Origin of the sequence: Paraburkholderia sp. EG287B, from assembly GCF_040965595.1 — a bacterium.
Taxonomy (GTDB): domain Bacteria; phylum Pseudomonadota; class Gammaproteobacteria; order Burkholderiales; family Burkholderiaceae; genus Paraburkholderia.
Genome location: NZ_JBFRCG010000013.1, coordinates 280,649 through 337,217, shown reverse-complemented (window position 1 = coordinate 337,217; position 56,569 = coordinate 280,649). Strand labels below are relative to the sequence as shown.

Here is a 56,569-nt window from a genome sequence, read left to right as displayed (position 1 = left end):
CCCATACCCTCGGGCTTGGTCGTGAAGAACGGCTGGAAGAGCCTCTCGGCATTTCCTGGTTCAATGCCCGTGCCGGAATCGCGCACCGCGACGATGACGTCACCGGCGTCGCCGCGGCGTGACTCGATGACAAGCTCGCGTGGGCGGTCGGTTACCGCGTTCATGACGAGATTGATCGTGACTTGCGCGAGCTGTATACGGTCTCCGAGCGCCGGCGGCAGATGAGGATCAAGCTTTGTCTTCAGCGTCGCCTGGTGATTCAAGAGTTCGCGCTGCATGATCGGGACGACTTCTCTAACCACGTCGTTGATGTCCAGACGCGTCATATTGGGTGGCTCTCGCTTCGTCAGCCCGCGCACGCGGCGGATGATCTCGGTTGCGCGCCGACATTCGGCGTCAATACGGCGCAACGAGGTCAACGCCTTCTCAATGTTGGGCGACTCGCGATTCAGCCATGACAGGGCGGCCGCGCTGTCCGCGCCGATCGATGCGAGCGGCTGCCCGACCTCGTGTGCAAGCGAGGCCCCAAATTCCCCGATTGTAGTGACGCGGGCCAAATAACCCAACGCTTCTTCATTGCGCTTGCGTTCAGTGATATCGGTACTGGTTTCCAGGATCGCGGTGGGCAAGCCCTGTTTGTTGCGCAATACCGATTGACGCGTTTGCGCCGTGACGACTGCGCCGCTCTTTGCCAGGTGCATGACTTCGCCTTCCCAGTATCCAGTCTCCAGCAAAGTCTGTTTTATCTCATCCGGGTCGACGGGGTAGCGCGAGCGCAACAGCGAACGCGACACGTTCCCCAGCGCCTCGTCGCCTTTCCATCCAAAGAGCGCCTCGGCACCGCGATTCCAGTAGGTAATTGAGTCATCCATGTCGCGCACTGTCACGCTGTCATGGGTGAGATCGAGAAGCATCGCCTGTTCTCGATGGATTGCGGCAAGCCGGCGCAAGCGGTGCACGAGCCCGTTCACTGTCAACGAGGTGACGAAGAACGCAGTCAGCGCCCAGACATCGCGGGCTAGGTCTAGGCGAAATGTGAAAAGGGGTTCAGTAAACAAATAGTCGAGGCTGCCGACAGCGATCACCGACAGCAGAATTGAAGACGTGAGGCTGCCGACGAGCGCCAATAAGGCGAGCTCGGTCACACAGACCGTTGCGGCAACCGTCAGCCTGGATCCAAGGAGGAAGCAGATCCACGCCGAAAGCACGAGGACCGCACCGCCGGCGATCACCGTCAAAGCCGTCCGGCCCACTCGCGCGGTCCAGAGTTCCATCGCGCTCGAATTTGTCGCCCGATGCGCAGGGTACGCAGCACGTTCGTTCATTCGCCCCCCCAAGAGGCCGACTCGATGGCTCGGCCATGTGCGTTAGGGTCGCACGCTCGTGCGGGGGCGGTCCATCGGAAAAAGTCAGGATGCGGGCTTTGCCCCTGGCGCTGACATCGGGATAACCGCCCTCTCAACGGAAACTGCCGCTCATCATGTCCACTGGTGAAAGACAGCGATGGGTCGGGTTGGTGCATTCGCCGACGGCACGGTGGCGGCCAAGAGCCCCCGTCGCCATCAGGCAGAACCCGGCCATGAAGAGTCGCTCGCAACGGCGCTAGGTCGGACATTCGAACGTCAGTTTCATCACCGCGAGCGGCCGCATGCACTGCTCTGGGTTCCCGGTAACGACTTACAGTCATTCGCAATCCTGCAAATTATCTTCCAGCGTAGGTTGTAATCAACCCCCTGCTGCCCTACGCTCTATCCAGATATTGAGATGTTCTCCTCTGTCTTCTTGTTTGGTGTCCAGGGGCGCGTAGTGAATCAAGACGAACAGGCAACTATGCGCACTCGCTTTCAGCACAAACCCCGTCAGTAGTGCCTGGCGTGCTCCGCTTCAACGTACGCACGTACTTGTCTACGTCGCGATCGACGTGCCGGGCACTTCTGAATGCGTCTGCTTCTCGATTCATCCGGGGTGGGTGTGGTATGGCCGTTCAAGGCTCGCGCTCACTCAAGCAATCGCACAAGTCGTTTCGCAACATCTCCGGCCAACTTATTGCGCCATTGCCGTCCGGCATCGCGTTGGTCGCTGCCCGCCGTATTCCCTTGACCACGCGATTTCCGTTCCTTCCAGTGAATACGCTTCGACTCATCGGAGGTCGTGATGGAAAACCTGGTCTCACTCGCCAAGCGCGCGCTCAGTGCATCGGCCCTCGCTACCGCGGTCGCAATGAACCTGACCAGCTGCGGGGGAGGCGATAGTGGTGGTGCTGTGACGGGCGCAGTTGCCAACAACGCCGTTGTGCCCTCAGCGGTCACGACTGCCCAGATCGTTCCGCCCGGCAGCACGTTTCGCGGGCAAACCTACGCTGAATGGGCAGCAGCATTTTGGCAGTGGGCTCTCGCATTGCCGCTGGCGCCGCTTCAGCATCCGTTTGCCGCATGCAACTCCACTGACCGGCCGATTTCGGCTGATCAGACCGGTAGCGTCTGGTTCTGGTCCGCTCCGGACACTATCGGCTCGTGCAACCAATCGGCGGTGGTCATCCCGGCTGGCAAGGCCGTTTTTCTGACCATGCTCGATGTCGAGGCATCCTCTCTCGATGACCCGCCGTTCCGGGCGACAACGTACGCAGGGCAGAAGGCCATTGCCGAAAAATTCGCCAGCCGGATTGGCGACCTCTTTTGCTTCATTGACGGCCAGCAGGTGCCCAACATCACGGCCTACTTCGCTGAGACCCAGCAGTTTCACTTCCATGCGCCCTCGCCATGGATCTTCGAGACGCAAGGCGGGAATGGTACGTCCGTGGGTGCGGGCTACTTTCTGATGCTCCAGTTGCCGCCCGGCACGCATACGATCCGCTACGGAGGTGTGTTCCACCTGCAGGCCAACGACTTGTATCCCGGGTCGTCGCCTCTGGATATCCAGAAGGACATCACCCTCACGGTTACGATGGGCGGGTAGCCTTCGGTGATTTCGGGCGGCCAATCGGGCGGCAGTTGGCCATGTCCGGCCATTCGACCTCGCTCTCGGCTGGACATTTGAAGGTCGGCTCCGCACCCGACAACGGCCCTTCCGCGCAAACCATGGCCGGAGTGCCGTCAGCCGTGTTGCGGTCGTTGGTCCGTCAACGCGTCAACGGCTGGTATCTGTTCCTGCACCCGCGTCGAGATTGTTGTCGCCGGATAGTGGCTGGGGCATGGAGGTCAAAAAAGGCTCTATAGTAAATACATCGATTCGAGACATTCTAATGCGTCGTTACAAGTAGGCCAAACGATTGATCTAAACGGAGTCGGCTACGCCAAGGAGTACCGCGTCGAGCGCGGCTTGCGCGAAAGCGTGCTGCCGCTGCTCGCGCTCGGTCTGCCGAAGTCGTATTGACCGGCGACGAATCCAGAGACCCTCGATATTAGGAGACAGAGAATGAACAGAGCCAAGTCAATGCTGATGTTACCGATGCTGATATGGTTGGTGTTGCTGGCGACGCCGCTCACCACGCAGGCCTGGGAGCGCGGGACGGTCGAGAGATTCGCCACGTTGCCCCCCGGTGAAGCGCATCCCGCGGGGATCACCGTGGATCGCGAGGGCAACATCTATGTCACCACGTTTGGGGGAACGTTCGTTGTGTTCGACCCACAGGGCAAGTACCTACGGACTGTCGGCATCGGGGGCACGAGCGGAATATTGACTGACATTGGCTTCCATCCCCAGACGGGCAAGTTGCTTGTGGTCGATAACGTGTCCGGGAAGGTTCTGAGCGTCGATCCCAGGACGGGTGCATCATCCGTGTTCATGACGGTCACGGGCAAGGACCCCGGCCTCGACGGGTTGATGTTCGACGCCGCGGGCAATGTGTACGTGACCGACGGCCACCAGGGCATTATCTGGAAAGTCGGACCATACGGCGGCGAAGGGTCGGCGTGGGTCACAAGCCCGCTGCTCAAGCCGACGAGGCTACCACCGGGCATCGGTGCGAATGATATGGCGTTCAATAACGAGAAGACGGCGTTGTTCGTCTCCAATACGGCGAACGACACGATTGTCAAGATACCGGTGACTGGCCCGATGCTCGAACCCGGCACGCCTGAGGTCTTCGTCAACCGCGTCGGCGGCGGGCCCGACGGTCTGAAAATCGACGGGCACGACAACATCTGGGTCGTGTGCAACCAGTCCGATGAGATTCTCGTGCTCGAGCCGACGCAGGGCCGGGTGATTGCCAAGCTCGGCGACTTCGGCGAAATCGATCGCGACGGGGCACCCATCGGCTTCCTCTGGCCGTCTGCTTTCGTATTCCATGGTGAGGACGTTCTTGTCACCAACATTTCGCTCGATTACGGCGCGGCCGTTTCGCAGGATCAACGGACAATCGATGGACCGTGGGCTCACCAGGTGAAGGTCCACACGATCTCGAGAATACGGATTCCCGAGCATTTCGGCGAAAGGTGAGTCCATGAGCGGACCTGAAAGAAGGTAAGCGATCGTTCATCGACGCCCTGTTCCAGCGAGGCTAGAGCGGCGACGATAGCGTCCACTTGAACTACGAAGTGGACGCTATGGCAGAAGACATCAGCGATCTGAAGGCACGTCTGGTAGCAGGCTTTCAGCGCGGCGGGCGACGCCGACGCTTCGACCCGCAGGCCAAGCAAGAACTGGTTGAGGCGTGCTTGCAGCCGAATGTATCAGTGTCGGGAATGGCGCTGGAGCACGGACTGAACGCGAACCTGTTACGCAGGTGGATAAGCGATCACTTACGCGCGCGAAGTGGCGGTGCAGGGACCCAGGTTCGTGAGGCTGCGTCGCCAGCCTTCGTGCCGATGGTACAGCTCGGTGGAGCACCGACTGTGGTGGGCCTGGCTCTGGTCAGCGACCGGTTCGATTAGAGGCGGCCCGTACGTCGCCATGCCTGCCATCGCCTTCGCGGCTGGTTGCCGAGCTATTCAATGGCGTGATGCTCAAGCTCGAGCTGGATCATTTCGTCGCCGCACTGCAGCATGCGGTTGCTTTCGAGATGCAAGCCTCGGCAAACGTGACTGTTCGAACGACAGTTGTACCTTGAAAGCTGCCGTCTCGGCAGCTTAGATCGACTGGCGGAAGCGGGTCGCTAGGGCCAACCGCGTGGGGCTGCGGTCAGCCATGACCGGTCATCCAGCGTCGTCGGCTAAATTCCGAACAATTTCCGCAATCATGGGGCGTGTGTGGACCTCAATCGGATCAATTTACGCTCGACCATGCTTCTGAACATCACTGCTTGATCGTCGAGTTCGTGTTGTGACTTCGATCTCATTCGGGTTCAAGAACTCAGAAATTTTGCCGTTAATTGCAGAGATAGGGCCGAAACGGAAGGTATGATTCGACCAATCACAATTCATAATTCATGCCGACACCAACATCGATCATGAAGGCGACAATGCAGCTGCAATTTTTCCGCATCACGTTCTCTATCGCCTTCCTATGTCTCAGTGGCATTAGTCAAGCAGCACAGTCCGCTGATCCGCTATCGACACTCCCTGCCGATCCTCAACAAACCACGCAACCGCAGTGGGTCAAAGCGGTACCACCATACCCCTTAACACTGTTTTCCAAAGCTGAAGTGGATTTGAACTCCGTTAAGCAAGGTGACAACGGTCAAATAACTGCTTGGGAAAGAGACACCTACGAGGAACTGCAGCAGCCTTCAACTGACTATGCGTTCCAGATTGGTGAAGCTCATTATTTAATCGATTGCAATGATGGAAAATACACGTCTCTAGCAGTTAATACAAGAAGAGCGAATGGAGACCTGGTTAGGTCCGTCCCAATGCCCGAGTCCGTACAAAAATACATGGCCGACGTCCCGCCTGATTCATTGATTAGTGCCGAAGTGACTCTCGCCTGTGCGCAGGCAAAGAAGAATTGGTCTATTGATCAACACTATGATTTGCACATTAAGCCAAAATACGTCGCCACGATCACACCTCTTACATCACAAGAAAAAGAGAAAATAGGTCAAGCGATAGCCCAACGGAAGGAAACCGACAAACGTAATGCCCCCGTCGCTGAACCACTACTGACCGCACAAAATGGAAAAAACGTATGCCACACGATGAACGGAGTTGATGGAAACCCGTCTTCCTATGAATTGTGTGATGCACAGGGCATGTTCTCGCATGACGTCTATAGCGTTCGGATCGGAGGAATTATTTTTCTTCGAGGAATCGATGACGATGCGACCAAAGGCATTGACGGTGTGTTCTATGGTAGTCCACTTCGACTCCAATGCGAGCCGGTCAATCAGTTGGCAGATGGTGTAACGAATAAAACTATAGAAGGTGCCATTCAGGCCGATAGGATGTCGTCGAAAAAAATCTCGTTCGATGATGAAGTGAGGTTCGCGATACTGACCAATGTAGTCGAGATCGGGAGGCATTGCACACTGAGCAATACGGACGGCGTCATGGCAAAGCTTGACGTTGTTTCTCCGTAGCGAAGCAAGTTGTGGCAACAGGCGTCTTGCGCGGATGTCCATAGTTGAGAAAACTGGATGTCTCTCATGGGTCGGTTATGCCTGTTGCATGAGTCGTGGGCCGGGGGCGAGCGACGTGGCCGGTCGTGGGACGCAGTGCGGCCACTTTCGGCCACTCGACATCCCGCCCTAGGTTGCTGACAATCAGGTCCACCTTCCGCAGATTGAAACTATATGAAAGAATTCTTCGATCGGCTTGTTCCATTACAGGGTGCACCGTGTTTAGCGTCGCCGGACTATGAGTTGCGTCTGGAATCGCAACGGAACGCCTCATCGCTTTCGATCGTGCCGGCGGAGTAGCCTTCGCTACTCTGTTCGTTTGGGTGGGAAGTAGATACATTGGACAACGCCGACGCAATAGGGTGTCGTAAGTCCCGCGGACTGATTTACTGGCGGCATGAGCCTGAGACCGGCCAGGATCTGCCAAACGGATTTCTTCCCAGGAGCGATCGTTCGACATTGACGTAAAGCGTTTTTCGAAAACATATAATCCATAACGAGAGTCATAATGGAAACTGGAAAGTTCGCTGAAACGGCCGTGGGCTTTACGAAGAGTCCGCTAGGCATCATTGGGCTCTTTATTGTGCTCGTATATGGGTTTGCGTCTCTTGTCGTGGGCTTTGGATCTGGCTTGTCGGGACAAGTGGCTCCGCTGATTTACTTCATGGTGTTCTTCCCCGTTTTGGTTTTTTTCGGCTTCCTCTGGCTCGTCGCGAAGCATCACAACAAACTGTACGGGCCATCTGATTTCAGGAATGAAGACAACTACATAAAAGCCCAAATGGCCACTGCAGCGTCGTTGGCCGCAGCGTCCGCCAAGCAGCCAGGAAACAGTGCAGGCGTAACGGATATGCAGCTTCGCGATATCGTTGATGTCGTGTCGAACGTGCCACGTCAGAAAAAGCATGAGAAATGGAGAAATCGCATCCTCTGGGTCGATGATCGGCCGGAGAACAACGCACTTGAAAGGCAGGCATTCGAGTCTCAGGGCATTGAGTTCTCTTTGGCGCTTTCTACCAATGAAGCCCTTGAGTTGCTCAAAACAAATAAGTTTGCTGCGATCATCTCTGACATGGGTAGGAAAGAAGGGCCACAGGAAGGCTATGTTCTCCTTGAGAAGTTACGTGCGATGGGCGACAAAACGCCCTTTATGATTTACGCCGCGTCGAACCTTCCAGAACACAAAAAGATGGCTCGTGAGCGAGGCGCTATAGGTTCGACGAACAGGGCGGACGAGCTTTTTCAGACGGTGATGGGCGTAGTTACAAATGGCTCATAATCATGCGTCCCAGTCGACGTGTGCGCCGCCGCTTCTCCCTGGAAAACACGTGGCCGAACCCGCGCGTTGAATGCCCGCTTTTTGTAGGTACGACCGTCGCCTTTGGGTCGATAGTACTCATTCGACCGCAGTGACGGCCATTCATGGTCGAGCGAGTGTGGATGGCTGACGAATGACCTGAGGCTGCCACCGGCAATCCTCACTGCCCGGCTCATTCATGCCCAGGTCTGCCTGAAAATTTCGTGGAGGCCGCCCCATCAGCCCGCCCCGCACTTCCACGGGCAGTAAGTATCGTGCGCCGTGTCCCCTGGCCTCAGCGATGGCCGCCAAGAAAGTCGAACCAGTCATGCGCATAAGCGCAGCCGTGATCGGGAATGCCCGAACCGGCGAGCTTCCGGTCGAAGAAGGTTCGGGTCGGCTCGGGAATTTCATCCAGACGCACGTAGCGAAAGCCTGCGTCGTTCGTGTGAACCGTCACCTGCGGTTTCGTCGGCCGAGCTGGCAATGCTTCGGTATCCTCATTCAGCGCGGCGGAAATGCCGCGGGCCACGAGGTCCCACACGCTGCCCGCCCATCTGGGATAACTGCGCACGACGGCGCACTCGCCCACCTCGCCGAGCACTGCATCTTCCAGGGTCACCCGGTAATCCGCGAGCGGCCCGTCGCTCACCCGCGCGATATCCGCCGTCGCGATGACGCGCTTTTCACTTTCCCGTCCCCGGGTAACAACTCAATGGTGATTCGAAGCATCCGCCTCTCCTTTTTGGTGACCGTCTCATCATGCCCGGCGCTATCGATGCGCCGGGCCGACAACGTGATCCTTCGATGCCGCGACGACTGCCTGGGAGTCCAAGGTCAGGGCCTCGCGAGGACGCCTGCCATGCAGCATGCCGCATGGTCGACTCAAACCACGCTGCAATCCGGAACGGGCTGTAGCCTGCAAAAACGCCCAGAATCTGTGCAACTTCGGGAATCGGGTTGCCGGTTTCGTCGAACAGGTAGGCGGGGTACAGGGGCTGACCGGCAAGCTCGACGGCAAAGAAGTTCCATTGACGATCGCCGCGACGGCCTCCGCCGACGGAGCGATTGTATTCTTGCCGGTCCGCTCAATGCCGCGTTGTGCTTTCAATCCGAATCCCTCGCCAGCTGCAGGTGCCCAGCCAGCATCCGACCTTCGAGGACGCGGCTGATGGCCTCACTATCAGTACGGGACGCCGTCATCAGGCCGCCCCCGTGTCAGCACCGTGTACTTTGGCAAGCCAGTCCCGGATCCGTTGTTGTGCCTGCGCGTCGCCGATGCCGCGTCGGGAGTCGAGCAGGACGAGATGTGACTCCAGCGCGAGAAAGTCGGTACTCAGATCGCGTGCGCCGTAAACGGAATCATCAATCGCCATCCAGTTCTTCAGGCGATGTTTGAACACGTACGTGCGAATGATGTAGGTCCGCGCGATGCCAATCTTCCAGTCGCCGAAACGCGCCCTGTAGCCCTGCGTTGTGCCGACGACCCGCTTCGCCAGTTGCGCCGGCAGGTATGAAACCACCTGTTCAACGGACAGTTTGCTGAGCCAGGATGTTGTAAGGACGATTTCGACGTCGGGCCAGGGTTCGAGCAGGCTGACCAGCAGCGGCACAAATTCGAACAGCGGGTTTCCTGTATCGAGGGATATCTCGCCGTTTTGGTCAAGCAATGCGTGGCCGCGATGCAGCGCTCCATCGTAGTCTACGAAGAGTGTTGGCACTGGCGCGTCCAGAACGGGCATTTGCGGCTTTGATTCGTTGCTCAAGCGTCGATCCCGGGCATCATGGATTCGGTTCTCAAATAGTCGCTGGGGCGTGTACGGCTTTGCGGGGCAAAAGATGGCGAAGCCGGGGTGTCCTCCTGACCGGCAACGGTTGGGTCTCTGTGCAACGCCATTGGTCAGTTGTCGTTCGAGTGGTCCGGGCATCGGGTTTGCACCCAGCCCTGCTCACCGTCTGCCCGGGTGTGCCGCATATTTCGCACAGCCGGCCGCTCAGCGAAGTGTTCACCAGTTTCACCGGGGTGCTGTGCGCGGGCCGCGCCCATGCTGGGATCGGCACCGGCGATCCGGCTGGACAATATCTCGCCAGCGAAGGCCGCGGCACGCTCCATGGACAGCGACGGCCCCAGCAGGCCACGCAATTGTTCATCGGCGGCATCGGTCGCTGACGAAAAGCCTCCCCCCTCCGCAATGGCATCCAGCACCGGAATCTCGAACGCGAACTGTGCCGATCGTGTGATCATGCGTGCAACGGTCTTGCGCACCTCCGTGGCAGCCATTCCGTACGGGACGGCGACGGCGACCAGTGGCCCGCGGTGCGCGCCAATTCCATAACGGTGGGCGAGTAGGTCCGCTTTCCGGCTCGCTGTTTTGTCCAGCGGTTGCCCCGGCCTGAGCAGGTTCCGGCCACGGGTGGCCAGACATTGCGCGACGCGATGGATTGCGTCTTCGAGCGTTTCTGCCTCGATGACCACGCACCACCTGCCATCGTGCACGCCTGGATGCGGCGCCGGAAGCGCCAGCAGTTGCTCCGGTGCAAGCAGGAGTGCACGCGCCCAGGCGCGAAGCCGATCTGCGGTGAGCGTCTTCGGGAACGTTCCCCCTTCCCACTGCAGGAGTGTCGGGCGGGACACACCGCTGGCTTGCGTCACTTCAGCGACCGAAAGGCCGAGTTCCTCGCGCAGGCGCCTTGCATGCGGGCCGAGTTCGTGACATCGGGCGCGGGAAATCCGCGTCGGCACGCCATCACAGCCGCTCCCGCAGGTCTGCACTTTTGCCGCGTCAAATACCGGCTCCGGCAACGGCAGCACTTCCTGACCGAGCAGCCATCCTTGTGGTACCTGCAGGGCAGCTTCCAGCGCTCGCACCATACCTTCCGCAACAGAGCCAGGCAGCCTTCCCCTTTCCCAGTGCACGTACGTCGATTCGGCCACGCCTACATTGCGTGCAAGTTCGCGCTGCGTGAGCCCTACCGCTTCCCGCCGGTCACGCAGGCGCCGAGCAATCTGTAGTACATCGGATCGTGGAAACCACTCACGGTCCCTGGTCATCCCGGCCTCCCGCCTGCGTACCTGCAATATTCATGGAAAGACGCATGCGTCCGATTGCAAAAACCGTGGCCCTCGAGCGCCCGCATCACGTCAGCCGTGTTCAGCCGTCAAAGGCGTACGCGTTGGCCCGCGCGTCATGCAGCGCATGGTGCTCGCCACCATGGCGGGCGAAGTACGCGGCACGCCGCTCCCGGTCGCGACGGCCCGCGATATTCTCAATTCGCCAGCCTCGCGGCAGCGGGCCGCCCAGCAACAACCGGAACAGGTTCAGATCGGTCTCGTAGTCGTAACAGAGCACCGGCGCGGCGTCGCCCGGCACGCTCACCATCCACGCACGCAGCGCCTCGCGCAGCCGTTCAAACGGCATCGCGCGTCCCTCGAACTGGCCAAGCTGCGGCAGCACCACTGCGCGGACAAATTCGCTGTACCACGCCGGATCGAAGCCGGTACGTTCGCCGTAAAACTCGTTGCCGTTCTCGCCAACAATGGCAAGGCTGATCAGCCGACACTGCCGGAAGTCGGTGAATTCCGTGTCGATGAAATAGCGGTTGCCTGGACCACTCCGCAGTTCGGCTGGCAGTGGCCAGAGCAACGCGCCGTGGAAGCCTGTATCTGTCATGTTCCGCTCACGCGCAGAGACCATATCGCAGATGATTGAGGACATGCACCACCTGTGCGCGCTCTCCCTGTGCCAGCAGTTCAAGCGCGCAGCGTCCGCCGAATCCGGTCGTCCGGCTGGCAAGCCAGGCGGACGCCCCGCTTCCGATTCAAACGCTCCGACAAGCGCATCGACGAGGGCTGGATCGGCCTGACGCAGCGCTTCAATCGCCCGGCGCCCCAACTCCTACAGGGCCGCATACAGTCCGGGCACACGCGTCGCCACTGTTTCGATCTGGATCATCTCAAACCTCTATGGTCGGTCTGCGTCGGGCGCGTCGCACGCTTCGCCAGTTGAACGCGGGGCGTGCTGTCGCACGCCGCCCGCCACCTGTTCGTGACGTCACGCGCGGTACATCTGCCGATGTGTCAGCCACGACCCGCCGCCCTGTCCCGCGCCCATCGTTCTCCCGTGATAAGGCGGGTTATCACGGCCAGCCTGTTTCCTGCCCGCACAGCGCGGCAAGCCGCGCCTGCAGTTCCGCAAGGACCGCCGGCGCACTGATGCCCAGCACGGGATCGGTGTGCACCAGGTGAGCCCGGCACACCGCCGGCCAACCCGCATCCTCGTCGTCCAGCGCAATCCACCCCTCGGGCCGCCGCCGGCATACGTCGCCCCAGACCTGCACGCCGCGCGGCACGGACCGGAACCACACCGGATCCATCCGGCCGTGGAAGGTCGCGCCGACCACGCGTCGGCGTAGTGCCGGCGGCAGTCGGCGGGCCACCTTGCGCACGCTGCGGAACACGCAAACCCAGCTCGTGGACAACACGATGCGCAGTTCAGGGTACGGCTCGAGGCACTGCGCCAGCAGCCCGGCGTGTTCGAACACAACATGCCCTGACGGCGTGGCGACGTAGGGGCCATAGCCCGGCCGGCGCCACACGTCCTCCGGATGCAGGACGCCGTCGAAATCGAGATACAGCACGACGCCGCCCCGCACACGCGGCCGCATGTCCGGCTCTTCAAGCGCCATGCCCCGCCCCATGTCCGGATGTGCCTCCACGGCGAGCCAGGATCAGGCAGGGGCCGGTGCGTCCGGCGCCTTCCCGTGCCAGAGCCGCCTGCCGCGCGCGGGCTTTGTCGCGAGCGCGTACGGCACCGATAACGTGCGCCCCGCCGCCGTCGTGAACCGGGTCACCGTGAGCAGCAGCTTGCCTGTGCTGCGATGTTCGTACTCGGTCACTCCCACCCGGATCTCGCCAAGCGGTTCGAGCGTCCACTTGTCGACTTCCTGTGCCATCCTTGTGCTCAGGATGGCGGCGTCGCGCACGACGACCGCCCCTTCGACGAACTGCTCAAGCGTCGCGGCCGTTTCGCGCAGGTCCAGCATCACGATTGTTGGAACGGCCCGCGAGCGCGGCCGCGACACCCTGAGAATCAGGACGTCCCGCGGCAGCAGTCGCTGAACCGCTGACCATACCCCCCTGCCCGGCAACCCGCCGAAAGGCACGTTCAACGCAGGCACACGGTTACTTTCACACGTCACAAACATACAGCCAGCTACCTCATCGCTATCTATGTGAACCCGCAGCTGTAGTCAAACCAAAACGATTGAAGGGGAAGCTGGAAGGCCGCATTGAAGATTCCGTCGGTGACCTGCGCTTTCCATGCGATGTCCACATGGGTCGGAGCCTGAACCTGCATTTGTTCTTTCCCACGCTGTCGCAGGCTTGCCAAGCACCACGGGACCAGCGACACCCTGCGCCGCATGGGCGCTCGCCTCGTGCAAACGGTACCGGTGACTTGGCTCAAAGGCACCGTGCGATGAAAGCAAATACAGTCTGCGCGGCGAGAGGTCGCAGCGCCAATTAACCCACCACGTGACCGTTCAAGACTGTGCGAGGGTAGCGCTCGCCTCGCGCTATTCGTTTCAACAACGGCTGGACCTAGATCGAACGCGTCAAGCCGTCGCTTCTAAGATTGGCGCGAACGGAATTTTAATCAACGTAGATTTCGTCCGAATTCCACCGCGCGATCAAGCGGCGTACCCGCCCCATGTTCGGATTCCAAAGTTTCCGGTGCGCGCGCATCCTGCTCGGTTGCATCGAGGTGGTTCATATAATCGCCAATGGGCAGATGAAAGGTGACGGCGCCCGACAAACTGTTGCCGAGCAGTTCTAGTCATTGGTAGTATAAGTAGTCCTATTCATATATGGCTTTTCTTAACTTGTAATCGTTATCGCGACAAAACCTTCTGCCGTCGGCCGACGCATCAATCTCGTTCAAAGGCTATCGATTTCCGCCTGACGTGATCAGCTACGCGGTGTGGCTGTACTACCGCTTCCCGCTGAGTCTGCGCATGGTCGAGGAAATCCTGGCCGCGCGAGGTATCGAACTGACGTACGAGACCGTACGGGAGTGGGCGGTAAAGTTCGGCTTGGTGATCGCCAGGCGCATCCGCTCGACGGCGCTTGGACGCGGCGACAAGTGGCACTTCGACGAGCTCGTCGTGACGATCAGTGGCAGGAAGCACTGGCTGTGGCGGGCGGTCGACCAGCACGGTGCGGTGCTTGAAGTACTGGTGCAAAGCCGCCGCGACAAGGCAGCGGCCAAACGGCTCATGCGCAAGCTGCTCAAGCGGCACGGACGTCCGCGCGTGATCGTGACGGACAAGCTGCGCAGCTATACGGCGGCCAACGCTGAACTCTGTCTGAATGTCGAGCACCGGCAGCACAATGGGGTGAAAAACCAGGCGGAGAATTCGCATCAGCCAACGCGGGTGCGCGAGAAGGTCATGCGGCGCTTCAAATCGGCGCGCCAACTCCAGCTTCGCCTAACGGCGTCATGGGCGGCATTCATCGCTTGCGGTCCGAGTTTCGCCAGGCGATCGAAGCCTACGATCTTCTATGCCGAACCACGCTGAAGCGTACTCGATCGCCTGATCAAGGCTCTGAAGCATCGTCAAGCTAACCCCGATTACTTCAGCCGGCGGTTGCTTCAGGTCCGGCACCGTCACGACTCGTATCCCTGCGCGATGTGCGGCAAGCACACCGTTCTCACTATCCTCAAACGCCAGGCAATCGCTCGACGATTTACGCAGACGAGAAGCCGCAAGCTCATACACGGCCGGATCGGGCTTACCACGGGCAACTTCATCCCCTCCAGCAATCGCATCAAAGAAACCGAGCACGTCGACCCGTGCAAGCCGGGATAGAATCTCTTGTCTGCTTGATGACGACGCGACGGCGCATGGGACCCCAGCATTGACCAATGCAGTCAGTAGGGCATGCACTCCCGGCTTCAGTGGAAACACCGGTGGACTCGCCGGAGAGTGCAGCCGCTGCCGAGCTCGCGTAAGCGCTTCCTGAAAGAGCGGCTCCGCTCCGAACATTCTCGCCAGCATCGCTTGGCACTCGGGCAGCGATCTCCCGATGATCTCGGCATAGTCGACAGGCCGTATATGAACGCCAAGTTCGTGTCCGACGGCTATCCACGTATTCATGATCGTTCGCTCCGAATCGATCAGTAATCCGTCCATGTCGAAGATTGCGGCAGAGAACATATGCAAGGTATCCTGGGTGCTTGAGGTGGTGAATGTCACTATATCCGCGTCGCGGAACGCTTCGTGGTCGATTCCGACGGGAATTTTCCCAGCTCTACCAATCTATCGACGATTTGGCGGTGCGACGCTCAGGAGCGGGTCTAGCCTATCGGTCACCGGTACCGACCATCATCCAGTCACGCATCATGCAATGTAGCGCGACAATCTAAGCGGCTTCTGCCTCGGCAGGGGGAATGTCGCCGATGGGGCCGAACAGCCGGCGATTGTTGAACCAGTCCACCCATTCGAGCGTCGCCATTTCAACGGCCTGTAAATTGCGCCACGGCCCGAGGCATGGATCATCTCGGCCTTGTACAAGCCGTTTATCGTTTCAGCCAGGGCGTTATCGTAGGAGTCGCCCACGCTACCCACTGAAGGCTCGATGCCAGCATCAACCAGCCGATCCGTATAGCGGATCGATACGTATTGGGCGGATTCAACCGGTCGTCGCAACACCGGTTAAGCGCTTATGATAGATGCTCGCTGAACACTTCCAAAGGCGTTTTCCATCCAAGTGTCTTGCGGCGGGAGGTCGGCTATATGATTTTCAAAACCCGTTCATCTTGTTCTTCACATCATAGCCGAACGCTTTGATGCAACAGAACCCCATAGTCCGCAGGACCTGAACCGATGTTCAAGAGTCCGCGCTGCCCGCGTGGCCGTACATGATGATCGTGATGAAGCGGATCGGCAGTTTGATGAGTCGTTCCGGCCCGTGGGGCACCGAGCCGCGGAACGTGAACGCATCGCCCGGTTGCAGCAGATAGCTGCGATTGCCGTGCCGGTACTCCATTTTGCCCTGCAGCATGTAGATGAACTCAGTGCCAGGATGCTCGAAAGTCGGGAAGATCTCCGACTCGTCGTCCATCGAAATGAGGAAAGGCTCGAACAGCTTGACCGGCCCCTGGTCGTACGCCAGCAGATGATAGGTGTGCCCCTTGGTCGTGCCGCGCCGGACCACTTCCATGCCTTTACCCGCCTTCACGTGCTGCGCATTGCCTTCCTGACCTTCAAAATTGCGAAACAGCGTCGACAAGGAAATACCCAGCGAACGAGCGATGCTCACCATCGATTCGAGGCTGGTGGACACCTGGCCGTTCTCGATTTTCGAGACCATGCTGCGCGAGAGCCCGCTCTGCTCCGCAAGCTCCGCGATCGTGAGCCCCTGATTCGTGCGGTTCTCGCGCACGACCTTGCCGATGAAATGCTCGATCGACATCGATTGATCGCTGGCCTCCTGTGCGGCCGCCGGCACTGCTTCGTCATCGTGCTTGGTCATCTGCCTGTCCTTGTTGATTCGCCGTCCCGTTCGCACGGCCAGCGCCCGACGCTTCACCCGACGCGAGCGCGCTGTCGAGCATCTCCAGCGCACGTGGGGATTCGCCTTGCGCGAGCGCCCAACCGACCTGCGCCGTGACACAAAACTCGTGTCCCTCGACACGCACCGGAACGCCGACACTCACCCTCAAGCATTCCGCAACGATATCCAGCGCAGCCGTGCTGTCGTTGGGCATCAGCGCCGCGACCTGCTCCGCGCACTCGCACCAGCCAAGGGCGGCCGCGGAAAAATCCGTGAGCATGATCGCAAAATCCTGCTTATCGAGCAGTGTCGCACAGTTCATGTCACCCTGGATCGCCTGCAAGCGCCGGCCCAACTCCACGAGCACGCGGTCTGCGTATTCCGCGCCGAAGCGTCCGGTCACCTTCTCGAAGTCGCTCATGCGTACCGCCAGGACCGCGCACGGCTGTCCGCTACGGCTTGCGAACGCAATGGCAAAGCTCAGCCGGTCCATGAACATCGCGGAATTTGTGAGGCCGGTCGAGCGGTCGAAAACGAGCCTGCGCCGCGTGCTTTCCTCGGCAAGCTGTCGCCGCGTCACTTCGATGATGAAGCCTTCGAGGCCCAGCAACTCGTTGCGTGCCGAGAAGATCCCGCGCCCCTGGTCCCAGACCCACTTGGTCTGCCCCGCGCGGTCGACAATGCGGTAGGTGACCTCGTAAGGCTCGCCCACGGCCACGCGGGACTGAATCTCGTTCCAGACGAATTCGCGGTCCTCGGGGTGGATGAGCGAGACGAACCTCATGACCGACTCGTCGAGCAATTCGTTCGCTTCATAGCCAGTCAGCTCGAAGCAGCCTTCGCTCACGAACTCCATCGACCAGTGCCGGTTGTTCTGCCCGCGATAGATCATGGCGCGCACGTTCGAGAGCAGCATGCGCAGGCTGCGGCGGCTCGCGTGCAGCGCCTCCTCGTTGCGGCGGCTGTTCGAGACATCGAGCGCGAGACCGACCGCGCCGATCAGTTGACCCTCCGCGTCCGCCACGCTCTTGCAGCGCAGCTCGACATGGAACATGGTCTCGTCGGCGCGGATCATGCGCACGACCGTGATCAGCTCGCCCAACTGTCCGTCGATCAGCGAGGTGAGCCTCGCGCTCAGCGCAGCGCGATCTTCGGGATGCACGAACCCGGCAAGCGGCGGAAAGTCGCTTCCGCCTCCGACGATACGCAGCATGCTGCGCCACGCAGGGTTCACAAAGATCAGATTCTGCTCGCGGTCGATGCGAAAGAGCGCCTGCGGCAAGTGCGCGACCACGTCCTGGCAATGCTGCTGGATCTGCGCCTCGCTGCGCTGCACGTCGGCACTGGCATAAGGCGCCGGGAACTGCAGCAGCGTGAGCCGCGAGCCCCGGCCGCGCAGGACGGTGACGGGATGGCGCCGAAACGTGCCGTCGCCATATGCGAGGCGCAGCGAGCCCTCGGTGCGCTCGGTGTCGTCACCTGCCTGCGCGAGCAGCTTCGTCAAATCCAGCATCGACTGCGGATGCACGAGATTGCCGAACGGCATGCCGACGATCTCGTCGACGTGATGCTCCCAGCGCGCATGCTTGAGAAACGCGCCGTTGACGAACACGAGCGCGTCGTTGTCGAGCAGCACCGCGGGTGTGGAAAGATTTTCGGCGAATGCGGTGAGTTCGGGCGCCGCCGCAACGCGCATGCCGCGGCGCACCGCCCGCTTCGCGCCAAAGGTGAAGGCGAGGCCGAGCAGCCCGCTTGCCAGCGCGAGCGCAAGCACGACGGCGATATAGAGCAGAATGTCGACGCCCTGGCCCGGACCGAGCCGCGGCAGCACGACCCCCACTATCGCCACCAGCAATGCTGTCGAAAACAGATAAACTGTCATCATGCGTTGACCTCGCGAATCCATAAAACGGGCTTGGCGCTCAGAACCCGCCCGCACCTTCTTCGCTACCTGTCTCCAGATGAATGCTGCCGACCGCGCCTGGCTGCGACGCTACCCGCTCTACGCGAAAACCTGCATTGTCCTCGCCTGCCTCGTTGCGCTGATCGCGCTGCTGTTCGTCTGCACGCGCGTGCAGCTGGACAACAAGGGTATTTACGAGCAGGCCTCCGTTTCGCTCGGCGACGCCGCGCGGCTGCACCGCATCGCCGCGAGCATTGCGGCCGCCGCGCCCGACGCTGCGGCCGGACTGAACGTTCAAGCCGCAGCGCTCGTACGCAACGATACGTTGTTGAAGCACTGGCGGCAACAGGGTGCGCCCACGCCGCTCGTTGCCGAACAGCTCAGAGCGCTCGACAGCGCGCAACCGACGCCGGAGCTGCTCGATGCGCTCAGGGCCGGGATCGAGAGCCAGAGCGACGCGCTGGAGGCCGTCATCACGCTGCTCGAAGCCTGCATCGCCGCGCTCATGTTCGCCGGCATCTTCGCGCTCGCGTGGGGCGCCCGGCGCGCGCTGGTCCTGCGTCCTGCCGTGCTCCTGCACACGCTGGCCCAGACCGGACATGCGGTGCCCGCGGGGCGCGACGAGATCGACCGTCTGCTCACCGTGATGAGCGCCCTCGCGGCCCGGCTGCGCAGCGAGCAGGACGAATCGGCCCTGCTCAAGCGCATTGTCGAAGACCATATCGCGTTCGCGGACCAGTCGCTCGACCTGCTGCATTATATCTGCGCGCAACTCGCGGAAGACGCGCCTTCCGGCGGCACGCTCGAAGCGCTGCTGGAGCGCCTCATCGGCATCCTGCGAGTGCAGCGCATCGCGCTCGTGCTCTCCGAGACCTCGGCGCAACTGCTCGGCGTCGATACCGTCGTGGCGCCGGCGGGCCTCGCGCCCCACATCGTGCGCGAGCACGTCGTGAGCGAGCTCATGTCGCTATCGGGTGTGCGCTCGCTGCCGGACAGCGAGAGCGGCGAACGGCTGGCCGTGCTCGCAGCGCCGGTGCGCGTGCCTTCCGGCACATACGGCGTGCTGATCGGCGAAGGCGGGGCTGACACGCGCTACGAGCAACGCCATCTGCATCTGCTCGAAACCATCGCAAGCGTGCTCGCGCACGCGATTTCCAACCTGAGCCGCGACGTGCGCGACCGGCGCATGACCCTGCTCGAGGAGCGCAACGCCATCGCGCGCGAACTCCACGACTCGCTCGCACAGTCGCTTGCGTACATGAAGATCCAGCTCGCGCGGCTGCAAGCCGTGCTGCCCGAAGAGCTTGCGCAGAGCGACGCTGCCCAGATTGCGCGGGCGATCCGCGAGGGAATCGACAGCGCCTATCGCCAGTTGCGCGAGCTGCTCACCACGTTCCGCACGTCGGTGCATGCGCGCGGGCTCGCCGCGACTCTCGAGGAAGTCGCCGAGGAGTTGTCCTCACGCAGCGAGGTGCAGATCTCGGTGGACAACCGCATTCGCCGCGTGCGGCTCACCGTCAATGAGGAGTTGCACATCGGCCAGGTCGTGCGCGAGGCCCTGACCAATGTCGTGCGCCATGCGCGCGCATCGAGCGCACTCGTGACGCTCGCGTCGAACGGGCGCGAGGTCACTGTCACGATCGCGGACGATGGCCGCGGCATCACCACGGAATCGGGCGGCGAGCATCATTACGGACTTTCGATCATGCGCGAACGCTCGCGCAGTCTCGGCGGCCGGCTCGAGATCCACTCGAACGAGCCCGGCTCGTCCATCGTGCTGACGTTCGTGCCGGCCTCCTTCGCACAGCAGACGCGCATCGGCAAAGGCAACCCTGTGCTTTGAAGTGCGTGGCGCCTAGCCGCCCAGCGGAGCCCGCCGCCCGATCTGCTCGTGACGCCAGACCACGGCTTCGAGCCGCGAATGCAGATCGAGCTTATGCAGCAGGTGCTTGACGTGAACCTTGACCGTGCCGACGCTGATGTCGAGCTTGCGCGCAATCGCCTTGTTCGACAGCCCCTCGACGAGATAGTCGAGCACCTCCTGCTCGCGCGCCGAGAGCAGGGTCTCGCTTGCGTGGAGCGAGTGGCCGCCCGAAAGCGCCTGAACCAGATTGCCGGTCACCGCCTCGCTGAGCACCGCCGTGCCCTTCAGGACCTTCTGCAGGTTCAGGCACAGGTCTTCAGGCTCCATGTCCTTGAGCAGATAGCCGTGTGCGCCGGCTCGCAGCGCGGCCACGACGTCGCGCTCGTTGTCGGACACCGTCAGCATGACGAAGCGTGACTCGACGCCCTGCTCGCGCATCATCGAAATGGTTTCCACGCCGCTCATTTCCGGCATGTTCAGGTCGACCAGGATCACATCGGGCTTGATCTCCAGCGCCATCGCCGCGCCCTCGCTGCCCGAGCCGGCCTCGCCCACGACACGATAGCCCGGGTCCATCTGGATGAGCTGCGCCACACCGGCGCGAAACAGCGCATGATCGTCGATGAGAAGTACGGTCGTCACAGGTTCCATGTTATTTCCCCCATGCAAAACGGCAACAGGCTGAACGATTCCAGTATGGCGCGCGGCTGACCGTAAGCAATCCGCAAGAGGGAGTTCTCCTTTGGGGGTAGGCGGGAGGCAGGCAGAAATGAAAACCGCCCGGCGCATACCCTCATCGGGCGTACGCCGGGCGATCGCCGTGTCGCTGCCGCTAGCGAAACGCGTGCTCGATCTCGGGCAGTTCTCCGGGCACTTCGGCGTCGGCCTGCACGCCCATGAACGCCGCCAGCCGCCTCGAGAAGTGATCGCGCACGAGCAGGTGCCTGCCGCACCCGCCGCAGGCCGCCACGTTGGTCGTCACGCCCTCGTTCATCGCGCGGCAATGGATGCAGTACACGCGCCGCATCAGGCTCCCGCTATGCGCCACCTGCACCGCATCGGGCGCGAGGCCGCAGCGCTCTGCAACCTGCCCCACCGACCAGATAAACGGCTCGGTGCCGAGCGCGTAGAGCCGGATGCCCACGCGGGCGCCGCGCAGCGCCTTGCCGAGCGCGGCGAGCAATTCGTCTTCGGCGTCGAAGCGGTGCGCCACGGCGTTCGCAAGCGCGCAGGCAGCGCCTGCGCCCGCCTGCGCCATGTCCTTGTCGACCGCCCAGACTTCGAGCGGCGCGGCGCCGCCCGCCGTGCTCAAGCTACTCAGCGTGTTCAGCGCGCTGGCGCGGTCCGCGTCGGTCGCGCCGGAGGTCACAAACCAGTGCTGCGTGCCTTGCGCAACGGGCTCGAGCGGCGCATACACCGGGCGGCTCTTGTTAAGCGAGGTCATCATCGGGGGCGCCCTCCGTGTGCTCGGTTATCAGTAGATCGCGAGGCTATGGGTCACCACGACCACGGCAACACCGGCCGCGATGGTCAGGTAAGGCAGTATCCCGGCGCGCTTCACGACCTTGCCGCCGCCCGTGAGTTCCATGTCCTCTTTCATCGCGTCAGGGAAGTGCCCCTTGTCGGTGATGTAGTGGCGGAACAGGAACACCGGCACGATCAGCGCGGCGAAGCACAGCCCCGAGACCAGCGTGCCCCGGCCCCACGTGTCTGCGCCCATGCCCATCAGCGCGAGATTGACGAAGGAGAACAGCGTGCCAAGCACGATCAGCCAGTTGGGCGCGCGGAACGGACGGTGCCAGTCGGCGCGGTCCAGACGGTGAATCCACGCGGAATTCAGGTTCAGGAAGTTGAAGATGATGTAGCCGACATTGGACATCGCAAGCACGAACACATAGTCCGACATCATCAGGAGGACCAGGTTGAAGCACAGGTCGGTCCACATCGCGCGGGTGGGCGCGCCGTGTTCGTTCACGTGCGAGAGGTACTTCGGCAGCCAGCCGTCCGCCGAGGCCTGATACAGCGTGCGCGACGAACCCGCCATCGAGGTCATGATCGCGAGCACCAGTGCGAGCACCAGCATCACGACGAGCACGCGCTCGACCAGCAGGCCGCCGCGGATCATCGGGGCCATTGCCTTGGCCACGCCCATGCCGCTGTAGATATCCGGCGAGAGCATGCCGCTATACACGGCGGGCGTCACCACGTTGCCAGCGGCGTCCTTCACGTCGGGCGTCACGAGATGGCCGAGGCCGAGCACGCCCTGGAACGAAAGCGGCACCACCGTGAACACGAAGATACACAGGAGACCTGAGTACAGGATGGCCTTGAACGTATCGACCTTCGGGTTGCGGAATTCACGCGTGTAGCAAACGGCCGTCTCGAACCCGTAGGTCGACCACGCGGCGACGAACAACCCGCCCGCCATCAGCGTGATGCCGGCGCGCCCCCAGGTGCCGTCGATGATCTGCCCTGCACTGTCCTTCGCGAACGGCACGAGCGGAAACAGGTTGTGCAAAGGCACATCGCCGGTGAGGAGCGGCACCGTGCCCACCAGAATCAGCGGGATCAGCGCTGCCACGCCCAGGATGGTCTGGATGCGCGCCGCGTTCATGATGCCGCGGTGCTGGATCGCGAAGGTAACGAGCAGGATCGCCGCGCCGAGTATGAAGGTCGCGTTGATGCGCAAGCTCAGTCCGGAGCGCAGCCAGTCCAGACTCACCAGTGTGATCTGCCAGGTGTTGATGGCGGAGTCGGCTGGGAAGAGAATCGAGAGCACATAGCCCGCCGCGAGGCCCGAGCCGATCGCGAGCACCGGCGACCACGCGAACCAGTTGCACCACACCGAGAGCGGCGCGAACAGCTTCGAGTAGCGCACCCACGCGATGGCGCCGTAGACCGAGGCCCCACCCGACTTGTGCGGAAAGAGTCCGGCGATCTCCGCGTACGAGAACGACTGGATGAAGCCAAGGCCGATCGAGATGATCCAGACGGCCCACGACAGCTTGCCGACAGTCGCCGCGATCGAGCCAATCGAAAACAGCACCAGCGCCGGGACGCCGCTTGCCACCCAGAACGCGCCGGTCCAGCTGATTTTGCGCTGTAACGACCCTTCCGCTTCGACGACAAGGTCTTCGGGAATCGCATTCATAATCGGTTTTCCTTTCTCTGGTGAGGGACCGCTGTGGGTGGCGGCCAGGATACGGAATGTGGGGATGCGCTCGTGGCCGCGAGCCGCGTGCACGGCACGCGGCGTGGTCACGGGTAAAGCTCAAATGCTGGCGAAACTCGGCCCGGCCTGGGTCTGCCCAGGTCGCGCCTGGATCTGCTGCGGGATCAAGCGATCGACGTCGGGCTGGGTGCCGGCCGAGGCCGGCGTGCCGTCGTCGAATTGCGAAAGCCATTGCGTAGCCGTCTCGCGATAGCGGACCAGCCCCTTGTACTCCGCCAGTTCCGGCGGCAGCGTGCCCAGCACGCGATGCAGGCGCTTGCCCCATTTCGGCACGCGTGCGAGCTCGCCAAGGCCGATCAGGTAACAGCGCACGCAGAAGAGGATGGCGTTGCTGCGCGGCAGCCTGAACAACGTTTGCAACTCCACACGCAGGTGCAGCTTGCCGCCCACGTTTTCCGGCGTGATGCTCGCGCGGTCGGGACCCCACTCGGGATATTGCTCGGGCGAGGTGTCGAGACGCGGGTTGACCGTCATCGTCCAGTTCAGGCGCCGCACCGGCGCACCTAATTGCAGGCGCAACAAAAACTTCAGCGCGCGCTCGAAAATGCCCGCCTGATGCGCGAGCGGCACCGGCCCGTGCCATTCCATGAAGCTCATGCCCAGATCGAAATCGAGCGACCAGTCCGCCTGGGTGGTCACCGTGCCGCCGTCCATGAACAGGTTGTCCTCGCGATGATCGAGCAGGCAGAAGTCGCCCTGCGCCTGGCGCGTGATGTACTCGAACGGCGGGCACGGCAGCGTGGCGGCGTCGCCGAACACGAATTGCTGTTCGAGGCCGAGCGGGCGGTTCGTCCAGGTCCAGCGCTCGCCGTCACGCTCGAGCTGGAACTGCTCGGGGTAGTCGTGGGCGAGACTCTCCATGATGAGCTCGAGCGTATCCCACTGTGCGGCCTCCATATGGTCCAGCACCTGGCAGCGAAGCGGATCGCGTTCGAGCGTGAGTGCGCGGTCCCGGCACTCGGCGATGTAGTGCTCGTCGACATCGAACGCGGCGTGAAGCACCGTGCCGGGCGCACCCGGCACGTGCGGTTCGATATTCACCGAGTACATGTACTTGTCTTCGGGAAACGGAAACGGAAAACGCAGGATCGCTTCGTCGCTGTTGCGATACGTAAAAGCGTCGCGAAACGACTCATCGGGCTTGAATGCTATCGACATGGCGTTGGCCTTCCTCGTATTCGTCAGATGTTCAGCACGAGACGCTCGCTGCGCGCACGCGACACGCACGGCAGCACGTTGCAGTTCGTCGCCCGTTCGGCGGCGCTCTGGAAGAAGTCGCGATGCTCGGGCTCGCCTTCCAGCACTTCCAGCGCACAGGTTCCGCATGCGCCGCCGCGGCACATGTAGGGCGCGTCGATACCGGCCGCTTCGAGCGCTTCGAGCAGGCTCTGGTCGGGGCCCACCGCCACTTCGCAGCCGCTCTTCGCGAGCACCGCGACGAAGGGCTCGCCATGCGATGCGCCGCCAAAGCTCTCCTGGTGGAAATGGCTATCCGGCCAGCCGAGCGAGTGAGCGACCTCTGCAAGCCCTTCCATCAAGCCCACCGGGCCGCAGGTATAGAGATGCGTGCCCGGCGGCTGTGCGGCGAGCATCGAACCGAAACGCGTTTGCGAATCCTGCACGTCCGTGTAGATGGCGACGCCGCCCACGATGCGGTCGGCGATCAGCGCACCGAGCGCATCGGCGTCCTCGGGACGGCAGCACAAGTGCATCTCCACGTGCGCGCCGCTCGCGGCCAGCTCCGGCAACATCGAGAGAAACGGCGTGATGCCGATGCCGCCCGCGACGATCACATGCTTCGCCGCGCGCCGGGCGAGCGGAAAGAAGTTCGACGGCATCGAGATCTCTAGCCGGCTGCCTTCGCGCACCTGCGTGTGCATGAACGCTGAGCCGCCACGCGAGGCGGGCACGCGGCGCACCATGATCTGATACGCGTCGCGTGCGCCCGCAGGCTTCGTCAACGAGTAAGCGTTGCGCCAGGTCCGCGCGTCGCCGCGCATCGTGACGACGACGTGGCTGCCAGCGGAATACGCCGGCAAATGCGCACCGTCCTCTGGCACGAGCGTGAAGCGCCGGATATCGGCGGTGATGTGCTCTACGCGTTCGACACGTACTGGAATGGCCTTAGGTCCGTTCATGCCCATTGATCCTCATGTCAGATGATCGCTTTGCCGGTCGGGTGTGCGTTGCTGCTCAGGGAAGACCCTGAACCGGACAGGCGCAGCGTGGCAGCGAATCTGTTGAACAGAATCGGCGAGCCAAAAAAGGAGATCAATGATTCATAGGGGGTAGGCCCTGCGCTACGCCCGCGAGGGTGCTTCGGCGTGCCGCTCACGATGCCAAATGAACGCCCCGGTGCCGTGGATGGCCCGTGCAACCGGCATGAGGCACACGGTTATCGCCCCTCGACTGTCACGCGATGCAAGGTCTTGCCAAGCGTTAGGCGCCCGCTCGCGCCCAGGCTAAGTAGCACGCCTACCCACTCGGAGGTAGCGCCACGGAGCGATTGTGATGCCGATTTTAACGACCGAGACTACCTGTCATCCGGCGGCCCTCGTCGAGGCCAATCAGCCCTGACTCGTCGGCCTTCATTCACGTAAGGTTCAACCTCGGGAAAACGCTATGACCAGGCAATCAATTTTGAACGTTCGCCATCGCGAACTGGGATCGAAGCTTGACGGCGATATGTGGAACGACATGCCGCTACCCTGGTACTACAACAGCGACCCCAGCGACGAGGTGGTCGCCGTGCGCTCGACTGCGGGCCTCTACGATATCAGCGCATTGAACATCCTCCGCGTGAGCGGCCCGGACGCGTGTGCCGTGATCGACAGCATCTGCGCCATCGACGTCACGAAGATGAAGCCCGGCACCGCGCGCCTCGCGGCAGAAGTCGACGAGCGCGGCGTGATCTGCGACGACCTGATGGTGATTTACGACGCGCCGAACCACTATCGCATCTCGCACGGCGGCGGCTCGACCCAGGAGCGCCTGCGCCGCGCAGCCGAGGGCCGCAATGTCGAATGGCATCAGGACTTCGACGTCCATATGCTCTCGCTGCAAGGTCCGCGCGCCGCCGCCATCCTGCAGCCGCATATCGGCATCGATCTCGCCGCGCTGCCGTACTTCGCCCACGTCGAAACGCAGTTGTTCGATCGCAAGATCATCGTCTCGCGCGGCGGCTACTCGGGCGAGCAGGGCTTCGAAATCTCGTGCAGCGCCAGCGACGCCATCGCGCTGTGGGACGCCATTCTCGAAGCGGGCAAGCCGCTCGGCATCGTCCCGGCTTCGTGGACCTCGCTCGAACTCGCGCGCATCGAGGCGGCGCTGCTCTTCTACCCGTTCGACATGCCCGAAGGCGACGTCACGCCGTGGGAGCTGAACCTCGACTGGATGATCGACGTCGACAAGCCCGGTGACTACGTCGGCAAGGCCGCGCTGCTCAACGCGCGCGGCAAGGAGCGTTTCAAGCAGGCCGGCGTGCTCGTGAAACACGATGGCCCGGTTGCGGCTGGCTCGAAGATCTACATCGGCAAGGAACAGGTTGGCGTCGTCACGAGCGCAACCTTCAGCCGCTATCTCATGCAGTCGCTCGCGATGGTCCATCTGAAACCGGCGCATATTGCGCTCGGCACCAAGGTCGAGATCCGCGATGCCGCCGGCAACTTCACCGGCACCGTCACCCGCACGCCGTTCTACGACCCGCAACGCGTGCGCACCCGCGTAGCGGCCTGAGCATCGCCCCCACGCAGCCAACAAACACACAAGGAGAGACGTCCCCATGTCCCGCGATCCCCGCTATGACGTGCTGTTCGAGCCCATCCAGATCGGCCCGAAGACCTTGCGCAACCGCTTCTATCAAGTCCCGCACTGCATTGGCGCGGGCAGCAACCTGCCCGGCTTCCAGGCTGCGCACCGCTCGATGAAGGCCGAAGGCGGCTGGGCGGCGATGAACACCGAGTACTGCTCGATCCACCCGGAGTCGGACGACACGCACCGCCTCTCCGCACGCATCTGGGACGAAGGCGACGTGCGCAACCTGCGCGCAATGACGGAGGAGGTGCACAAGTACGGCGCGCTCGCCGGCATCGAAATGTGGTACGGCGGCTCGCACGCGCCCTGCATGGAAAGCCGCGCTACGCCTCGCGGGCCTAGCCAGTACGCTTCGGAGTTCGAAACGCTCACGTACTGCAAGGAGATGGATCTCGACGATATCCGCGACGTCCAGCAATACTACGTAGAGGCGGCGCTGCGCGCGCGCGACGCGGGCTTCGACATCGTCTACGTGTACGGCGCGCACTCGTATCTGCCGCTGCAGTTTCTCTCGCCCTACTACAACAAGCGCACCGACGGCTATGGCGGCTCGCTCGAAAACCGCGCGCGCTTCTGGCTCGAAACGCTCGAAAAAGTGCGCCACGCCGTGGGCAGCGATTGCGCCATTGCCACGCGCTTCGCCGTCGACTCGCTCTATGGCAGCGGCGGCGTCGAAGTGGAAAACGACGGCATGAAGTTCGTTGAAATGGCCGATCCGCTCGTCGACCTGTGGGACGTCGATGTCGGCGACATTGCCGAGTGGGGCGAAGATGCGGGACCGTCGCGCTTCTACCTGCAGGGCCACCAGGTGCCGTGGACCAAATTCATCAAGCAGGTCTCGAAGAAGCCGGTGCTCGGCGTGGGCCGCTACACCGATCCGGAGAAGATGACCGAGATCGTCACGAAGGGCTTTGCCGACATCATCGGCGCCGCGCGTCCCTCGATCGCTGACCCGTTCCTGCCGAAGAAGATCGAGGAAGGCCGTGTGGACGACATTCGCGTCTGCATCGGCTGCAATGTCTGTATTTCCCGCTGGGAGATCGGCGGCCCGCCGATGATCTGCACGCAGAACGCCACGGCCGGCGAAGAGTATCGCCGCGGCTGGCACCCGGAGAAGTTCGAGGAATGCAAGTCGGGCGACTCGGTGCTCGTGGTGGGCGCGGGCCCCTCGGGCTCGGAATGCGCGCGCGTGCTGATGCAGCGCGGCTACACGGTCCACCTCGTCGATTCCGCAGAGAAGATCGGCGGCCACCTGAACAGCGTCGTCGCGCTGCCGGGTCTCGGCGAATGGGGCTATCACCGCGACTATCGCGAGACGCAGATCGCCAAGCTGCTCAAGAAGAACAAGCAGAGCCAGCTTGCGCTCGGCGTGAAGCCGCTCACCGCCGACGACGTGCTCGACTACGGCGCAGAGAAGGTTGTGATCGCAACTGGGTCGCACTGGGTGGGTGACGGCACCAACTGCCTCACGCACGATCCGATCCCCGGCGCCGATGCTTCGCAGCCCGATCAATTGACGCCTGAGCAGGTGCTCGCAGGCAAGAAGCCGATCGGCAAGCGCGTGGTGATCCTCAACGCCGACACGTACTTCATGGCGCCGAGCCTCGCCGAAAAGCTCGCCGCAGCGGGCCACGAAGTGACGATCGTGAGCGGCGTGCATCTCGCGAACTACATGCACTTCACGCTCGAGTATCCGAACATGATGCGCCGGCTGCACGAACTGCATGTGACGGAAATGGGCGATCACTTCGCGAGCCGCATCGAAAAAGGCCGCATCGAGATCTACAACATCTGGGGCGACGGTTCGCGCCGTACCTACCGGGGCCCGGGCGCGTTGCCGCGCGACGCGAACAAGACCCACCGCTGGCTCGAGTTCGATTCGCTCGTGCTCGTGACGGGCCGCCGCTCGAACGACACGCTCTACCGCGAGGTGAAGGCGAAACAGGACCAGTGGGAGAGCAAGGGCATCAAGGGCGTGTATCTGATCGGCGATGCCGAAGCGCCGCGTCTGATCGCCGACGCGACCTTCACGGGTCACCGCCTCGCGCGCGAGATCGAAGAGGCGAACGCGCAGTTCCCCCTGCCGTACAAGCGCGAAGTGGCCGTCTGGGGCACGCCGCATATGCCTGAAGGCACCTACCAGATCCACTACAAGAAGTAAGGCGGCGCGGGCCCTGGCCGGCTATCGGCCGGCCGGGACTGGCCCGCCGCCGTGCGCGCCCGGCAGCGGGCGCCACGGCCTCGTCAGGCGCGCTCGACCGCCTGGCATGGACGCGCTTTGCCTGCATAAAGCGCACTCCCCCCTTCATGAAACGGACGAGCCATGCAGACTCCAGCGACTTTCGACCCCGCGACCGTCACGCGCATTCTGTTCGAGGGCTTCCCGTCGTTTGCGATCGCGCTGTTCTATCTCATCGGCCTCACGGCGGTTGGTGCGTTTGCGTGGGGCGTCTACGTGCAGATCCGCAAGTACCGGCGCGGCCAGCCATTGTCGAAATCGTTCGGCAAGATCGATCTGCAGGCGCGCTTCAAGGACATGGTGCGCGTCGTGTTGAGCCACCGCACCGTCGCGCGCCGCGATCCCGCTGCGGGCCGCGCGCACCGCATGATCTTCTACGGCTTTGCGGTGCTGTTTCTCGGCACGGCCACCGTGACCGTCGACTACGACGTCACCGCGCGCTTCCTCGGCTTTCATTTCTGGAACGGCAACTTCTATCTGCTGTTCAAGCTCGCGATGAATCTGGCCGGCGTCTCGATGATTGCCGGGCTCATTTACATGATGGCGCGCCGCGGCTGGATCAAGCCGCCGAAGCTCGACTACAAGCGCCCCGACCGCCAGCCCGGCGACCCCGACTACGATCGCAGCGGCTATCGGCGCGAAGACTGGGCGTTCCTCTGGACGCTCGTGCTGATCGGCATCACCGGCTTCGTGCTGAGCGGGCTGCGCCTCGTCTGGCTGCAGGACCGCGCGGTGGTGTGGGACACGCGCTGGTGGTCGCCGGTGGCCGCCCTGCTCGCCGAAATTTTCAAGGGCGTGGGCATCAGCGCCTCGGCAGCGTACGTCATGCGCACCGGGCTCTGGTGGTTCCACGGCCTGCTCGCGCTCACCTTTATCGCGCTGATCCCGTACACGAAGGTCAAGCACATCTTCACGGCGTCGGGCTCGCTCATGATGCGCGATCCGCTCGCGGCGCAGCGCCTGCCCCGCGTTGAAGCCGACAGCGCAAGCGTGGGCTACAAGACGATTACCGATTTCACCTGGAAGCACCTGCTCAACCTCGACGCCTGTACGAAATGCGGCCGCTGCCACGAGGCCTGCCCCGCGAACGCCGTGGGCGCGCCACTGTCGCCGCGTGACGTGATCCTCTCGCTGCGCGAGTTCGCCAACGAAGCGCTGCAGAAGAACGCGCTGCCCGACGAGGTGAAGCTCGACGTGCACGGCAAGGGCATCGGCCAGGTGTTCATGGAAACCGTGTGGTCGTGCCGCACCTGCATGGCCTGCGTCGAGATCTGCCCCGTTGCGGTCGAGCATGTGCCGATCATCGTGCAGATGCGGCGCAAGCTCGTCGAGGAGGGCGAGATGGAGCCGCAGGTGCAGAAAACGCTGCAGGCCATCCACAAGAACGGCAATTCGTTTAACGAATCGAAGCGCAAGAGGGCTGCGTGGACGAAGCCACTGCCGTTTCAGATCAAGGACGCGCGCAAGGAACCCGTTGACCTCCTGTGGTTCGTCGGCGACTACGCTTCGTTCGATCCGCGCAACCAGCACGTGACCCAGGCTTTCGCCACGCTGCTGCACAACGCAGAGGTCGATTTCGGTCTTCTCTACGAGGGCGAATCGAATGCGGGCAACGACGTGCGCCGCGTGGGCGAGGAAGGACTGTACGAGCTGCTTGCCGAGAACAACATCGCGATGCTTGGGCAATCGCACTTCAAGCGCATCGTCACGACCGATCCGCACTCGTACAACACGATCCGCAACGAGTACCCCGACTTCGGCGGCAAGTTCGAGATCGAGCACTACACGAGCCTCGTCGCGCGCATGTTCGCCGAAGGCGTCCTGAAACCCAAACGCAAGCTCGGCTACCGCGTGACGTTCCATGACCCTTGCCACCTCGGGCGCTTCAACAAGGGCTACGATGCGCCGCGGCAGATCCTCGCCGCACTCGGGTGCGAACTCGTCGACATGCCCCGCTCGCGCGACAACTCGTTCTGCTGCGGCGCGGGCGGCGGCCGGATCTGGATGAGCGATCCGGTGGGCAAGGAAAAGCCGTCGCAGAACCGCATGCACGAAGCCGCGCGCATCGAAGGACTGGAGGTGTTCGTGGTCTGCTGCCCCAAAGATCTGACCATGTTCGAGGATGCGCTGAAAACGAGCGGCTACGAAGGCAAATTCGTCGTGCGCGAGCTGATCGAGCTGGTCGCGGAGAGCCTCGCCGATTCCAAAGATGACGGTGCCGCGCCCGAAGGCGGCGTACGTGCCATCGCGGCCGCCTGAACGCCCGCGAGGACAGCGCGCCATGATGCCCAGCTACGCGACCCCGTCCCGCCCTGCGTGCGAGACGCACGAGCGGCACGCGCCGCCCGACGTGCGCGCACGCGGTGACGCCAGCGCACCCACACGGCGCCGCGCGCGCACGCCGACGATGCGGCGGCACTGGCGCGAGTTGATCGAACTCGCGCTCGCAGCCGACGACGTGTACGCGGCAGCTGCGCTGTACCCGCACGCCGGCGAAGCGGACCGCAAGCGCCTTGGCGTGCGCCTCTTCGGCGCGCGGCGCGAGTGCCTCGCGCTGGCGGCCTGCACGTTCGCCAACAGCGCCGTGCTGGCCGAGCTGGCCCGGCTCGCCGCGGCAAACGACGACGAGACGCTGAAGCTGCGGCTCGCGAGAAACTCCGCGACACCAGGCGACGCGCTCGCCCTGCTCGCCGATGCACACGCAGCGCCAGAAGCGCCCGAAGCGCGCCTCGCCTGCCTGCTCGCGCGTAACGCCAAAGCGCCGCACGCGCTGCTCGCAAAGCTCGCGGCGCGCAGCGAGGACATCGAAGTGCTGCGCGCGCTGTGCGAAAACGTCGGCGTGCCCTCGGACCTGCTCACGCTCGTCGGGCAGCGCGAGATCGCCGTGCTTCAACGTCTGCTGGCCATCCATCTCGCAACGGATCCAGAAACGCTGCTGCATTTGTGGAAGAGCACGCATGCGAGCGCAGTGCGCGCCCAGGTGCTGCGCCATCCGTGCTGCCCTGAGGCGCTGTTGCGCACCCTGCCTTCTTCGTCCGCCGAACGGCGCAGCCTCGCGCTCCAGGCGCGCACGCCGCCCGAGATCCTCGCGCAGCTCGCCCGCGACGCCGACCCCGGTGTGCGCCGCGCCGCCGCGCTCAATACGCACACGCCGGCGGGCGCCCTGATCGGCCTGTGCTTCGACGCTCAGGCCATCGTGCGGCGCGTCGTGGCGGCGCGCCACGACCTGCCGCTCCAGGTGGTCGACTGGCTGACCGGCAACGCCGACCCGTGGGTGCGCCGCACGCTCGCGCGCAATCCGGCCTGCCCGCCCGAATGGCTCGAGCGGCTCGTAAGCGACAGCGAATCCGAAGTGCGCCGCGCCGTGGCCCGCCACGCGCACTGCCCGGCGCGGCTCGTCGCGCAGCTCGCGGCCGATCCGGTGGCGTGGGTGCGAGCAGGCGTCGCGTTGCGCGAGGACCTGCCAGGCGCCTTGATGCGCCGCCTGTGTACCGACGAGGACGTGGACGTGCTTTCCGCCATCGCGCACCACCCCGCGACCCCGCAGGCACAGCTCGCGCGGCTTGCCGCTCACCCCGCGGCCGAGGTGCGCCGCAGCGTGATCCTCAACCGCGCGGCTTCCCGGCGCGTGCTGCTGCGGTTGCGCCACGAGCCTTACCCGCTGCACCGCGTGCTGGTGTTCGAGCATCCGAATCTCACCGATGCCGACCGCTGGCGCATGCGCTTCGATCCGGACCGCGAAGCGCGTGCGCGCCTGTTCGCCCACTTCGGGCACGCGCTCGGTCCCGTCGTGTCGTCGGCGGTCGCGCCAGCGACGCTCGCGGCCGCCGCGCACGCCGCGCAGCGCAACACCGATTCCGCGCATCCGCTTGACGACGATGCGCCGCAGTACGAGCAATCCGGGCAATCCGATTCGCCCTCTTCGAGGCCAACGATGGAGTCAAGATGAAAATACTAGTCACGATCAAGCAGGTTGCCTCGCTCGATGAAGACTTCGAGCTGAGCGACGACGGCCGCGATGTCAGCGCCGATTTCCACGTCTTCGACCTGAACGAGTGGGACCACTACGCGCTGGAAGAAGCGATGCGCCTGAAAGAAGGCGCGAACGGCGAGGTCGAAATCGTGGTCGCCACGGTCGGCCCGGACAGCGCCGACGACGAACTGCGCAAGTGCCTCGCCAAGGGCGCCGACCGCGCGGTGCGCGTGTGGGACGACGCGCTCGAAGACGCCGACCCGGTCGCCATTGCGCGCGTGCTGGCCGCTCTTGCACGCAAGGAAGCGCCCGACATGATCTTCGCGGGCGTGCAGGCGTCCGACCACGCCTATGGCGTGACCGGCATGGCGCTCGCGGGTCTCATCGACTGGCCGCACGCGGCTGTCGTGGCAGGGCTCGACTATGCACCCGGCGCGAAAACGGCCACCGCGCGCCGCGAACTCGAAGGCGGCGCGTACGCCACGGTCGAGGTGCAGTGCCCCGCCGTGCTGACCATTCAGCTCGGCATCAACACGCCACGCTATGCATCGCTGCGCGGCATCAAGCAGGCGGCGGCGCGGCCCATCGAAACGCTGACGCCCGACGAACTCGGTCTCGCCGCCGATGAGACCGGTGCGGCGGGATCGCTCTCGCGCATCAGGCGCGTCTATGTGCCGAGCGCGGGCCGCGCGCAAATGATCGAGGGCACGCCCGCCGAGCAGGCGGCACGCCTGGCAGGCCTGATCAAGGAATTCAGGGGGGAAGCGAAATGAGCGGAATTCTGGTAATGGTCGAACACCGTCAAGGGCAACTGCGCCCGGTCAGCCTCGAAATGCTCGGCGCCGCCGCGGCAGCGAAGGAAACGAGCGGCGAAACGGTCACGGTCGCCGTGCTCGGCGCGCAACCCGATGCGTATGTGGAAAGCCTCAAGCTCGCGGGCGTCGACGAAATCGTCACCGTGCAGACGAGCGCCGATGCCTTCGATCCGGAGACTTACGAAACCGTTGCGCGCGCACTGATCGAGACCCGCAAGCCCTCGCTCGTTCTGCTGCCGCACACGATCGACACGCTCGGCTACGCCGCGCCGCTGGCCGCGAAGGGCAATTACGGCTTCACCACCGACGCTTTCGCGCTCGCGCGCGACGACGCGGGCTGGGTCGCGACGCGCTCGGGTTACGGCCAGAAGGTCAACATGGAGATCGAGTTTCCCGGCAAGGAGACCGCGATCGTGACCCTGCGCCCCGGCGCCTTCAAGGCGCCCGAAAACCCCGCCAGCCCGGCGCTCAGCCCGTTCGCCGCGCCCGCCGTCACGCCGCGCAGCGCGCACAAGGGCTTCGAGGAGCCGGCCGCGAGCGGCGACGTCGACATTCCGGGCGCCGAATTCATCCTTTCGATTGGGCGCGGCATCGGCGAAGAGACGCACGTCGAGCAGTTCAGGGAGCTCGCGGACACCGTGGGCGCGGCGCTCGGCTGCTCGCGCCCCATTGCCGACTCGGGCTGGCTGCCCAAGGCGCACCAGGTGGGGCAGTCCGGCAAAACCGCGGCGGCGTGCAAGATGTACGTGGCGATGGGCATCTCCGGGTCGGTGCAGCACATGGCTGGCATGAAGCATGTGGAGAACATCATTGCGGTAAACACCGATCCCGAAGCGTCGATCTTCACGATCGCCCGCTACGGCATCGTCGGCGACATCTTCGAGATCTCGGAAGAATTGCGCAGTCACTTCTGAACGGTTTGCGGTCGCGAGAAGTGAGAAGTGATTCGGGCCGGCTCCTGGTGGGCCGGCCCGCTTTTTTCTCAACAATCAATTTTGTCCATCGGGAATCCACGCGTAGACTTAACCTTCTAATCAAGAAAAGATCCGGTTGCAGCAAACGTGAATGCACGAAAAGCCCGCATGCGCCGCAAGACGGGTAGCACGCCGTTCCAGTAGAGACAGGTAGTCTGGACAACGCGCCAAGGAAGCCTCCATGCCCCCGCATACCGTTTTGCTCATCGACGATCACGCACTCTTTCGCAAAGGCGTCGCGCAGCTCATCCAGATGAATTCGTCGTTCTCGATCGCTGGCGAAGCGGCTTCGGGCCGCGAAGGCGTCGAGCTGGCCGCGCGCCTGAAGCCCGAAATCGTGCTGATCGACCTGAACATGCCAGAGGTGAGCGGCATTGAAACCCTCCAGCTGATGCGCGACGCCGGCGTGAACGCCCGTTTCATCATGCTGACCGTTTCGGACCACGAGCGGGACGTCGTCGCCGCGCTGCGCGCAGGCGCTCACGGCTATCTGCTCAAGGACATGGACCCCGAGGACCTCTGCGTGACCTTGCAAAAGGCCTTGACGGGCGCCGCCGTGCTCAGCGACGCGGTCACGGGCAGCCTCGTGCAGGCCCTTTCGGGCGGCCAGCGCATGGCGCCCGTCCAGTCCGACCTCACCGCACGCGAGGTCGAGGTGCTCGACTACCTCGTCGAGGGTATGTGCAACAAGGTCATCGCGCGCAAGCTCGGCATCAGCGTGGGCACCGTCAAGGTCCATGTGAAGCACGTCCTGCGCAAGCTCGACCTGCACTCGCGGCTCGAAGCCGTGGTATGGCGCCACGAGCACGGCTCGCTGCGCGAGCGCTGAGCGACGGAACTACCCACGGTATCGTGCTGCAAGACACGCCTCTACCCACTAAGAGGTAGCACTTCGAGGCGAATTGTCACCGGAAATTCGACGGCGAATAATCGGATGCAGGGTGGCGAAGCCGCCCGGTTCGTCCGCTAGTGGCAGTCGCAGACCCCGGAGACATGTGTCATGCAGTCAGCCCAATATGCTGAAGAACGTGCTCAGTTGCGTGATGAGCGTCCAGCCCGCACGAGCGGCGTCGAAGGCGTATTGCGCGAGCGGCTCGGGCACTACGAGCCGAGCGCGGCCATCGTGCGCTCGTGGACGCGCTGCCTCCAGGACTACGGGCTCGACCCCGATGCGTGCCCGTTGCCGCCGGTGCTGACGGGCGCGGAGCTCGCGCAGCGCCGCGAACGCCAGGCCGATTTGATCGGCTGCGCGAAGCTCGAGATGACGACGCTCTACCAGCAACTGGGCGACGCCGATCTCGCGGTCGTATTGAGCGATGCGGATGGCGTGATCCTGCATCTCGTCTCGTCGGCGAGCTTTGCGGAGCAGGTCGAAGATTGGGGCTTTTGCGCGGGCGCTGTCTGGAGCGAGCGCGAAGCGGGCACCAACGGCATGGGCACCTGCCTCGCGGAAGGCGATGCGCTCGCCGTGCGTCAGCACGAGCACTTTTTCTCACGCTACACGAGCCTCACCTGCTCCGCCGCGCCCGTGTTCGACGAACGCGGCGCAATTGCGGGCGTGCTAGACGTCACGAGCCGCTCGCACCTGCAGCAGCAACATTCGCTCGTGCTGGTGGGCATGTCGCGGCAGATGATCGAGAACCGCCTGCTCGATGCGCGCCTCGCGCAGGCCCACATGGTGCACTTCCACACCCGGCCGGAATTCGTGAATACGCTGCATGCCGGCAAGCTCACGATCGACGGCAGCGGCTTGGTACTCGGCGCAAACCGCAGCGCGCTGTTCCAGCTCGGCTTTGCCACGCTCGCCGAAATCGCGGGAAAGCGCATTACCGACCTCTTCAACGCGACGCTCGAAGACCTCGTCGCGCGCAGCGTGCACAGCTCGTTTCATCCTGTCGCCGTGTACCGTGCGCACGCGCCCAATCGCTTTTTCGCCGTCGCGCAGGCGCCGCTCAGGCAGCCTCAAGCAGGCGCGGACGCGCGAGCGGTAGCACGCGCACAAGAGCCGAAGGCCGCCGCGCCACGCGCCAGCGTGGCGCCCCGCGAGAGCGCGCGCCATGCCGGCGGCCCGCGCGTCGAGTTCGGCGACGCACAGCTCGCGAGCCAACTGAGCCTCGGCGAGCGCGTGATCGATCGCGGCATCGCCGTGTTCGTGCACGGCGAGACCGGCGCAGGCAAAGACGTCTTCGCCAACGCGTTGCACGCGGCGAGCGCGCGCCGCGACGGCCCGTTCGTCGCGATCAACTGCGCCTCTCTGCCCGAACACCTCATCGAAAGCGAGCTGTTTGGCTACCGCGCCGGCGCGTTCACGGGCGCGCAGCGCGAAGGACGGCGCGGCAAGATTCTGCAGGCCAACGGCGGCACGCTCTTTCTCGACGAGATCGGCGACATGCCGCTCGCACTCCAGGCGCGCCTGCTGCGCGTGCTAGAAGAGCGCGAGGTGACGCCGCTCGGCTCGGAAACCGTCATCAAGGTCGACTTCCAGCTCGTCAGCGCGAGCCACCGCGACCTGGGCGAGCTTGTCGCCGGGGGGCAGTTCCGCGAAGACCTCTACTACCGCATCAGCGGCGTCGCCCTGCGCGTGCCGCCGCTGCGCGAGCGCGAAGACAAGCTCGCGCTGATCCGACATCTGCTCGATAAGGATAACGAAGTGCCTCCTTCGCTTGGCATGGACGCACGGGATATCCTGCTCAACCATGCGTGGCCGGGCAACGTGCGCCAGTTGCGCAACGTGCTGCGCACGGCTGCCGCGTTGTGCGACGGGCCGGAGCTCACTGCCGAACACCTGCCCCCTGACGTCACGCGTGCCGCCGGCCTAGCCGGTGCGTCCGGGCCGCTTTGCGCAGTGTCCCGTGCTATCGCCGACGACAACGGCCACGACATCGACATCGACGAAGCCGGCAATGGCGCTGACTGCGATGACGCGGCGCCGCTCAACGCCATCCTGCAAGCCGAACGCGAAGCGCTCATGGGCCTGCTCGACACACACCGCTGGAACGTCAGCGAAGTCGCCCAGGCGCTGGGCGTGACGCGCAACACCCTGTACCGCAAAATGCGGCGCGTCCACATCAAACGCTGACGCGCCGCCATCCGCTCAGATATAAAGGCCGCCGCTATCGTCGGAGCGCGGCTCCGCACGCGCCGAACGTTTGGCCCGATGCCACTGCTGCGGCCCGCCAATGAGCATCGGCAGTTCGGCCAGCGCCTCGATCACACTCAGGCAAGGCAGCCCCGCCACGTCGTAGTTGTCGATCTCGCCGTCGCTCAGGCAGATCATCGGCATGCCGGCGGCCTGCGCCGTCAATGCGTCGTTCTCCGACCCGCCAACGAAGAGCGCATGCGCGGGCGCCACCGCGAGCGCCTCGCAGGCGTGCAGCAGCGGCGCGGGATGCGGCTTGCAGTGCGCGAGCGTATCGCCGTCGACGACGATGTCGAACCACATCGAAACGCCGGAGCGCTGCAGCAGCGGCTCGACGAACCGCGTGGCCTTGTCGGTCACCACGCCGAGCTTGAGGCCCATCTGGCGCAACGCGTCGAGCGCGGCGTCAACGGCCGGATTGAACGAGGCGCCGGTTTCGGAAGGCATCGACGGCAGCACGCTGTCGAGATCGAACAGGACGGCGTCGATAGGCAGGTTGCGAGACATCACTTGCATGAGGGTATCTCCTGTTATTGAGCCACTATGGGCCTGTTTTCCGCATGGGCGGGCCTCGAGTGCATTCAGGCCGCGCGTTGTTGCCGGTCGATCATCTTGAGGATCATCGGCGTGAAGATCAGTTGCATGGCGAGTCCCATCTTGCCGCCCGGCACGACTACGACATTCGGCCGGCTCATGAACGAGTCGTTCAGCATGGTGAGCAGATAGGGAAAGTCGATGCCCTTCGGATTGGCGAAGCGGATCACGACGAAGCTCTCGTCGGCGCTCGGAATGTCGCGCGCCGTGAACGGATTCGACGTATCGACCGTGGGCACGCGCTGGAAATTGACGTGCGTGCGGCTGAACTGCGGGCAGATGAAATGCGCGTAGTCAGGCATGCGGCGCAGGATGGTGTCCATCACCGCCTCCTGTGAATAGCCGCGCAGCGTCTTGTCGCGGTGGAGCTTCTGGATCCATTCGAGATTGATGATGGGAACGACGCCCACCAGCAGGTCCGCATGCTGCGCGATGTCGATGCCGTGCCCGACGAAGCCGCCATGCAGCCCTTCGTAGAAAAGCAAATCGGTGTCGGGCTCGACGTCGGTCCACGGCGTGAATTTGCCGGGCTCCACGTCAAATTGCAGGGCTTCGGCCTCGTCGTGCACATACTTGCGCACGCTGCCCTTGCCCGTTGCGCCGTAGTGGCGGAACAGTTCCTCGAGTTTGTCCAGCAGATTCGCCGGGGGACCGAAGTGGCTGAACTGCTGGCGCTTCTCTTCCGCCTCTTTCATCGCGATGTGCATCGCCGCGCGGTCGTGACGGTGAAAAGCATCGCCCTCCACGATCTGCGCCTTGATTTTCTCGCGCCGGAAAATGTGCTGGAAACTGTTCATCACGGTAGTCGTGCCGGAACCGCTCGATCCCGTCACGGCCACAATCGGGTGTTTGATCGACATGATGGCTTGCCCCGTCCGCGTTCGTCGGCCCTGGTGCGCGCTCAGGCGCACGCTTCCGGGCGGAACAAGGAACGCTCGTTGAACAACGGCGAAACAAACGGCCGGTCCACGCCGCGCTCGTACTCGCGGTGATAGCGTTCGAGCCGCCCGACTTCGCTTTTCGAGCCCAGCATGGCGGGAACGTAGTCGTCGATCGCGCAACGGCGAACATCGAGAACGCGCTCGACGCCCGTGCTCGCGGCGCCGCCCGCCTGCTCGACGATCCACGCGAGCGGCTGCGCCACATGCACGAGGCGCAAGCCGTCTGCACGCTGGCCCTCGCCCTGCTCGCAAGGCACGATGCCCACGCCGCCGCGCATGAGGACGCGATGCACGTCAGCGGGCGCGCAGCCGCTAAAGCGCTGGCTGAAGTTGCGCTCGCGCACGCCCATGCTGCCCTCCCGGCATTCGCGCACATAACGGAGCACAGGCGGGGCCCAGCGGCATTCGCGCGCGCCGTCGACCGAGAGTTCGCCGCCTTCCTCAGGCACGCGGATCGCGCGGTGCGTGAGCACGAACGCGCCGCTTTCGCGCTCGAGCGTGAAGCCATGCGTGCCGCGCCCGAGCGTGAGCACGAGCAGTGTCGAGGCGCCATAGATCACATAGCCCGCCGCGCATTGCACATGGCCCTCGCCAGGCAGCGCGCAGCCGTCCATGACCGGGCCGAGCGCTTCGCGCACGGAGAAAATGCTGCCCGCGAGGCCGTTTTCCATGAGTTGCGCGGCGCTGTCGAGCGCATCGAAGGCCAGCAGATAGCCGCCGCGCGCGGCGGCCGCTGTGGCCCGCACGGCGCCCGTACCGGCCGCCGCGTAGCCCGCGACGCATGCGCTGCGCTCGCACAGCGCCGCCAGCACCTCGCGCGCTGCCCCGTCGAGCGTTGCATGCGCGCCGCCATCGTGTGCGCCCCGGCCGGGCGCAGCCTGCTCGATCATCGAAGCGATCAAGCGCACCGCCTGCGCGATCTCGCCCAGCAAGATACGCAGGCTGCCCGCCGCGGTGGCGTCGCGCTTGCCCTGCAGTTCGCCGGCAAGAAAGTTGTCGAGCGTCACGTGTGTGCTTTGCATGGCGGCCTCACTGCCCGAGCGCGTCGGTGTCGATCGGCTCGCAGGCCGGTTGCCAGTGGCCCATCTCGCGATACTTCATCACGCTTGCTGCGTAGCGGTCTCGCTTTAACTTCGTGCGGACTTTCATGTTGTCTCCTTGTTCAGGTGAGCACCAGGCGGCTATCGCGCCCTTTGCTTCGGCTCCTGCTTCTCCGGCTTCCGATTCGCACGCCGCTACGCTATCTCTACGATAAGGCGACTCACGAATCAGTGAAATTCAGATATTCTTAGTCATCCTATAAGGGATCCCTTACCTCTCCTCGCGCTTGCTCGTCGCGCTTGTTCGTTACGTTTCTTCAGGCGAATCCGGCATGCTCAACTTCGTTCGCACGCTCACGCTGCGCCAGTTGCAGATCTTCGCCGCCGCTGCCAGGCACGTCAGTTTCGTGCGCGCGGCGCAGGACCTGCATCTCACGCAGCCCGCCGTCTCCATGCAGATCAAGCAGCTGGAGGAAGCCGTTGGCCTGCCGCTGTTCGAACGCATCGCGCGCAAGATCACGCTGACCGAAGCCGGCGTCACGCTCGCGCATCATGCGCGCCGTATCCTCGGCGAGGTCAAGGACGCGGAAGACGCCTTGCAGTCGCTCTCGCTCGCCGATAGCGGCGCGATCTCCGTGGGCCTCGTCAGCACGGCACGCTATTTCGTGCCGCAACTCATCGCGCGCTATGGCGCGCAGTTCCCGAAAGTCGACGTGCGCTTCACGATTGCACATCGCGAAGCGCTATTGCGCATGCTGCAGGACAACGCCATCGACCTCGCGGTCATGGGCCGGCCGCCGCGCGAACTCGACGCTGTCGCGGAACCGCTCGCGTACAACCCGCAGGTGATCGTCGCCGCGCCTCATCACGCATTTGCCGCCGCCCGGCGTATCGACGTGCAGGAATTGCGCCATGAGACGTTCCTGATGCGCGAGCCCGGCTCAGGCACGCGCACGGTTGTCGAGCAAATGTTCAAGCACCACCTCTTCACGCCCGCGAAAATCGTCACGCTCGACAGCAACGAAACCATCAAGCAGGCCGTGATGGCGGGCATGGGCATCAGCCTGCTTTCGCTGCATACGCTGCGTCTCGAGCTGCGCACGCGCGAGATCGCGCTGCTCGACGTTAGCGGCACGCCCATCGACCGCGCGTGGCAAATCGTGCATCTGAACGCGCGGCAGCTCTCGCCCACCTGCCAGTCGTTCCGCCGCTTCGTCATGGAAAACACCGAGATGTACCTCGCCGGTGAATACGCGGATCTGCCCATTTCCCCGGTGCGGATCCGGCGCGGCGGGTGACACACTGTCACCGAATCGGCACAGGCGCGCAGTGAACGCGGCGGCGCTCGTGATGCGCGGATGACCCGCGCCCCCCCTATACGCACGTATCGAACTCAGACAGCGCACATGGCATGACGCTTGCGTCGGTCGGTACGGACTGAAGTTGTCCGCTCATCGATTCGAGGAAGCGCTCATGACGCAATACGCGACGACGCAACACCCCACGAGGCACGCGAGCGCCGTCACGGTGAATGCGCCCGGGAGGCTGCATCTTGGCTTTCTCGATCCAGGCGCCTCGCTAGGCCGGCGCTTCGGCAGCCTCGGCCTCGTGATCGACGGCATCAGCACGACCCTCGAGATGCGTCTTCTTGCACACGAAGGCGACGGCGACCACGGCGAGGCCTGCGCCGATCGCTACGAGGCGCCGCCCTATGCGAGCGAGGAGCTGCCGCGCCTGCGCGCGCATATCGATGCCCTCAAGCGTTTGAGCGGCCTGCATGCGCCGCTCGACGTGCGCCTGCGCCATGTGCTGCCGGTGCATGCGGGGCTCGGCTCGGGCACGCAGCTCGCGCTCAGCGTGGGCCACGCCTTCGCGCGGCTGCACGGACTCTCGCTCGACGCAGCGCAGCTCGCGCTTGCGCTCGCACGCGGCGCACGCTCGGGCATAGGCGTGGCGGGCTTCGAGCAGGGCGGCCTGATTCTCGACGGCGGCCCGCGCTCGGATACGGAGCTGCCGCCCACGCTCGCGCGCCTGCCGTTTCCCGACGAATGGCGCGTGCTGCTCGTGCTCGACGACGCGCGCACCGGCTTGTCCGGCCACGCCGAGCGCAAGGCGATGGCCGCGCTGCCGCCGTTTCCGCAGGCGCTGGCCGCCCACGCGTGCCATCTCGCGCTCATGCAGATCCTGCCTGCCGCCGCCGAGCGCGATTTCGCGCCGTTCGCACGCGGCGTGAGCGAGCTGCAGGAAGGCATCGGCCACTACTTCGCGGCTTCGCAAGGCGGCATCTATACGAGCCCCGCCGTCGCACGCGTGCTCGACTGGATCGGCGCGCGGCATTGCGGCGGCATCGGGCAAAGCTCGTGGGGCCCAACGGGCTTCGCCATCCTCGCCTCGCACGACGAAGCCGCTCAAGCGGTGGCGGCAGCGCGCAAGGCCGGCGTGGTCGGCCCGTCACTGCGGCTCGAAATCGTCAAGGGGCGCAACGCCGGCGCGACCGTCATCCATACGCCAGCGGCGGCCTGACGCCCTCTTTCAACCTCTCATCGAGACTCGAACAACGATGGAACGTCCCTACATCCTCCACATGTTCACACCGACCCGGCAGATGAGTCCGTTCGACGTGAACATGGCCGTCGACGCGGGCTACCAGGTCGTGGTGCCCTATGCCGATGTCGGCATCGACAACGTCGCCGCGCTCACGCAGGACGCGATCTTCTCGCGTGGCCCGAAAGGCGTCGCGCACACGGGCCTCTTCATTGGCGGCCGCGACGTCGTGCTGGCCGCCGACATGCTGCTGCGCGCGCGCGAGGCGATGGTGCCGCCGTTCGAAGTCTCCGTGTTCGCCGATCCAAGCGGCGCCTATACGACGGCCGCGGCGCTCGTGGCGAGCGTCGAGTGGCATATGCGGCGTGCGCACGACACGAGCCTCGAAGGCAAACGCATCGTAATGCTGGGCGGCACGGGACCGGTGGGCGTGATCGCGGGCGTGCTGGCCGCGCGCGCGGGTGCGCTGGTCTCGATCGCGAGCAGCCGCGGGCTCGAAGCCGCGCAGGCCGCGAGCAACCGCATCAACGTGCGCTTTGACGTGCAGACGCGCGGCGCCGACGCTCAGTCACCCGAAGCGCTCGATAGCGCGCTCGCACGCGCCGAGGTGGTCTTCGCCACCGCCGCGGCCGGCGTGCAGGTGATGAACACGCGCCAGGTCGACCAGGCCACAGGACTGCTGGTCGCGGCCGATGTCAACGCGGTGCCGCCGGCGGGCATCGACGGTGTGGGCGTCGCCGACGACGGCAAGCCGTTCGGCCTGCACGGGGCACTCGGTGTTGGCGCGCTGGCGATCGGCAACGTCAAGTATCAGGTGCAGCGGCGCCTGTTCGAGCACATGCTCGCGGCGGCGAAACCGGTCTATCTCGGCTTCGAAGAGGCCTTTGCGCTCGCGCGCGAGGTGATGGCCGAGCGCGAGACCCAGACGGCCTGAAAGAGCGATGCGCGACGCCCAGGCCTCTCCTCCCGTGCATGCCGTCGCGCACGTGGCAGACGTGACCAAGCCCGCCATCGTCGTCGCGGGGCTGTCCGCGCGCATGCTCGCCGAGTCGGCGCAGCGCGCGGGCTGGCGCGCGATCGCGCTCGATCTGTTCGGAGACAGCGACACGCGGCGCGCAAGCGAGCACTGGCAACCGGTTGGCGACCCCGCGGCGCTGATGCTCGACCCGGTTCGCACGCGCGCCGCGCTCGAACACGCGCGCCGCTTGTCCGGCGTCATGGGCTGGATCGCTGGCAGCGGTTTCGAAGCCTGCCCGGAACTGCTGCACACGGGCATCGAGCGCTTGCCTTTGATCGGCAATGCGCGGCACGCCTACGATGCCGTTCGCTTTCCTGAGCATTTTTTCGCACTGCTCGAGAAGAACGGCATCGCATTTCCCGAAACGCGAATGGATCGCCCTCGCGACACCAGCGGCTGGCTACGCAAGGACGCCCGAGGCACGGGCGGTTGGCATATCCGCCTGGCGGACGCGCCTGATGCCCCGGCGCGCGATGACCGCGCCGATGTGTATTACCAGCGCCTGTGCGCAGGACATTCGATGTCGGCACTGTTTCTCGCCGATGGGCACCGCGCCGCGGTACTCGGCATCAGCGAGCAGATCGTCACGCCGCACGGCGCCCACCCGTTCGCCTGGCGCGGCGCGATCGGTCCCGCACCTGTGCCCCCCACGCTCGCGGCACAAGTCCATCACGCCGTGCAGTCAATCGTCGCGGCGAGCGGTCTCGCAGGGCTCAACAGCCTCGATTTCCTGAGCGACGGCGAACGCTGCATCGTGCTCGAAGTCAACGCGCGGCCGCCCGCCACGATGGCGCTTTATGACCATGACCCGCTCGCCCCGCTGCTCGCGCTTCATGTGCGTGCCTGCCGGGGCGAGCCGCTCGAAGCGCTCGAACACATGGCGGCACCGCAGGCGGCCCGGCACACCCAGCCGGTGCGCGGCCACCTGGTCGTGTTCGCGCAAACCAGCCATACCGTCACTCCCGCGTTCGAGGCGCGGGCACAGCGGCTCGGCTGGTGTCACGACATCCCGGCCGCCGGCAGCACGATCGCCGCCGGCACCCCGCTTTGCACTGTCTCGGCGGCCTGTGCGCCGGGCACATCCGCGCATGCGGTGCGCGCCGAAGTCTGCGCCCGCGCCGCCGCCATCGAAAACTTGCTCGAGGTGTCCCATGAACGCTCACTCGCCCATCGTTGAGTCCGCAACGAACACGGCTACCCACACCGCAGCGCTCAGCGTCAACGCGCTCGCCCAGCCCCTGCTCGCCTCGCTGCTCGAGAGGCAGGCCGAACTCGGCATCGTGGCGCGCCGCGACGCGCGCGGCGTGCTGATCGTCGACGCCGGCATCGAGACGCCCGGCAGCGTCGCGGCCGGCGCGCAAATCGCCGCCATCTGCATGGGCGGGCTCGGCTCCGTACGCATGCGCGCCAACAGCGGCGCGAGCGCGCGCGACGAATGGCCCACCCTGGTCGAGATCGCGAGCGCGCAGCCGGTACTCGCGTGCCTCGCGAGCCAGTACGCGGGCTGGAGTCTCGCCGCTTCGAAGGAGGAAACCGGCGGCAAGAAGTTCTTCGCGCTCGGCTCGGGACCGGCGCGCTCGCTCGCATGCAAGGAGCCGCTCTACGAAGAACTGCGCTATCGCGATGTTGCGTCGAGCGGCTGCCTCGTGCTCGAGGTGGATCGCGCCCCGCCCGGAGTCGTCATCGACAAGATCCTGCGCGACTGCGGGCTCGACCCGAGCGGACTCACGCTGATCCTCACTCCGACGGCTAGCCGCGCGGGCACGACGCAGGTGGTCGCGCGTGCGCTCGAAGTCGCGCTGCACAAGGCGCACGTGCTCGGCTTCGCGCTCGGCGACATCGTCGAGGGCAGTGCGAGCGCGCCCTTACCGCCGCCCGCGCGCGAAGCGATCGAGGCGATGGGCCGCACCAACGACGCGATCCTTTACGGCGGCCGCGTCCACCTCATGGTGAACGGCGGCGACGATGCCGCGCGCGATCTCGCGCAGCGCCTGCCTTCTTCGGCATCGCGCGACTTCGGCCGCTCGTTCGCCGAGATTTTCACGGAGTACGACTACGACTTCTACCGGATCGACCCGGCGCTGTTCGCGCCCGCCGAGGCGTGGGTAACGAGCCTCGCAACGGGCCGCACCTGGCACGCGGGCGCCACGCGCTTCGATCTGCTTCACCCGCTGTGGCTCGCCGAGGCCTGACATGAACGCTCATGTGCTGCGCATCGCCATCATGACCGACGAAACGGGCTGGCACACCGCGCGCCTCAAACGCGCGCTGCGCGAGCGCGGGGCGCAGGGCCGCTGCGTGGACCTCGCCGACTGCCGCATCGACACCACCTGGGCCGCGCACGGCCTCGTGATTCCCGGCTTTGGCCGCGGCCTGCCGGACGCGGTGATCGTGCGCGGTATCGCGGGCGGGACCTTCGAGCAGGTGACCGTGCGCCTCGGCATCTTGCACGCGCTGCGCGAACTCGGCGTGCCGGTCTACAACGACGCGCGCGCCATCGAGCGCAGCGTCGACAAGTCGATGACGAGCTTCCTGCTGCATCGCGCCGGCGTTCCGACGCCGCCCGCCTGGGCCGGTGAATCCGAGCCGCACGCGCGCCGCATCGTCATGCGCGAAGCGGCGGCCGGCCGCGAGGTCGTGCTCAAGCCGCTGTTCGGCTCGCAAGGCAAAGGGCTCATGCGCCTTGGCGGCGGCGAGAGCGGCTGCGCCTCGCTGCCCGCCCTGCGCGATTACGGCAAGCTGGCCTATCTGCAACGCTTCGTCCCGCCCACCGTCGCGCCAGGCACGCCCGGCTTCGACTGGCGGGTGCTGGTGGTGGGCGGCCGGGCCGTGACCGCTATGCGGCGCGTGAGCGAGCATTGGGTGCACAACGTCGCGCAGGGGGGGCGCTGCGAAGCGCAGCCGCTCACACCGGAACTCGCGCAACTCGCCGAGCGCGCGAGCGACGCGCTCGGCCTCGACTATGCCGGGATCGATCTGGTCCCGTGCGACGCTTCGGCGTCCGGCGCCCAGGTCATCGAGGTGAACGGCGTGGCCGCGTGGCGCGGCTTGCAGTCGGTCACACCGTTCGATATCGCCGGCTGCATCGTCGACGACCTGCTCGAACGCAGGCTCGCGCACGGCGATGCCGCCACGCTTCGGGAGGCGGTCGCATGAATGCACGGCACAACCTCGCGGCCATCGACCCGGCCGCGGCCATCGAAGCGGCGTTTCTCTGGGCCTGCGAACAGGACGTGGCATGTGCGAAGCCCGGCAACGTCAGTTTCGCATCGGCAGGCCACGGCATGACCGCCGATCTCTTCCTCGTCAGCGCCCAGGCCGCCAGTGGCCCGCTCGCGCGGCGCGGGGCGCCAGTGGGCGCGCGTATCGAAGCGGCCATCGCCGGCACACGCGCCGCCGCCGGCTGCAATACGAATCTCGGCATCGTGCTGCTGTGCACGCCGCTCGCCGCGGCCTTCGAAGCGCAGCCGCCTCACGCCTGCTTCATCGCGCCGATCCAGGCCATGCAGGGCGTGTTGCGCTCGCTCACCGTCGCGGACGCCCGCGCGGCCTACCGGGCGATTGCACTCGCGAACCCAGGCGGACTTGGCGAGGCGCCGAGCCAAAGCGTGCACACGGTGCCCACCGTCGATCTGCGCGCCGCCATGTCGCTCGCCGCCGATCGCGACAGCATTGCGCGCCAGTATGTCGAGGACTTTCGCGACGTGCTGGGTTTCGGGCTCACCACGTTCCGCGCAGTGCGCGCGGCACGGACCGCCTCTCCCACGTCGCTCGCCGACGCGGTGTTGCTCACCTGGCTCGGTTTTCTCGCGCGCTGGCCCGATTCGCACATCGCGCGTAAGCACGGGCAAGCGTGCGCGCAGCGCGTGTCGAGCGAAGCGGCAGCCTGGCTCGCGGGCGGCCCGCAGCGTCTCTTCGCGCCCCACGCGCTCGACGAATGGGACGCGGCGCTCAAGTCGGCCGGTCTCAATCCGGGCACGAGCGCGGACCTCATGGTGGCGACGCTGTTCGCCGCCGCCTGCATGGACCCCACGCTCATTGCATCCTCGACGACCTCAGCGCTGTAGACGGGAGCGGCACAGCAAAACGGCCGGCCGGGCAACAGCTCGGCCCGTCCCCGTCCCCGCCTCGCGTCAGAGCCCGCCTTCCGGCGGAAACATCCCCGCGCCTAGCAGCGCGAGCGCCACGCCTTCGCGCCTCGGCGCAGCGGCGGCAGGCGCGCGGCGCCGTTCGATCGTCACGCCCACGGCCTTCACATTCGCGAACTTGCGTGGCTTCACGAGCGCAACGCGGACCCAGTGCGCGCCGAAATCGACCAGCAGCATCTGCGCGATGCTCTCGGCAAGCGCCTCGAGCAGTTGCACGCCATGATTCGCCAGCAGCGCCAGCAGCGCGCCGTGGACCTTGCCGTAGTCGATGGTGTCGCCAATCGCGTCGGTTTCACAGGCGCGGCTGCGCGGCAAGCCCGCCCAGAGATCGATCTGCACCGGCTGCGGGTCATGCAGCTCCTCCGGGTCGATGCCGATCACCGTCTCGCCGGTAAAGCCTTCGATGAAGATGATATCCATCGGCTGCGCGCTCTCGCCTTCGGTTTGCGGCACCGCGCCGCCCGCGTACCGCGCCGGCCGGTCGAACATGCTCGTGTCGATTGCGTTCATCATTGCTCCTCTCGCTTCCATGGGAAATGCCGGCCCGCTGTCGTCCGCTCGCGGCGCGGCTCGCCTTGCGCCCTCCCCGGGCGCGCGGCCTGTGCCGACGTCATGCAAGAACCGTCCCAGGCACGAATGTCGCAAGCATGCGGGGCGTGACCGGCAGCGAAGCGGCGCGCAAGCAGGCGCAAGCAGGCGCGACGAGGCACAGGCCGGGCCAGGTGCATCCGCAACGCGCCGCGGCCCGTGACACTGTGTATCGCAATTTGCGCAACCTGCCGGCGCAACGCGCGGCAACTGTCCATGGCAACGGCTCATGGCCGAGACCAAAGGCTCATGGCAATAACGAAGGTGAACGATGACTCGACCGCACGACACAGAAGACGAAGCGACGCTCGCGAGGCCGCGCCTCGCGTGGGCCATCACCGGATCGGGGCACTACCTCGAAGAATCGCTCGCCCTGGCCGCCGCATTCCCCAACGTCGACCTGTTCCTCTCACGCGCGGCAGAAGAGGTACTGCCGCTCTACAAGATCGGCGTCGCGCCGCTGAAGACGCGCTTTCGCGTGTTCCGCGACAACAGCGCGAGCGCCGTGCCGGTGGGCATGCTCTATGAAGCCGGCCACTATCACACGCTCGTGATCGCGCCCGCCACGAGCAACACGGTCGCCAAGTGCGCATTCGGCATCTCCGACACGCTGCCGACCAACCTGTTCGCCCAGGCGGGCAAGCTCGGCATTCCCAGCCTCGTCTTTGCCTGCGACACCGAACCCGTCGTGGTCACGAAAAGCCCCCAGGAATGGGTGGAACTGAGGCCGCGCAACATCGAGCTGCAGAACGTCGAGCGCCTGCGGCAGATCGATCACTGCGTGGTGGCCAACTCGATCGAGGCGCTGCGCGAGGCGCTCGACGCCCGGCATCGAACGCTCGGGCTGCTCGCGGCCTTGCCGGCTTGAAACCTTGCGAGGCGCATGCATCATGGAACACATCGTCTTTCTCACCGGACGCCTCGCCCAGCCGGGCCTCGAGCGGGTGCTGCGCAGCCTCGAGCCCGCGCCGTTTACCTGGGAGATCCGCGAAATCGGCCTGCAGGTCGCGGCGCTCATGACGGCCGACATGATCCGCCGCCGCGTGAGTGCGCCCATCGCCGCCGACCGCGTGGTCGTGCCGGGCCGCTGCCGCGGCGACCTCGACGCGCTCTCGGCCCATTACGGCGTTCCGTTCGAGCGCGGCCCCGAAGAGCTCAAGGACCTCCCCGCGTATTTCAACCGCGCGGCGCGTCCCGTCGATCTCTCGCGCTACGACATCGCGATTTTTGCGGAGATCGTGGACGCACCGAAACTCGACGTCGAGCAGATCTGCCAGCGCGCCACGCGCTTGCGCGAGGACGGCGCCGATGTGATCGACCTGGGCTGCCTGCCCTCCACCCCGTTTGCGCATCTGGCGGACTCGGTCAAGGCGCTCAAGGAGCGCGGCTTCAAGGTGAGCGTCGATTCGATGGACGCGAAGGAGCTGGTACGCGGCGGCCGCGTCGGCGCCGACTATCTGCTGAGCCTCTCGAGCGAGACGATGTGGATTCTCAACGAGGTCGAGTCGACCCCCGTTCTCGTGCCGCGCGAGCCCGGCGACGAGGCTTCGCTATTCGCCGCCATCGAAGCCGTGAGCGCGCTGGGCCGGCCATTTCTCGCCGATCCGATTCTCGACCCGATTCCGTTCGGACTGCTGAAGTCGCTGCTGCGCTACCAGCGCGTGCGCGACGCGTTTCCCGAAGCGCCGATCATGATGGGCGTCGGTAACGTGACCGAGCTGACCGAGGCCGACACCAGCGGGATCAACGCAGTCCTGCTCGGCATGGGGGTGGAGCTGGGCATCTCCGCCATCCTGACGACTCAGGTGAGCCAGCATGCACGCCGCGCCGTTCGTGAAGCGGATGTCGCGCGCCGCGTCATGTATGCCGCCCGCGAGATGCGCACGCTGCCCAAGGGAATCTCGGACGACTTGATGACCGTGCACGCGAAGCGGCCCTTTCCCGACACGCCCGAAGAGATCGCCGAAACCGCGCGCGCTATCCGCGATCCGAACTTCCGGGTGCAGGTGTCGAGCGCGGGGGTGCACGTCTACAACCGCGACGGCCATCACGTGGCCACCGATCCGTTTGCGCTGTGGCCGCGCCTGAAGCTCGAAGACGACGGGGCGCACGCCTTCTACATGGGCGTGGAACTCGCGCGCGCGGAGGTGGCGTCGCGCCTCGGCAAGCGCTACGCGCAGGACCAGTCGCTCGACTGGGGCTGCGCCGCCGGGCGCGATGCGGACAACCTGCTCGAGCAATGCGCGCCGGGCACGACGATGCGCAAGGAGGCCTGAATGATTCACGAAACCGTAGTCACCACGTGTTCGGCCAACGGCACGCCGCATGTCGCGCCGATGGGCGCACGCTTCGAAGGAGACGGCGAAGGCGAGCGCGTGATCCTGATGCCGTTCCGCCCCTCCACCACCTATGACAACGTCATGGCGACCGGCTGCGCGGTGATGAACTTCACCACCGACGTGCGCGTCTTCGCTGGCTGCGTGACGGGCCGCCGGCGCTGGCCCACGCTGCCTGCCGGCACGGTGCCCTGCGTGCGGCTGGCGGGCTCGCTCGCACATGCCGAACTGCGCCTCGAGCACGAGAGCGGCGACCCGGGTCGCCCGGTGCTGACGATGCGGCGCGTGGCCGAAGCCACTCATGCGCCCTTCACCGGCTTCAATCGCGCCCAGGCCGCCGTGATCGAAGCGGCGGTGCTGGTGAGCCGCCTGCACCTGCTGCCGCGCGAGAAGATCGAAACGGAAATGGACTGGCTCACGATCGCCATCGAAAGGACGGCGGGCCCCGCCGAACGCGAAGCCTGGCAATGGCTCACCGGGGCGGTTGCCGCCTTTTACTCACGCACGGAGCGCGCCTTCGAGCGCGAAGCATCATGATCCGACTCCTCACCAGTGTGCGCGACCTCGCCGAGGCACGCGAAGCCGCCGCAGCGGGCGCCGATTTCATCGACCTCAAGGAGCCGCGCGCGGGCGCCCTGGGCGCGCTGCCTGCGGCGCGCGTCGCGAGCATCGTCTGCGCGCTGCGCGAGGCCCACCCGGGCCTGCCCGTGAGCGCGACGATCGGCGACCTGCGCGCAGGCGACCACGAGGCGATGACCCATTACTCGGACGCCATCGGCCGCTGCGGCGTGAACTATGTGAAGGCGGGTGTGGCACCGGGCCGCGCGGCGCGCGAGACACTCGAACGCATGCGCGCGTTGCGCTGGACGATGGTGCCCGTGCTGCTCTGCGACGACGGGCTCGACCTCACGCTCGTCGAGTACGCCTGCGAACTGGGCTTCGCCGCGGTGATGGCCGATACGGCGCGCAAGGACACCGGCGGGCTGTTTCGCTGCGTGCCGCTCGCCGTGCTCGACAGCATGGTGCAGATCGCGCGCGCACACGAGGTGATGGTCGGGCTCGCCGGCGCGCTGAGGATCGAGCACGTGCCTCGCATACGCGCGCTGCTGCCCGACTTCGCGGGCTTTCGCAGCGCGCTGTGCAAGGGCGCGCGCACCGGCCGGCTCGAAGCCGCGCGCGTGCAGGCGTTACGCGCGGCGCTCAGCGGCCACACGCAAGGCATGCCGTATGAGGCCGCGCAAGCCGCTTGAGTGACGTGAGCGGCTTGCGCCGCTCGTACCGGTCAGGACGTCGCCGCGTGCAGCAGCAGCTCGCGCACACGCGGCCAGTCGTGCTTGTTCAGGATTTCGAAAGGATAGGAGGCGTCGCGGGTAAACTCGGCGAAGCGCCGGTCGAGCACGCCTTGCGCCACGTGTTGCCCCACACTGCACGCCGGATCGATCTCGCACGACTTGACGACCAGGAGCCGCTCCGCGTTCAGCCGGTTGGCGAGCCACGCCGCGAGGCTATCGGAGGTCACGTCCCAGCTCGTCAACCGGTCGGCCTGCTGGCGCAGCAGGTCGAATGGCGCCCATACGGCGGTCCTGCCTTCGTAGAGCGCATGCCGGATCTGCGTCTCGCGCGCCGCGACCACGAGCCGGCGGCATAAGCCCTTCATCATCAGCGCGTGCTGCGCCATCGCGAGCGCCGCCATGTTGTGCGCGTCCACGTCGTCGAAGCGCCAGACCGATTGATGCTCGCGCACCTGGTCCGCAAAGCCGCCGCCGCCCGGCACGATCACCACGCGGCCGCCGCCAAGCTCGCTCAACTCGTTCAGCCACGTTCGAAGCAGCGGATCGCGGCTCAAGCTTCCGCCCAGCTTCACCACCCACATAAGGGCTCCCTTGGCGGCATCGCGCTCGCCACCATGTCAGACGAGCACCGCATGGGCGCCTGCCGCACTTGCCATACTCGTCGCCTCGCGTCGGGCGCTGCCGGCGAACAGCAGCGCGACCGCCGCGCCCGGCGCGCAGACCTGCGCCCACGCAGCCGCATCGGCGCGGGCCTCGACGAGCGTCGCGAAGCGCACGACCTCGTAGCCGCACGAGGCCGCCAGCGCCTCGGCGAGAAACGCGCCGCAGCCCGCCGCGACCACCACGGCATCGTGCGCGAGCGCACTGGCCCCCAGCACGCGCGTGAGGTTCGCGGCCAGATGCGCGAGTTGCAGGTCGCGCCAATGGTGCGCCAGCGCCATCCATTCAGAGTCCGTCGCATCGCGCGCGTCATGGCCGAGCATGCGCGCGAGGCGGCGGCGCGTGGCCGCGGCGTCCTTGCCGCCGCCGTCCGCTGCGGGATGCTGGTCGTGCATGGGCTGGAGCTCGCCGGTGAGACGGTAGAGGTCGGCCGTGGTCGCGAAGTGCTCGTTCATCACGTTGTAAGTCTCGCCGCGAAAGCCGACGCGCTGCGCAAGCGCGCACAACGGCGTGCGCACGACACCCTGGTAGACCAGCTCGCCCGTGCGCAGGCGCCCCGCGTCGTCGGCGGCGCGCGCGACGATTCGCCCGCCGCGCACCGGAATCAGGTCGGTGGTCGTGCTGCCGATGTCGATCAGCACGGCGTCGCGCAGGCGGCTCGCGACGACCTGCGCCGTGGCGAGCCAGTTCGCGGAAGCAATGCGCGCCCAGTGCGCGGCCACGCCGTCGAGCGCGCACCACCCGGCCTCGCCCGCGTAGAACACCACGCGTGCGCCGAGGTGCGCGGCGAAGCGCTGCGCGAGCGCGCTCACACCGGCCTCGCGGTGCTCGAACAGATCCGCCATTTCGCCCGTCATCGTCACCGCGTGGGTGGCGCGCGCGAGATCGGGCCAGCGCGCGACGGCCTCGCCGAGCGCGGCGTCGAGCTGCGCGAGGCCCTGCCAGAGCGGACAGGCCCACTGGGCGACGTCGAGCACGCGGCCCTGTACGACGCGCGCCGCCTTGACATGCGCGCCGCCAATATCCCAGCCGATCACGATTTCAGGCGACATAGCAAATCCGCTCGGCCCCGGTCTGTTCTTCATGATGTACCTCGCGATGGGCTTCCCGATGCGCCGCCAGCACGCGCGCCGCCAGATTCGTGTCCAGCCGTGCGGAGAGTCCGGCGTAAGCGCAGGTCACGCGCGGATTGATTTCGATGAGCACAGGCCCCCGCTCGCGATGCCAGACGAGGTCGATGCCGACGAAGCCCGCCAGCCCGGGCAGCGCGCGCGCCACGCGCGCCGCGAGCTCGGCACAGGCATGGCCCACGAGACTGTCCAGCGAGATCGCGCCGACCGTTACGCCTTCGTAGGCCAGCCGGCCCTGCGTCACGCCGATATGCTGCCAGTTCACGCTCAGCAGTTCCGCGTGGTCCGGCGTGCACAGCAATGAAAGGCTCAGCGCATCGCCCTCCACCCACTCCTCGAAGGTCACGCGCTCCTGCGCCGCGAGACGGGCGAGGAACGCGGACTGAGCCTCGCGCCAATCGTCGTAGAACCGCGTGTCGAGCGCGCCCGCGCCGTCATCGGGCTTGACGACCCACGCGGGCGCGTCGGGCTGCAAGGGCGCTTCGGCGGACCACGCGCGCGTCGTCGCGACGCCGGCCTGCGCGAGGTGCCGCACCGTTGCACGCTTGCTGCCCGCGATTTGCAGCGAGGCCGCGTCGCAACCTATCCAGCGCGTGGCGTCGACCGCGCCGCACAGCGCGGCGAGCACGCCGCCGGTCTCGGGCGCGATGACCCAGACCATGTCGTGATGCAGCGCCTCCGCGCCAACGAAAGCGACGGCATCGTGCCCAGGCGGCGGCGCGCGCCACGTCAGCGCCGGTGCACGCGGGCCGGTTGCGGCGGCTTCGCTCGCGCTGCCCACGCAGGTCACTTCGACGCCCGGGATGCGCGCGAGATCGCCCGCAACGGCATCGCGCATCGCGCGCCCCATCGCCAGCAGCTCCGGCACGGCAGCGGCTGCCGTGTCGCCGCCCGCACTGATATATTCGTAGACCAGTACCTTCGTCATTGCTCGCTCCCCCATGCAAATCATTCCTGTCATCGACGTACTCGGCGGCACCGCGGTACGCGCCGTCCGCGGCGAGCGCAGCCGCTACCGCCCGCTCGAATCCCAGCTTTGCCGCGGCAGCGATCCCGTGGATGCCGCACGCGCCCTGCTCGACTACTGTGGCGCCCGTGTCCTCTATGTCGCCGATCTCGACGGCATCATGCACGGCGCACCGCAACGCGAACTGCTCGGCCGCCTCGCCGGCGCGCTGCCCGGCGTCGAACTCTGGCTCGACGCGGGCTTCACCGATCCCGCTGCGGCCAGCACGCTGGTCGCGGCGCTGGGCACAAGCGGCGCCCTGCTCACACCGGTCTTCGGCAGCGAATCGCTGCACGCCGGTGCGCTGGCGCAACTGCCCGCCAACGCGATCCTCTCGCTCGACCGCCGTCACGACACGCCGCTCGGCGACCCGCAGTGCTGGACCGATGCGTCGCACTGGCCCGCGCGCCTCATCGTCATGACGCTGGAGCGCGTGGGCTCGTTCGAAGGCCCTTCGCTCGCGGCGATCGCCGAAGTCCGGCAACGCGCGGAGCAACGGCAGATCATCGGCGCCGGCGGCATTCGCAATGCAGACGATCTGCAAGCGGCGGCGGCATCGGGCGCGAGTGCGTGGCTCGTGGCCTCCGCATTGCACGAGCGGCGTATTCCCGCTGCGTTCCCTGCACCCCCTCCTTCTTCCGCATCCTGATTGCGCGCATGGCGCAAGCCACATCCCAGCAATCACGTTTCATGCCAGTGGCGTGCGCACGCAATCGCTCACGGGTGTAATGGCAGCGGCGGGCCCCGGCGCGCGGGCGCATGTGAACCAGGCGTGATGCCTGCGTGACACTGTGTGACGCAGGCGCGGCACGCCGTGCGCATTGTGTGCCGTGCACGGCGCGCGCCGTGCGCGTACGCAGCCGCGAATCGCACGGCAAACGCCCAGCCGCCCGCCGCAGCGCGCATGGCACACGCCTTGCAAATCGGCAGGCATGGATGCGACTCTTCACTCCCCACCCTGGACCTGCCCGTTCTG

Annotated in this window: 50 protein-coding genes and 3 pseudogenes (2 of these 53 cut by a window edge); 29 read left to right on the top strand and 24 right to left on the bottom strand. The window is 65.2% G+C overall.

Annotation, left to right across the window (positions count from 1 at the left end; all coding sequences use genetic code 11):
* Positions 1-1,274, bottom strand: the 5' portion of a protein-coding gene (locus AB4Y40_RS25405) for an ATP-binding protein (protein ID WP_368690159.1). The gene continues 139 nt to the left of window position 1, outside the view; 1,274 of the gene's 1,413 nt are visible here — the first part of the coding sequence; the start codon lies at positions 1,272-1,274; the stop codon falls past the left edge of the window.
* Between the two features lie 880 nt (positions 1,275-2,154).
* On the opposite strand from AB4Y40_RS25405, the gene AB4Y40_RS25400 reads away from it, so the two are divergent.
* From AB4Y40_RS25400 to AB4Y40_RS25380, 5 genes are all read left to right on the top strand, one after another.
* A complete protein-coding gene (locus AB4Y40_RS25400) occupies positions 2,155-2,955 on the top strand; it encodes a hypothetical protein (RefSeq protein WP_368690158.1) in 801 nt (266 codons plus the stop codon).
* 459 nt (positions 2,956-3,414) lie between these two features.
* Positions 3,415-4,437: an SMP-30/gluconolactonase/LRE family protein gene (locus AB4Y40_RS25395; protein ID WP_368690157.1), complete on the top strand. Its 1,023-nt coding sequence runs from the start codon at positions 3,415-3,417 to the stop codon at positions 4,435-4,437.
* Positions 4,438-4,523: 86 nt separating this feature from the next.
* Positions 4,524-4,871 (top strand): transposase, encoded by a 348-nt coding sequence (locus AB4Y40_RS25390; RefSeq protein WP_368690156.1) that lies wholly within the window; start codon positions 4,524-4,526, stop codon positions 4,869-4,871.
* Positions 4,872-5,386: 515 nt separating this feature from the next.
* Complete coding sequence (locus AB4Y40_RS25385) at positions 5,387-6,454, top strand: surface-adhesin E family protein (RefSeq protein WP_368690155.1); 1,068 nt, start codon at positions 5,387-5,389, stop codon at positions 6,452-6,454.
* 547 nt (positions 6,455-7,001) lie between these two features.
* A complete protein-coding gene (locus AB4Y40_RS25380; RefSeq protein ID WP_368690154.1) occupies positions 7,002-7,772 on the top strand; it encodes a response regulator in 771 nt (256 codons plus the stop codon).
* A 313-nt stretch (positions 7,773-8,085) separates the two neighbouring features.
* Here the strand turns inward: AB4Y40_RS25380 and AB4Y40_RS25375 are convergent, their stop codons facing one another.
* From AB4Y40_RS25375 to AB4Y40_RS25345, 7 genes are all read right to left on the bottom strand, one after another.
* Positions 8,086-8,442, bottom strand: a complete 357-nt coding sequence (locus tag AB4Y40_RS25375) for a hypothetical protein (protein WP_368690153.1) — start codon at positions 8,440-8,442, stop codon at positions 8,086-8,088.
* Positions 8,443-8,992: 550 nt separating this feature from the next.
* Positions 8,993-9,556 (bottom strand): HAD domain-containing protein, encoded by a 564-nt coding sequence (locus AB4Y40_RS25370; RefSeq protein ID WP_368690152.1) that lies wholly within the window; start codon positions 9,554-9,556, stop codon positions 8,993-8,995.
* 134 nt (positions 9,557-9,690) lie between these two features.
* Entirely contained in the window at positions 9,691-10,842 is a 1,152-nt protein-coding gene (locus AB4Y40_RS25365; protein WP_368690151.1) for a helix-turn-helix domain-containing protein, read from the bottom strand.
* A 100-nt stretch (positions 10,843-10,942) separates the two neighbouring features.
* The gene (locus AB4Y40_RS25360; protein WP_368690150.1) at positions 10,943-11,506 is read right to left on the bottom strand and encodes a hypothetical protein; all 564 of its coding nucleotides are present in this window, start codon (positions 11,504-11,506) and stop codon (positions 10,943-10,945) included.
* Positions 11,469-11,609 (bottom strand): antitoxin Xre/MbcA/ParS toxin-binding domain-containing protein, encoded by a 141-nt coding sequence (locus AB4Y40_RS25355; RefSeq protein WP_368690176.1) that lies wholly within the window; start codon positions 11,607-11,609, stop codon positions 11,469-11,471. The genes AB4Y40_RS25360 and AB4Y40_RS25355 overlap by 38 nt, the downstream gene beginning before the upstream one ends.
* Before the next feature lie 318 nt (positions 11,610-11,927).
* Positions 11,928-12,476, bottom strand: a complete 549-nt coding sequence (locus AB4Y40_RS25350) for an HAD domain-containing protein (protein WP_368690149.1) — start codon at positions 12,474-12,476, stop codon at positions 11,928-11,930.
* 42 nt (positions 12,477-12,518) lie between these two features.
* Entirely contained in the window at positions 12,519-12,833 is a 315-nt protein-coding gene (locus AB4Y40_RS25345; protein WP_368690175.1) for a hypothetical protein, read from the bottom strand.
* Between the two features lie 629 nt (positions 12,834-13,462).
* On the opposite strand from AB4Y40_RS25345, the pseudogene AB4Y40_RS25340 reads away from it, so the two are divergent.
* Together AB4Y40_RS25340 and AB4Y40_RS25335 are read left to right on the top strand one after the other, a co-directional pair.
* Positions 13,463-13,624: pseudogene (locus AB4Y40_RS25340) on the top strand (IS6 family transposase); the annotation flags it as partial.
* A gap of 73 nt (positions 13,625-13,697) precedes the next feature.
* A pseudogene (locus AB4Y40_RS25335) lies at positions 13,698-14,282 on the top strand (IS6 family transposase); the annotation flags it as partial.
* A 3-nt stretch (positions 14,283-14,285) separates the two neighbouring features.
* On the opposite strand, the gene AB4Y40_RS25330 reads toward AB4Y40_RS25335, so the two are convergent.
* The 4 genes and pseudogenes from AB4Y40_RS25330 to AB4Y40_RS25315 form a co-directional block, all read right to left on the bottom strand.
* On the bottom strand, positions 14,286-15,005 hold the full coding sequence (locus AB4Y40_RS25330; RefSeq protein ID WP_368690148.1) for an HAD family hydrolase: 720 nt from the start codon (positions 15,003-15,005) through the stop codon (positions 14,286-14,288).
* 205 nt (positions 15,006-15,210) lie between these two features.
* Positions 15,211-15,476, bottom strand: a pseudogene (locus tag AB4Y40_RS25325) (integrase core domain-containing protein); the annotation flags it as partial.
* Between the two features lie 202 nt (positions 15,477-15,678).
* Positions 15,679-16,263 (bottom strand): helix-turn-helix domain-containing protein, encoded by a 585-nt coding sequence (locus AB4Y40_RS25320; RefSeq protein WP_368690174.1) that lies wholly within the window; start codon positions 16,261-16,263, stop codon positions 15,679-15,681.
* 43 nt (positions 16,264-16,306) lie between these two features.
* Complete coding sequence (locus tag AB4Y40_RS25315; RefSeq protein WP_368690147.1) at positions 16,307-18,229, bottom strand: PAS domain-containing protein; 1,923 nt, start codon at positions 18,227-18,229, stop codon at positions 16,307-16,309.
* Positions 18,230-18,305: 76 nt separating this feature from the next.
* Here AB4Y40_RS25315 and AB4Y40_RS25310 point away from each other — a divergent pair, with 76 nt between their 5' ends.
* Entirely contained in the window at positions 18,306-20,090 is a 1,785-nt protein-coding gene (locus tag AB4Y40_RS25310; protein WP_368690146.1) for a histidine kinase, read from the top strand.
* A 12-nt stretch (positions 20,091-20,102) separates the two neighbouring features.
* On the opposite strand, the gene narL (AB4Y40_RS25305) is transcribed toward AB4Y40_RS25310, so the two are convergent.
* From narL (AB4Y40_RS25305) to AB4Y40_RS25285, 5 genes are all read right to left on the bottom strand, one after another.
* A complete protein-coding gene (gene narL, locus AB4Y40_RS25305) occupies positions 20,103-20,762 on the bottom strand; it encodes a two-component system response regulator NarL (RefSeq protein ID WP_368690145.1) in 660 nt (219 codons plus the stop codon).
* A 181-nt stretch (positions 20,763-20,943) separates the two neighbouring features.
* Positions 20,944-21,558, bottom strand: a complete 615-nt coding sequence (locus AB4Y40_RS25300; RefSeq protein ID WP_368690144.1) for a dimethylamine monooxygenase subunit DmmA family protein — start codon at positions 21,556-21,558, stop codon at positions 20,944-20,946.
* Between the two features lie 27 nt (positions 21,559-21,585).
* A complete protein-coding gene (locus AB4Y40_RS25295; protein WP_368690143.1) occupies positions 21,586-23,262 on the bottom strand; it encodes an APC family permease in 1,677 nt (558 codons plus the stop codon).
* A 120-nt stretch (positions 23,263-23,382) separates the two neighbouring features.
* Complete coding sequence (locus AB4Y40_RS25290) at positions 23,383-24,501, bottom strand: DUF3445 domain-containing protein (protein WP_368690142.1); 1,119 nt, start codon at positions 24,499-24,501, stop codon at positions 23,383-23,385.
* A 23-nt stretch (positions 24,502-24,524) separates the two neighbouring features.
* On the bottom strand, positions 24,525-25,481 hold the full coding sequence (locus AB4Y40_RS25285; RefSeq protein ID WP_368690141.1) for a 2Fe-2S iron-sulfur cluster-binding protein: 957 nt from the start codon (positions 25,479-25,481) through the stop codon (positions 24,525-24,527).
* Between the two features lie 484 nt (positions 25,482-25,965).
* Between AB4Y40_RS25285 and AB4Y40_RS25280 the strand changes: the two genes are divergently transcribed.
* From AB4Y40_RS25280 to AB4Y40_RS25245, 8 genes are all read left to right on the top strand, one after another.
* On the top strand, positions 25,966-27,078 hold the full coding sequence (locus AB4Y40_RS25280) for an aminomethyltransferase family protein (protein ID WP_368690140.1): 1,113 nt from the start codon (positions 25,966-25,968) through the stop codon (positions 27,076-27,078).
* 46 nt (positions 27,079-27,124) lie between these two features.
* Positions 27,125-29,317: an FAD-dependent oxidoreductase gene (locus tag AB4Y40_RS25275; protein WP_368690139.1), complete on the top strand. Its 2,193-nt coding sequence runs from the start codon at positions 27,125-27,127 to the stop codon at positions 29,315-29,317.
* Positions 29,318-29,479: 162 nt separating this feature from the next.
* Positions 29,480-31,654, top strand: coding sequence for a (Fe-S)-binding protein (locus tag AB4Y40_RS25270; RefSeq protein ID WP_368690138.1), 2,175 nt, complete (start codon positions 29,480-29,482; stop codon positions 31,652-31,654).
* 22 nt (positions 31,655-31,676) lie between these two features.
* A complete protein-coding gene (locus tag AB4Y40_RS25265) occupies positions 31,677-33,344 on the top strand; it encodes a hypothetical protein (RefSeq protein WP_368690137.1) in 1,668 nt (555 codons plus the stop codon).
* Complete coding sequence (locus tag AB4Y40_RS25260; protein ID WP_368690136.1) at positions 33,341-34,141, top strand: electron transfer flavoprotein subunit beta; 801 nt, start codon at positions 33,341-33,343, stop codon at positions 34,139-34,141. The genes AB4Y40_RS25265 and AB4Y40_RS25260 overlap by 4 nt, the downstream gene beginning before the upstream one ends.
* A complete protein-coding gene (locus AB4Y40_RS25255; protein WP_368690135.1) occupies positions 34,138-35,097 on the top strand; it encodes an electron transfer flavoprotein subunit alpha/FixB family protein in 960 nt (319 codons plus the stop codon). Before AB4Y40_RS25260 ends, AB4Y40_RS25255 begins: the two co-directional genes overlap by 4 nt.
* Before the next feature lie 241 nt (positions 35,098-35,338).
* On the top strand, positions 35,339-35,986 hold the full coding sequence (gene narL / locus AB4Y40_RS25250; protein WP_368690134.1) for a two-component system response regulator NarL: 648 nt from the start codon (positions 35,339-35,341) through the stop codon (positions 35,984-35,986).
* 171 nt (positions 35,987-36,157) lie between these two features.
* Positions 36,158-38,236: a sigma-54-dependent Fis family transcriptional regulator gene (locus AB4Y40_RS25245; protein ID WP_368690133.1), complete on the top strand. Its 2,079-nt coding sequence runs from the start codon at positions 36,158-36,160 to the stop codon at positions 38,234-38,236.
* 15 nt (positions 38,237-38,251) lie between these two features.
* Here the strand turns inward: AB4Y40_RS25245 and AB4Y40_RS25240 are convergent, their stop codons facing one another.
* The 3 genes from AB4Y40_RS25240 to AB4Y40_RS25230 form a co-directional block, all read right to left on the bottom strand.
* The gene (locus AB4Y40_RS25240; protein ID WP_368690132.1) at positions 38,252-38,812 is read right to left on the bottom strand and encodes an HAD-IA family hydrolase; all 561 of its coding nucleotides are present in this window, start codon (positions 38,810-38,812) and stop codon (positions 38,252-38,254) included.
* A gap of 65 nt (positions 38,813-38,877) precedes the next feature.
* Complete coding sequence (locus AB4Y40_RS25235; RefSeq protein ID WP_368690131.1) at positions 38,878-39,750, bottom strand: phosphoribulokinase; 873 nt, start codon at positions 39,748-39,750, stop codon at positions 38,878-38,880.
* Positions 39,751-39,791: 41 nt separating this feature from the next.
* Entirely contained in the window at positions 39,792-40,853 is a 1,062-nt protein-coding gene (locus AB4Y40_RS25230) for a fructose-1,6-bisphosphatase (RefSeq protein ID WP_368690130.1), read from the bottom strand.
* 350 nt (positions 40,854-41,203) lie between these two features.
* Between AB4Y40_RS25230 and AB4Y40_RS25225 the strand changes: the two genes are divergently transcribed.
* The 7 genes from AB4Y40_RS25225 (at position 41,204) to AB4Y40_RS25195 (ending at position 48,500) form a co-directional block, all read left to right on the top strand.
* Positions 41,204-42,169: a LysR substrate-binding domain-containing protein gene (locus AB4Y40_RS25225; RefSeq protein ID WP_368690129.1), complete on the top strand. Its 966-nt coding sequence runs from the start codon at positions 41,204-41,206 to the stop codon at positions 42,167-42,169.
* Positions 42,170-42,344: 175 nt separating this feature from the next.
* Complete coding sequence (locus AB4Y40_RS25220; protein ID WP_368690128.1) at positions 42,345-43,394, top strand: beta-ribofuranosylaminobenzene 5'-phosphate synthase family protein; 1,050 nt, start codon at positions 42,345-42,347, stop codon at positions 43,392-43,394.
* 37 nt (positions 43,395-43,431) lie between these two features.
* Positions 43,432-44,349 carry an NAD(P)-dependent methylenetetrahydromethanopterin dehydrogenase gene (locus AB4Y40_RS25215; protein WP_368690127.1) on the top strand — a complete coding sequence of 306 codons (918 nt, stop codon included), beginning with the start codon at positions 43,432-43,434 and terminating at the stop codon, positions 44,347-44,349.
* 7 nt (positions 44,350-44,356) lie between these two features.
* Positions 44,357-45,610 (top strand): ATP-grasp domain-containing protein, encoded by a 1,254-nt coding sequence (locus AB4Y40_RS25210; RefSeq protein ID WP_368690126.1) that lies wholly within the window; start codon positions 44,357-44,359, stop codon positions 45,608-45,610.
* Complete coding sequence (gene mch, locus AB4Y40_RS25205; protein ID WP_368690125.1) at positions 45,585-46,625, top strand: methenyltetrahydromethanopterin cyclohydrolase; 1,041 nt, start codon at positions 45,585-45,587, stop codon at positions 46,623-46,625. Before AB4Y40_RS25210 ends, mch begins: the two co-directional genes overlap by 26 nt.
* A gap of 1 nt (position 46,626) precedes the next feature.
* Positions 46,627-47,589, top strand: a complete 963-nt coding sequence (locus AB4Y40_RS25200) for a RimK family alpha-L-glutamate ligase (RefSeq protein WP_368690124.1) — start codon at positions 46,627-46,629, stop codon at positions 47,587-47,589.
* Entirely contained in the window at positions 47,586-48,500 is a 915-nt protein-coding gene (locus AB4Y40_RS25195; protein WP_368690123.1) for a triphosphoribosyl-dephospho-CoA synthase, read from the top strand. The genes AB4Y40_RS25200 and AB4Y40_RS25195 overlap by 4 nt, the downstream gene beginning before the upstream one ends.
* Before the next feature lie 66 nt (positions 48,501-48,566).
* Here the strand turns inward: AB4Y40_RS25195 and AB4Y40_RS25190 are convergent, their stop codons facing one another.
* Entirely contained in the window at positions 48,567-49,091 is a 525-nt protein-coding gene (locus AB4Y40_RS25190) for a dihydroneopterin aldolase (RefSeq protein WP_368690173.1), read from the bottom strand.
* 349 nt (positions 49,092-49,440) lie between these two features.
* Between AB4Y40_RS25190 and AB4Y40_RS25185 the strand changes: the two genes are divergently transcribed.
* The 4 genes from AB4Y40_RS25185 to AB4Y40_RS25170 are packed head-to-tail and all read left to right on the top strand — an operon-like array spanning position 49,441 to position 52,755.
* The gene (locus AB4Y40_RS25185; protein WP_368690122.1) at positions 49,441-50,037 is read left to right on the top strand and encodes a flavoprotein; all 597 of its coding nucleotides are present in this window, start codon (positions 49,441-49,443) and stop codon (positions 50,035-50,037) included.
* Positions 50,038-50,059: 22 nt separating this feature from the next.
* Entirely contained in the window at positions 50,060-51,445 is a 1,386-nt protein-coding gene (locus AB4Y40_RS25180) for a DUF6513 domain-containing protein (RefSeq protein ID WP_368690121.1), read from the top strand.
* Positions 51,446-52,042, top strand: a complete 597-nt coding sequence (locus AB4Y40_RS25175; RefSeq protein ID WP_368690120.1) for a DUF447 domain-containing protein — start codon at positions 51,446-51,448, stop codon at positions 52,040-52,042.
* Complete coding sequence (locus AB4Y40_RS25170) at positions 52,039-52,755, top strand: (5-formylfuran-3-yl)methyl phosphate synthase (RefSeq protein ID WP_368690119.1); 717 nt, start codon at positions 52,039-52,041, stop codon at positions 52,753-52,755. The genes AB4Y40_RS25175 and AB4Y40_RS25170 overlap by 4 nt, the downstream gene beginning before the upstream one ends.
* 32 nt (positions 52,756-52,787) lie before the next feature.
* Here the strand turns inward: AB4Y40_RS25170 and AB4Y40_RS25165 are convergent, their stop codons facing one another.
* The 3 genes from AB4Y40_RS25165 to AB4Y40_RS25155 are packed head-to-tail and all read right to left on the bottom strand — an operon-like array spanning position 52,788 to position 55,515.
* Positions 52,788-53,378 (bottom strand): aspartate kinase, encoded by a 591-nt coding sequence (locus AB4Y40_RS25165; protein WP_368690118.1) that lies wholly within the window; start codon positions 53,376-53,378, stop codon positions 52,788-52,790.
* A gap of 36 nt (positions 53,379-53,414) precedes the next feature.
* Positions 53,415-54,542 (bottom strand): hydantoinase/oxoprolinase family protein, encoded by a 1,128-nt coding sequence (locus tag AB4Y40_RS25160; RefSeq protein ID WP_368690117.1) that lies wholly within the window; start codon positions 54,540-54,542, stop codon positions 53,415-53,417.
* Positions 54,499-55,515: an ATP-grasp domain-containing protein gene (locus AB4Y40_RS25155; protein ID WP_368690116.1), complete on the bottom strand. Its 1,017-nt coding sequence runs from the start codon at positions 55,513-55,515 to the stop codon at positions 54,499-54,501. The genes AB4Y40_RS25160 and AB4Y40_RS25155 overlap by 44 nt, the downstream gene beginning before the upstream one ends.
* Positions 55,516-55,528: 13 nt before the next feature.
* Here AB4Y40_RS25155 and AB4Y40_RS25150 point away from each other — a divergent pair, with 13 nt between their 5' ends.
* Both AB4Y40_RS25150 and AB4Y40_RS25145 read left to right on the top strand, forming a co-directional pair.
* On the top strand, positions 55,529-56,242 hold the full coding sequence (locus AB4Y40_RS25150; protein ID WP_368690115.1) for a HisA/HisF-related TIM barrel protein: 714 nt from the start codon (positions 55,529-55,531) through the stop codon (positions 56,240-56,242).
* 283 nt (positions 56,243-56,525) lie between these two features.
* A protein-coding gene (locus tag AB4Y40_RS25145) for a formylmethanofuran dehydrogenase (RefSeq protein ID WP_368690114.1) crosses the window boundary here: on the top strand, positions 56,526-56,569 show its 5' portion. 1,249 nt of this gene lie beyond the right edge of the window; 44 of the gene's 1,293 nt are visible here — the first part of the coding sequence; it begins with the start codon at positions 56,526-56,528; its stop codon lies off the right edge, out of view.

What these genes read in the sequence shown, in the direction of transcription:
- AB4Y40_RS25265 (WP_368690137.1), top strand. Translation starts at nt 31,677, where the DNA reads ATGATGCCCAGCTACGCGACCCCGTCCCGCCCTGCGTGCGAGACGCAC.
- AB4Y40_RS25320 (WP_368690174.1), bottom strand. Translation starts at nt 16,263, where the DNA reads ATGTCGATCGAGCATTTCATCGGCAAGGTCGTGCGCGAGAACCGCACG.
- AB4Y40_RS25255 (WP_368690135.1), top strand. Translation starts at nt 34,138, where the DNA reads ATGAGCGGAATTCTGGTAATGGTCGAACACCGTCAAGGGCAACTGCGC.
- AB4Y40_RS25235 (WP_368690131.1), bottom strand. Translation starts at nt 39,750, where the DNA reads ATGTCGATCAAACACCCGATTGTGGCCGTGACGGGATCGAGCGGTTCC.
- AB4Y40_RS25285 (WP_368690141.1), bottom strand. Translation starts at nt 25,481, where the DNA reads ATGAACGGACCTAAGGCCATTCCAGTACGTGTCGAACGCGTAGAGCAC.
- AB4Y40_RS25270 (WP_368690138.1), top strand. Translation starts at nt 29,480, where the DNA reads ATGCAGACTCCAGCGACTTTCGACCCCGCGACCGTCACGCGCATTCTG.
- narL (WP_368690145.1), bottom strand. Translation starts at nt 20,762, where the DNA reads ATGGAACCTGTGACGACCGTACTTCTCATCGACGATCATGCGCTGTTT.
- AB4Y40_RS25245 (WP_368690133.1), top strand. Translation starts at nt 36,158, where the DNA reads ATGCAGTCAGCCCAATATGCTGAAGAACGTGCTCAGTTGCGTGATGAG.
- AB4Y40_RS25185 (WP_368690122.1), top strand. Translation starts at nt 49,441, where the DNA reads ATGACTCGACCGCACGACACAGAAGACGAAGCGACGCTCGCGAGGCCG.
- AB4Y40_RS25160 (WP_368690117.1), bottom strand. Translation starts at nt 54,542, where the DNA reads ATGAAGAACAGACCGGGGCCGAGCGGATTTGCTATGTCGCCTGAAATC.
- AB4Y40_RS25200 (WP_368690124.1), top strand. Translation starts at nt 46,627, where the DNA reads ATGAACGCTCATGTGCTGCGCATCGCCATCATGACCGACGAAACGGGC.
- AB4Y40_RS25310 (WP_368690146.1), top strand. Translation starts at nt 18,306, where the DNA reads ATGAATGCTGCCGACCGCGCCTGGCTGCGACGCTACCCGCTCTACGCG.
- AB4Y40_RS25280 (WP_368690140.1), top strand. Translation starts at nt 25,966, where the DNA reads ATGACCAGGCAATCAATTTTGAACGTTCGCCATCGCGAACTGGGATCG.
- AB4Y40_RS25225 (WP_368690129.1), top strand. Translation starts at nt 41,204, where the DNA reads ATGCTCAACTTCGTTCGCACGCTCACGCTGCGCCAGTTGCAGATCTTC.
- AB4Y40_RS25385 (WP_368690155.1), top strand. Translation starts at nt 5,387, where the DNA reads ATGAAGGCGACAATGCAGCTGCAATTTTTCCGCATCACGTTCTCTATC.
- AB4Y40_RS25190 (WP_368690173.1), bottom strand. Translation starts at nt 49,091, where the DNA reads ATGAACGCAATCGACACGAGCATGTTCGACCGGCCGGCGCGGTACGCG.
- AB4Y40_RS25155 (WP_368690116.1), bottom strand. Translation starts at nt 55,515, where the DNA reads ATGACGAAGGTACTGGTCTACGAATATATCAGTGCGGGCGGCGACACG.
- AB4Y40_RS25150 (WP_368690115.1), top strand. Translation starts at nt 55,529, where the DNA reads ATGCAAATCATTCCTGTCATCGACGTACTCGGCGGCACCGCGGTACGC.
- AB4Y40_RS25170 (WP_368690119.1), top strand. Translation starts at nt 52,039, where the DNA reads ATGATCCGACTCCTCACCAGTGTGCGCGACCTCGCCGAGGCACGCGAA.
- AB4Y40_RS25220 (WP_368690128.1), top strand. Translation starts at nt 42,345, where the DNA reads ATGACGCAATACGCGACGACGCAACACCCCACGAGGCACGCGAGCGCC.
- AB4Y40_RS25180 (WP_368690121.1), top strand. Translation starts at nt 50,060, where the DNA reads ATGGAACACATCGTCTTTCTCACCGGACGCCTCGCCCAGCCGGGCCTC.
- AB4Y40_RS25215 (WP_368690127.1), top strand. Translation starts at nt 43,432, where the DNA reads ATGGAACGTCCCTACATCCTCCACATGTTCACACCGACCCGGCAGATG.
- AB4Y40_RS25330 (WP_368690148.1), bottom strand. Translation starts at nt 15,005, where the DNA reads ATGTTCTCTGCCGCAATCTTCGACATGGACGGATTACTGATCGATTCG.
- AB4Y40_RS25275 (WP_368690139.1), top strand. Translation starts at nt 27,125, where the DNA reads ATGTCCCGCGATCCCCGCTATGACGTGCTGTTCGAGCCCATCCAGATC.
- AB4Y40_RS25315 (WP_368690147.1), bottom strand. Translation starts at nt 18,229, where the DNA reads ATGATGACAGTTTATCTGTTTTCGACAGCATTGCTGGTGGCGATAGTG.
- narL (WP_368690134.1), top strand. Translation starts at nt 35,339, where the DNA reads ATGCCCCCGCATACCGTTTTGCTCATCGACGATCACGCACTCTTTCGC.
- AB4Y40_RS25350 (WP_368690149.1), bottom strand. Translation starts at nt 12,476, where the DNA reads ATGGCGCTTGAAGAGCCGGACATGCGGCCGCGTGTGCGGGGCGGCGTC.
- AB4Y40_RS25400 (WP_368690158.1), top strand. Translation starts at nt 2,155, where the DNA reads ATGGAAAACCTGGTCTCACTCGCCAAGCGCGCGCTCAGTGCATCGGCC.
- AB4Y40_RS25260 (WP_368690136.1), top strand. Translation starts at nt 33,341, where the DNA reads ATGAAAATACTAGTCACGATCAAGCAGGTTGCCTCGCTCGATGAAGAC.
- AB4Y40_RS25365 (WP_368690151.1), bottom strand. Translation starts at nt 10,842, where the DNA reads ATGACCAGGGACCGTGAGTGGTTTCCACGATCCGATGTACTACAGATT.
- AB4Y40_RS25210 (WP_368690126.1), top strand. Translation starts at nt 44,357, where the DNA reads ATGCGCGACGCCCAGGCCTCTCCTCCCGTGCATGCCGTCGCGCACGTG.
- AB4Y40_RS25165 (WP_368690118.1), bottom strand. Translation starts at nt 53,378, where the DNA reads ATGTGGGTGGTGAAGCTGGGCGGAAGCTTGAGCCGCGATCCGCTGCTT.
- AB4Y40_RS25300 (WP_368690144.1), bottom strand. Translation starts at nt 21,558, where the DNA reads ATGATGACCTCGCTTAACAAGAGCCGCCCGGTGTATGCGCCGCTCGAG.
- mch (WP_368690125.1), top strand. Translation starts at nt 45,585, where the DNA reads ATGAACGCTCACTCGCCCATCGTTGAGTCCGCAACGAACACGGCTACC.
- AB4Y40_RS25360 (WP_368690150.1), bottom strand. Translation starts at nt 11,506, where the DNA reads ATGTCCTCAATCATCTGCGATATGGTCTCTGCGCGTGAGCGGAACATG.
- AB4Y40_RS25175 (WP_368690120.1), top strand. Translation starts at nt 51,446, where the DNA reads ATGATTCACGAAACCGTAGTCACCACGTGTTCGGCCAACGGCACGCCG.
- AB4Y40_RS25230 (WP_368690130.1), bottom strand. Translation starts at nt 40,853, where the DNA reads ATGCAAAGCACACACGTGACGCTCGACAACTTTCTTGCCGGCGAACTG.
- AB4Y40_RS25240 (WP_368690132.1), bottom strand. Translation starts at nt 38,812, where the DNA reads ATGCAAGTGATGTCTCGCAACCTGCCTATCGACGCCGTCCTGTTCGAT.
- AB4Y40_RS25195 (WP_368690123.1), top strand. Translation starts at nt 47,586, where the DNA reads ATGAATGCACGGCACAACCTCGCGGCCATCGACCCGGCCGCGGCCATC.
- AB4Y40_RS25290 (WP_368690142.1), bottom strand. Translation starts at nt 24,501, where the DNA reads ATGTCGATAGCATTCAAGCCCGATGAGTCGTTTCGCGACGCTTTTACG.
- AB4Y40_RS25345 (WP_368690175.1), bottom strand. Translation starts at nt 12,833, where the DNA reads ATGCTGGACCTGCGCGAAACGGCCGCGACGCTTGAGCAGTTCGTCGAA.
- AB4Y40_RS25380 (WP_368690154.1), top strand. Translation starts at nt 7,002, where the DNA reads ATGGAAACTGGAAAGTTCGCTGAAACGGCCGTGGGCTTTACGAAGAGT.
- AB4Y40_RS25295 (WP_368690143.1), bottom strand. Translation starts at nt 23,262, where the DNA reads ATGAATGCGATTCCCGAAGACCTTGTCGTCGAAGCGGAAGGGTCGTTA.
- AB4Y40_RS25395 (WP_368690157.1), top strand. Translation starts at nt 3,415, where the DNA reads ATGAACAGAGCCAAGTCAATGCTGATGTTACCGATGCTGATATGGTTG.